The sequence below is a fragment of the Cytobacillus firmus genome, assembly GCF_023715565.1.
In the GTDB taxonomy this organism is placed as follows: Bacteria; Bacillota; Bacilli; order Bacillales; family Cytobacillaceae; genus Cytobacillus; species Cytobacillus firmus_C.
On record NZ_JAMBOJ010000035.1, the window covers coordinates 1 to 47,553 of the forward strand.

51 protein-coding genes, 1 pseudogene and 1 riboswitch are annotated in these 47,553 nt (G+C 42.7%); of the genes and pseudogenes, 34 read left to right on the forward strand and 18 right to left on the reverse strand.

Translation table 11 applies throughout. The annotated features are described in order from the left end of the window. The first annotated feature begins 279 nt into the window (after positions 1–279). The gene (locus tag M3205_RS25650; protein WP_019382593.1) at positions 280–414 is read left to right on the forward strand and encodes a hypothetical protein; all 135 of its coding nucleotides are present in this window, start codon (positions 280–282) and stop codon (positions 412–414) included. A 317-nt stretch (positions 415–731) separates the two neighbouring features. Here M3205_RS25650 and M3205_RS14805 read toward each other — a convergent pair whose 3' ends face one another. After that, positions 732–2,258 (reverse strand): FAD-dependent oxidoreductase, encoded by a 1,527-nt coding sequence (locus M3205_RS14805; RefSeq protein ID WP_251170624.1) that lies wholly within the window; start codon positions 2,256–2,258, stop codon positions 732–734. 207 nt (positions 2,259–2,465) lie between these two features. Between M3205_RS14805 and M3205_RS14810 the strand changes: the two genes are divergently transcribed. The 6 genes from M3205_RS14810 to mutM all read left to right on the forward strand — a co-directional run bounded on the left by M3205_RS14810 (position 2,466) and on the right by mutM (position 8,800). Next, positions 2,466–2,693 (forward strand): hypothetical protein, encoded by a 228-nt coding sequence (locus M3205_RS14810; RefSeq protein WP_251170625.1) that lies wholly within the window; start codon positions 2,466–2,468, stop codon positions 2,691–2,693. Positions 2,694–2,736: 43 nt separating this feature from the next. Continuing rightward, the gene (locus M3205_RS14815) at positions 2,737–3,858 is read left to right on the forward strand and encodes a GerAB/ArcD/ProY family transporter (protein ID WP_251170626.1); all 1,122 of its coding nucleotides are present in this window, start codon (positions 2,737–2,739) and stop codon (positions 3,856–3,858) included. After that, on the forward strand, positions 3,855–5,444 hold the full coding sequence (locus tag M3205_RS14820; protein WP_251170627.1) for a spore germination protein: 1,590 nt from the start codon (positions 3,855–3,857) through the stop codon (positions 5,442–5,444). The genes M3205_RS14815 and M3205_RS14820 overlap by 4 nt, the downstream gene beginning before the upstream one ends. Continuing rightward, on the forward strand, positions 5,441–6,634 hold the full coding sequence (locus tag M3205_RS14825) for a Ger(x)C family spore germination protein (RefSeq protein WP_251170628.1): 1,194 nt from the start codon (positions 5,441–5,443) through the stop codon (positions 6,632–6,634). Before M3205_RS14820 ends, M3205_RS14825 begins: the two co-directional genes overlap by 4 nt. A 129-nt stretch (positions 6,635–6,763) precedes the next feature. After that, complete coding sequence (locus tag M3205_RS14830; protein WP_251170629.1) at positions 6,764–7,900, forward strand: trans-sulfuration enzyme family protein; 1,137 nt, start codon at positions 6,764–6,766, stop codon at positions 7,898–7,900. 87 nt (positions 7,901–7,987) lie between these two features. Next, the gene (gene mutM, locus M3205_RS14835) at positions 7,988–8,800 is read left to right on the forward strand and encodes a bifunctional DNA-formamidopyrimidine glycosylase/DNA-(apurinic or apyrimidinic site) lyase (RefSeq protein ID WP_251170630.1); all 813 of its coding nucleotides are present in this window, start codon (positions 7,988–7,990) and stop codon (positions 8,798–8,800) included. 31 nt (positions 8,801–8,831) lie between these two features. On the opposite strand, the gene M3205_RS14840 is transcribed toward mutM, so the two are convergent. After that, complete coding sequence (locus tag M3205_RS14840; protein ID WP_251170631.1) at positions 8,832–8,975, reverse strand: hypothetical protein; 144 nt, start codon at positions 8,973–8,975, stop codon at positions 8,832–8,834. A gap of 179 nt (positions 8,976–9,154) precedes the next feature. Between M3205_RS14840 and rraA the strand changes: the two genes are divergently transcribed. Both rraA and M3205_RS14850 read left to right on the forward strand, forming a co-directional pair. Next, positions 9,155–9,634 carry a ribonuclease E activity regulator RraA gene (rraA, locus tag M3205_RS14845; RefSeq protein ID WP_251170632.1) on the forward strand — a complete coding sequence of 160 codons (480 nt, stop codon included), beginning with the start codon at positions 9,155–9,157 and terminating at the stop codon, positions 9,632–9,634. Between the two features lie 87 nt (positions 9,635–9,721). Next, positions 9,722–9,979, forward strand: coding sequence for a hypothetical protein (locus M3205_RS14850; protein ID WP_251170633.1), 258 nt, complete (start codon positions 9,722–9,724; stop codon positions 9,977–9,979). Between the two features lie 33 nt (positions 9,980–10,012). Here the strand turns inward: M3205_RS14850 and M3205_RS14855 are convergent, their stop codons facing one another. Together M3205_RS14855 and M3205_RS14860 are read right to left on the reverse strand one after the other, a co-directional pair. Further along, a complete protein-coding gene (locus M3205_RS14855) occupies positions 10,013–10,948 on the reverse strand; it encodes a VanW family protein (protein ID WP_251170672.1) in 936 nt (311 codons plus the stop codon). 167 nt (positions 10,949–11,115) lie between these two features. Continuing rightward, positions 11,116–11,625 (reverse strand): hypothetical protein, encoded by a 510-nt coding sequence (locus M3205_RS14860; protein ID WP_251170634.1) that lies wholly within the window; start codon positions 11,623–11,625, stop codon positions 11,116–11,118. A gap of 250 nt (positions 11,626–11,875) precedes the next feature. Here M3205_RS14860 and M3205_RS14865 point away from each other — a divergent pair, with 250 nt between their 5' ends. From M3205_RS14865 to M3205_RS14890, 6 genes are all read left to right on the forward strand, one after another. Further along, positions 11,876–12,223, forward strand: coding sequence for a lmo0954 family membrane protein (locus tag M3205_RS14865; protein WP_251170635.1), 348 nt, complete (start codon positions 11,876–11,878; stop codon positions 12,221–12,223). A 17-nt stretch (positions 12,224–12,240) separates the two neighbouring features. Continuing rightward, positions 12,241–12,873, forward strand: coding sequence for a PspA/IM30 family protein (locus M3205_RS14870; RefSeq protein ID WP_251170636.1), 633 nt, complete (start codon positions 12,241–12,243; stop codon positions 12,871–12,873). A gap of 161 nt (positions 12,874–13,034) precedes the next feature. Further along, a complete protein-coding gene (gene liaF / locus M3205_RS14875) occupies positions 13,035–13,769 on the forward strand; it encodes a cell wall-active antibiotics response protein LiaF (RefSeq protein ID WP_251170637.1) in 735 nt (244 codons plus the stop codon). Continuing rightward, a complete protein-coding gene (locus M3205_RS14880; protein ID WP_251170638.1) occupies positions 13,766–14,782 on the forward strand; it encodes a sensor histidine kinase in 1,017 nt (338 codons plus the stop codon). Before liaF ends, M3205_RS14880 begins: the two co-directional genes overlap by 4 nt. 42 nt (positions 14,783–14,824) lie before the next feature. Then, the gene (locus M3205_RS14885; protein WP_095244349.1) at positions 14,825–15,457 is read left to right on the forward strand and encodes a response regulator transcription factor; all 633 of its coding nucleotides are present in this window, start codon (positions 14,825–14,827) and stop codon (positions 15,455–15,457) included. A 115-nt stretch (positions 15,458–15,572) separates the two neighbouring features. Next, a complete protein-coding gene (locus M3205_RS14890) occupies positions 15,573–16,523 on the forward strand; it encodes a cation diffusion facilitator family transporter (RefSeq protein ID WP_251170639.1) in 951 nt (316 codons plus the stop codon). Between the two features lie 43 nt (positions 16,524–16,566). On the opposite strand, the gene M3205_RS14895 is transcribed toward M3205_RS14890, so the two are convergent. Beyond that, on the reverse strand, positions 16,567–17,247 hold the full coding sequence (locus tag M3205_RS14895) for a TspO/MBR family protein (RefSeq protein ID WP_251170673.1): 681 nt from the start codon (positions 17,245–17,247) through the stop codon (positions 16,567–16,569). A 303-nt stretch (positions 17,248–17,550) separates the two neighbouring features. On the opposite strand from M3205_RS14895, the gene M3205_RS14900 reads away from it, so the two are divergent. The 4 genes from M3205_RS14900 (at position 17,551) to M3205_RS14915 (ending at position 23,168) form a co-directional block, all read left to right on the forward strand. Further along, positions 17,551–18,927 (forward strand): sigma-54 interaction domain-containing protein, encoded by a 1,377-nt coding sequence (locus tag M3205_RS14900; protein ID WP_251170640.1) that lies wholly within the window; start codon positions 17,551–17,553, stop codon positions 18,925–18,927. A gap of 83 nt (positions 18,928–19,010) precedes the next feature. Further along, positions 19,011–20,330, forward strand: coding sequence for an aspartate aminotransferase family protein (locus M3205_RS14905; protein ID WP_251170641.1), 1,320 nt, complete (start codon positions 19,011–19,013; stop codon positions 20,328–20,330). 12 nt (positions 20,331–20,342) lie between these two features. After that, positions 20,343–21,710, forward strand: a complete 1,368-nt coding sequence (locus M3205_RS14910) for a YjiH family protein (RefSeq protein ID WP_251170642.1) — start codon at positions 20,343–20,345, stop codon at positions 21,708–21,710. Between the two features lie 132 nt (positions 21,711–21,842). Then, on the forward strand, positions 21,843–23,168 hold the full coding sequence (locus M3205_RS14915; protein WP_251170643.1) for a polysaccharide biosynthesis protein: 1,326 nt from the start codon (positions 21,843–21,845) through the stop codon (positions 23,166–23,168). A gap of 33 nt (positions 23,169–23,201) precedes the next feature. On the opposite strand, the gene M3205_RS14920 is transcribed toward M3205_RS14915, so the two are convergent. Together M3205_RS14920 and M3205_RS14925 are read right to left on the reverse strand one after the other, a co-directional pair. Next, positions 23,202–23,879, reverse strand: a complete 678-nt coding sequence (locus tag M3205_RS14920) for a TrkA C-terminal domain-containing protein (protein WP_251170644.1) — start codon at positions 23,877–23,879, stop codon at positions 23,202–23,204. Between the two features lie 54 nt (positions 23,880–23,933). After that, positions 23,934–24,197 (reverse strand): hypothetical protein, encoded by a 264-nt coding sequence (locus M3205_RS14925; protein ID WP_251170645.1) that lies wholly within the window; start codon positions 24,195–24,197, stop codon positions 23,934–23,936. A gap of 197 nt (positions 24,198–24,394) precedes the next feature. Between M3205_RS14925 and M3205_RS14930 the strand changes: the two genes are divergently transcribed. Then, positions 24,395–25,333, forward strand: a complete 939-nt coding sequence (locus M3205_RS14930; RefSeq protein ID WP_251170646.1) for a magnesium transporter CorA family protein — start codon at positions 24,395–24,397, stop codon at positions 25,331–25,333. Here the strand turns inward: M3205_RS14930 and M3205_RS14935 are convergent. Further along, positions 25,319–25,501: a hypothetical protein gene (locus M3205_RS14935; RefSeq protein ID WP_251170647.1), complete on the reverse strand. Its 183-nt coding sequence runs from the start codon at positions 25,499–25,501 to the stop codon at positions 25,319–25,321. The two genes, M3205_RS14930 and M3205_RS14935, sit on opposite strands and share 15 nt — an antisense overlap. Positions 25,502–25,839: 338 nt before the next feature. On the opposite strand from M3205_RS14935, the gene M3205_RS14940 reads away from it, so the two are divergent. The 3 genes from M3205_RS14940 (at position 25,840) to M3205_RS14950 (ending at position 28,810) form a co-directional block, all read left to right on the forward strand. Then, a complete protein-coding gene (locus M3205_RS14940; RefSeq protein ID WP_251170648.1) occupies positions 25,840–26,352 on the forward strand; it encodes an acyl-CoA thioesterase in 513 nt (170 codons plus the stop codon). A 219-nt stretch (positions 26,353–26,571) separates the two neighbouring features. Continuing rightward, positions 26,572–28,347, forward strand: a complete 1,776-nt coding sequence (gene ggt / locus M3205_RS14945) for a gamma-glutamyltransferase (RefSeq protein WP_251170649.1) — start codon at positions 26,572–26,574, stop codon at positions 28,345–28,347. A 136-nt stretch (positions 28,348–28,483) separates the two neighbouring features. After that, positions 28,484–28,810: an SCP2 sterol-binding domain-containing protein gene (locus tag M3205_RS14950; protein ID WP_251170650.1), complete on the forward strand. Its 327-nt coding sequence runs from the start codon at positions 28,484–28,486 to the stop codon at positions 28,808–28,810. An 88-nt stretch (positions 28,811–28,898) separates the two neighbouring features. Here the strand turns inward: M3205_RS14950 and M3205_RS14955 are convergent, their stop codons facing one another. After that, the gene (locus M3205_RS14955; RefSeq protein ID WP_251170651.1) at positions 28,899–29,345 is read right to left on the reverse strand and encodes a GNAT family N-acetyltransferase; all 447 of its coding nucleotides are present in this window, start codon (positions 29,343–29,345) and stop codon (positions 28,899–28,901) included. A 333-nt stretch (positions 29,346–29,678) separates the two neighbouring features. Between M3205_RS14955 and M3205_RS14960 the strand changes: the two genes are divergently transcribed. Then, positions 29,679–29,852, forward strand: a complete 174-nt coding sequence (locus tag M3205_RS14960) for a hypothetical protein (RefSeq protein ID WP_251170652.1) — start codon at positions 29,679–29,681, stop codon at positions 29,850–29,852. A 157-nt stretch (positions 29,853–30,009) separates the two neighbouring features. Then, positions 30,010–31,521, forward strand: coding sequence for a cardiolipin synthase (gene cls / locus M3205_RS14965; RefSeq protein ID WP_251170653.1), 1,512 nt, complete (start codon positions 30,010–30,012; stop codon positions 31,519–31,521). An 11-nt stretch (positions 31,522–31,532) separates the two neighbouring features. On the opposite strand, the gene M3205_RS14970 is transcribed toward cls, so the two are convergent. Then, positions 31,533–32,135, reverse strand: coding sequence for a hypothetical protein (locus M3205_RS14970; protein WP_251170654.1), 603 nt, complete (start codon positions 32,133–32,135; stop codon positions 31,533–31,535). 134 nt (positions 32,136–32,269) lie between these two features. On the opposite strand from M3205_RS14970, the gene M3205_RS14975 reads away from it, so the two are divergent. From M3205_RS14975 to M3205_RS14990, 4 genes are all read left to right on the forward strand, one after another. Further along, positions 32,270–33,661 carry a TldD/PmbA family protein gene (locus M3205_RS14975; RefSeq protein ID WP_251170655.1) on the forward strand — a complete coding sequence of 464 codons (1,392 nt, stop codon included), beginning with the start codon at positions 32,270–32,272 and terminating at the stop codon, positions 33,659–33,661. A 2-nt stretch (positions 33,662–33,663) separates the two neighbouring features. Beyond that, positions 33,664–35,022, forward strand: a complete 1,359-nt coding sequence (locus tag M3205_RS14980; protein ID WP_251170656.1) for a TldD/PmbA family protein — start codon at positions 33,664–33,666, stop codon at positions 35,020–35,022. A 264-nt stretch (positions 35,023–35,286) separates the two neighbouring features. Further along, complete coding sequence (locus M3205_RS14985) at positions 35,287–35,823, forward strand: GNAT family N-acetyltransferase (protein ID WP_251170657.1); 537 nt, start codon at positions 35,287–35,289, stop codon at positions 35,821–35,823. A 62-nt stretch (positions 35,824–35,885) separates the two neighbouring features. Continuing rightward, on the forward strand, positions 35,886–36,179 hold the full coding sequence (locus tag M3205_RS14990; protein ID WP_251170658.1) for a hypothetical protein: 294 nt from the start codon (positions 35,886–35,888) through the stop codon (positions 36,177–36,179). A 39-nt stretch (positions 36,180–36,218) separates the two neighbouring features. Here the strand turns inward: M3205_RS14990 and M3205_RS14995 are convergent, their stop codons facing one another. From M3205_RS14995 to M3205_RS15015, 5 genes are all read right to left on the reverse strand, one after another. Next, positions 36,219–36,560: a DUF3243 domain-containing protein gene (locus M3205_RS14995; protein ID WP_251170659.1), complete on the reverse strand. Its 342-nt coding sequence runs from the start codon at positions 36,558–36,560 to the stop codon at positions 36,219–36,221. Positions 36,561–36,625: 65 nt separating this feature from the next. Further along, complete coding sequence (gene tatC, locus M3205_RS15000; protein WP_251170660.1) at positions 36,626–37,354, reverse strand: twin-arginine translocase subunit TatC; 729 nt, start codon at positions 37,352–37,354, stop codon at positions 36,626–36,628. Between the two features lie 14 nt (positions 37,355–37,368). Continuing rightward, positions 37,369–37,587 carry a twin-arginine translocase TatA/TatE family subunit gene (gene tatA / locus M3205_RS15005; protein WP_251170661.1) on the reverse strand — a complete coding sequence of 73 codons (219 nt, stop codon included), beginning with the start codon at positions 37,585–37,587 and terminating at the stop codon, positions 37,369–37,371. A gap of 27 nt (positions 37,588–37,614) precedes the next feature. Beyond that, complete coding sequence (locus M3205_RS15010; protein WP_251170662.1) at positions 37,615–39,324, reverse strand: GMC family oxidoreductase; 1,710 nt, start codon at positions 39,322–39,324, stop codon at positions 37,615–37,617. Between the two features lie 22 nt (positions 39,325–39,346). Continuing rightward, positions 39,347–40,111 (reverse strand): gluconate 2-dehydrogenase subunit 3 family protein, encoded by a 765-nt coding sequence (locus M3205_RS15015; RefSeq protein ID WP_251170663.1) that lies wholly within the window; start codon positions 40,109–40,111, stop codon positions 39,347–39,349. A 691-nt stretch (positions 40,112–40,802) separates the two neighbouring features. On the opposite strand from M3205_RS15015, the gene M3205_RS15020 reads away from it, so the two are divergent. Further along, complete coding sequence (locus M3205_RS15020; protein WP_251170664.1) at positions 40,803–41,528, forward strand: 5-formyltetrahydrofolate cyclo-ligase; 726 nt, start codon at positions 40,803–40,805, stop codon at positions 41,526–41,528. Positions 41,529–41,539: 11 nt separating this feature from the next. Here the strand turns inward: M3205_RS15020 and M3205_RS15025 are convergent. The 3 genes and pseudogenes from M3205_RS15025 to mscL form a co-directional block, all read right to left on the reverse strand. Then, positions 41,540–41,977 (reverse strand): annotated as a pseudogene (locus tag M3205_RS15025) (AhpC/TSA family protein); the annotation flags it as partial. Between the two features lie 220 nt (positions 41,978–42,197). Further along, entirely contained in the window at positions 42,198–42,839 is a 642-nt protein-coding gene (locus tag M3205_RS15030; RefSeq protein ID WP_251170666.1) for a Bax inhibitor-1/YccA family protein, read from the reverse strand. Between the two features lie 82 nt (positions 42,840–42,921). Then, positions 42,922–43,293 (reverse strand): large conductance mechanosensitive channel protein MscL, encoded by a 372-nt coding sequence (gene mscL, locus M3205_RS15035; protein ID WP_251170667.1) that lies wholly within the window; start codon positions 43,291–43,293, stop codon positions 42,922–42,924. 142 nt (positions 43,294–43,435) lie between these two features. Next, a riboswitch (PreQ1 riboswitch) is annotated at positions 43,436–43,481 on the forward strand. A 110-nt stretch (positions 43,482–43,591) separates the two neighbouring features. On the opposite strand from mscL, the gene queF reads away from it, so the two are divergent. The 4 genes from queF to M3205_RS15055 all read left to right on the forward strand — a co-directional run bounded on the left by queF (position 43,592) and on the right by M3205_RS15055 (position 47,418). Further along, positions 43,592–44,089, forward strand: a complete 498-nt coding sequence (gene queF, locus M3205_RS15040) for a preQ(1) synthase (protein ID WP_251170668.1) — start codon at positions 43,592–43,594, stop codon at positions 44,087–44,089. 143 nt (positions 44,090–44,232) lie between these two features. Beyond that, on the forward strand, positions 44,233–44,523 hold the full coding sequence (locus tag M3205_RS15045; RefSeq protein WP_251170669.1) for a YhdT family protein: 291 nt from the start codon (positions 44,233–44,235) through the stop codon (positions 44,521–44,523). Further along, entirely contained in the window at positions 44,520–45,962 is a 1,443-nt protein-coding gene (panF, locus tag M3205_RS15050) for a sodium/pantothenate symporter (protein ID WP_251170670.1), read from the forward strand. The genes M3205_RS15045 and panF overlap by 4 nt, the downstream gene beginning before the upstream one ends. A gap of 271 nt (positions 45,963–46,233) precedes the next feature. Then, the gene (locus M3205_RS15055; protein ID WP_251170671.1) at positions 46,234–47,418 is read left to right on the forward strand and encodes a hypothetical protein; all 1,185 of its coding nucleotides are present in this window, start codon (positions 46,234–46,236) and stop codon (positions 47,416–47,418) included. Positions 47,419–47,553: the final 135 nt, after the last annotated feature.

Here is a 47,553-nt window from a genome sequence, read left to right on the forward strand (position 1 = left end):
CCAGTAGAATCTGCGGAGCGAAATTTTTGAAGTAGTGGAAGGGGCCCCTTCCACTACTTCAAAAACATAAGAGCTAAATAACTTGTTTTTCCTAGGAATGAATTTACACAAAATAGTGGACTTGACTTAGCGAACCTCTCCTGATCAAACTTGCTTATGCCTTTGAACAGGCTACGAGTCATAGAAAAGCACCTGAACTTGGAGTGCTGGCATCAGAATAACTGCTTCATAATTGACTCATACTACTCCTGATAAAACAAAAAAGGAGCAGATGAGAATATGGGCAGAACCAAACGTGGAAATGGCAATGCACAGCGCAATAACAATAAACACAGACCGCAGCGCACAAGCGAAGAGCTTGTTGAATTCACAACCGGAAGCAAAGAAAAGAAAGAGAACAACGTGCAGGACTGATTGAGCAAAATCCTCCTTTTTAAGAGGGGGATTTTTTTGCTGGCATTAAAAGCTATGCGTCAATAAAAGCGGGATATCCAGCAGTTTAAAAACTATAAATCAGCCCTATTTATAAAGCAGGGCTTTATCCGCACATAAAATGGGCTATGCGCACAGAAAAAGTTTTATCCGCACATAAATTTAAGCTATACGCACAGAAAAAATTCTATCCGCACACAAATAGCTCCGAGCTCCATAATTTGCAGATAAATACTTGGAAAATACCCGAAAAAAGACAGTCTCCAAAGGAAAACTGTCTTCTTTTCTTTATAAAAATGTTATTCTTCCACTTTCTTCAGCGGTTTGGCAGCTGGACCTTCAACAACGGTTCCATCATAGGAAAAGCGGGAGCCGTGGCATGGGCAGTCCCAGGTGCGGTCACCATGGTTCCATTCACATTCACATCCCATATGAGTGCAGGTGGTATCCACAAGGTGAAGGCTGCCTTCAGGATCCCTGTATGCCCCTGTCCGTTTGCCTTTGATCATCACGACGCCGCCTTCATCACTTGACAGATCTCCAGTTTCTTTTGGCACATATTCTAGTTTGCCTTTGATCAGCTGTCCTGCAACATCTGTATTGGCTGCGATAAATTTTTTGATGCTTGGGTCAGCATGAAATCTCGATGGCGTAAACAGTTCTGCATAAGGGTTGTCCCTTTCCATGATCTGATCCTTTATCAGCATGGCGGCTGCTGTCCCATTTGTCATACCCCATTTTCGGTAGCCTGTTGCGACAAAGATATTCTTCTGTTTGGACGTGATCGGGCCAATATATGGGACCTTATCAAGTGTGTATAAATCCTGGGCAGACCATCGATAAGGATAATCAGTAATGCCAAGCACCTCTTCAGCAAACACTTCGAGGGCATCGTAGTGCTTCATCGTATCCGGCCCATGGCCCGTTTTGTGACTGTCGCCGCTCACTAAAATAAGCTTGTCTCCGTTATAAGGTGTGTACCTCATCGAGCGGGTCGGAGAATCTGCACTGTAATACATGCCTCCAGGGAAGTCCTCTTTAATTTTTACACCAAGTACATAAGATCTTTCCGGAGATAATCTGGAAAAATAAAACCCTTTCATATCCGCAAAAGGAAAGTGGGAGGCAGCAATGACATATTTGCATTTCAGGCGATGGCCGTCTCTGGTTACGACATCAGGAAGACTGCCTTCTTCAATATTTGCTGCTGTAGTATTTTCATAAACAGTTCCGCCCATATCCACAAAGTCTTTAAGCAGTTTTTTTAAGTATTTAACCGGGTGAAACTGGGCCTGGTCAAGCATGGAGAGAACGGCAGTCGTGTTAATGTTAAACGGAATACTCTCCTTCATTCTGTGTGGGATTCCCAGTTTTTCATAGGCTTGCCGCTCTTTATCGACTTTTTGTGCGTACTCTTCTGATACAGCATAGATGATAGCTTCTTCATTATTGAAATCGCATTCAATTTGATTTTCCGCTGCTGTGTTCCGGACGAAATTCAATGCATCAGCTGAAGCCTGATAATAGAGTTTAGCTTTTTCTACACCAAAGTGGCTAATTAATTCATCATATATTAAACCATGCTGTGCCGTCACTTTGGCTGTTGTATGGCCAGTGGTGCCGTTCAGGATATTGCCGGCTTCAAGAATCGCCACTTTAAAGCCTTCCTTGGCAAGAAGGTACCCTGCGGTAATCCCGGTAATGCCTCCGCCGACAATCGCAATGTCCGTTTGAGCATCTTCTCTGAGCTTATCAAAGGCAGGAAGTTCCTCTTCCCTCCAATATGGCTCTGGATATTGGGGTGTATTGCGGTTAGATGTCGTCATATTCGTCCTCCTACGTTATATTCATTCATAATTTTTCCTTTAAATCCTTTTCCTATGCAATTTCTCCTTCTTTAACCATACCCAAATAATTGTTAATTACTCAGATGGATTGGTATATGAGAACCTGAGCAGTTTTTTCTTTAATTCTGGATAAAATGTGCAGACTGGGAAAAGATATGCAATATCCAATATTAATGGGGTACAGTAATGATTACTTTCAGCTATCTGACCATTTTTCTGCTCTTGGCAATATTGAGCACTATATTTGATATGAGATTATTTAATTATACGTTTTTCGAAGCTTTGAGGAATCTGTTTTCAGAGATTGCCACTGGAAGAATGATTATTATTTTTACTATTTTGATTGGCTTGGCCTCAAGTACAGTGGCAGATTTCCGCCTTTTGAAAGCGAAGAAAAAGAAGCGGCCATCATAGAAACGCTTGCTTAATTGAACGTACACAGGGGATTGGTGATGGAATGTTAAAAGAGAATATATCTCTCAGCCAGCTGCTGACATTGTTGATCAATTTCCTTTTAGGAAGCGCCATTGTTGTCGGAGTAGGCGGGGATGCCAAGAAAGATGCCTGGATTGCCATTGCAGTTTCCATTATGTTTGGGTTTGGGATCATGCTATTCTATTATTTCCTGATTAGCAGGGTCCCCGGAAAAAATTTGTATGAGCTCATGGAAATGGGTTTTAAAAGACCGATCGCCATTATTTTTTCTAGTATATATGTAGTTTATTTTCTGTACCTTGCCAGCCGGGTGGTCCGGGATTTTGGCGAGTTGATTGCTTCGGCCATTCTGCCGTCGACGCCAATCGAAGTTATTTCGCTGACCATCTGTCTTGCCATGGCCTATATTTTATATCTCGGTCTTGAAGTACTTGGCAGAACTTCAGAAATTTTTACTCCTTATTTATTCGGATTTTTATTCCTTCTGACCATCCTTTTATTTGCAAGCGGGAATGCCGATCTAAATGAAATAAAGCCTGTGCTCGGAGATGGGCTTAAGCCTGTTTTAAAGGCGCTTTTTCCAACTTTGATTGTGTTTCCTTTTGGCGAGCTTATTGCATTTTCACTCATCCTTCCCGTAGTAACCAATTTTAAATATTGCCTGCGTGTGTCATTGCTGGGAGTGGCAATTGCGGGTGCGTTATTATTATTTGCGATGTTTTTAATGATAGTGACACTTGGAGCTGATGCTTTGCTGCGTTCCAATTTTCCCATGCTCAGTTCAGCACGTGAGGTCTCCATCGGCAATTTCATCGAAAGAATTGATGCGCTCGTTGTTTTTATCATGATGCTGGGGATTTTGGTTAAGGGGTCGGTGTTTATGTTTGCCGGATTAAAGGGCCTGGAATACACATTCAGACTTCCGTACCGGTATTTTTCCCTGCCTGTTGCCATGCTTGTTTCAGCTTATTCTGTATTGATATCAGTAAATTTCGGTGACCATTGGCAGGAGGGACTTGAGATGGTCCCATATTTCCTTCATTTGCCGATGCAGTTCGGGCTGCCTTCACTTCTATTGATTGCAGTTTTATGGAGGAAGCGAAAGAAAAAGGCTAAACCCGGCACAAAGGGGATGAAGTTTTGAGTATTCTTAAATCACTTTTAAAAATGCGCAAAAAAAAGGAGTACCCTGTTCAGGTTGAGGAAGCAGCAGTCGCAGGTCCGGATCTAAAAAACTTGAATCTGGAACAGCTGAAAGAAAAAATAATTGCTGAGTTTGGAAGCACGATTGATTTAAGCATAGATGAGCTGAAAACAGAAGGCAAAGATGCGCTGCTTGTCTATCTTACAACCATGATTGATACTAAATCACTCAAGGAAACGATCCTGCAATCCATCAGCGGGCAGAAGGAAGGTTTTCATTTATCAACAGAGGATGATTTAAAGTCTTTATGTAAGGAAAAATTCGGAGGAGCAGGCTATCAGCTGGTTGAGACATTCGATGAGATTATCATCTCTCTCCTTTATGGAAACATCATAATTTTATTTAAAGATATGGAAAAGGCGCTTTCCCTTTCTATGGCTATTGGTGAAGACCGGTCCATAACTGAGCCAAGCACGCAGACAGTTATCAGGGGTCCTAAGGATGGGTTCGTTGAGTCGATTACAACAAATGTAAGCCTTCTGAGAAGAAGAATAAAAAACAGAAACCTCCGTTTTGAGAGATTCATTATTGGTTCTGAGACTAACACAACTGTATACATCGGGTATATGGATGGCATCGCAAATGAAAAGATTGTTGAGGAGGTACGCAAAAGACTTGGAAAGATAAAGGTGAATGCTATCTTTGAATCAGGAAATATTGAAGAGCTGATTGCAGATAAAGCAGCGACACCTTTTCCGCTGGCTCTGAACAGTGAGAGGCCTGATGCAGTGGCATCCAATTTACTTGAAGGGAAAATCGCCATTCTTATTGATGGCACACCTTTTGTGCTGGTGGTTCCGGCTGTACTAGTCGATTTCTTTTCCATTGCAGAAGATTATTATCAAAACTTCATGATGGGAAGCTTCTTAAGAATAATCCGTTATGTATCCTTTATGATTGCTTTGATTACACCTTCCTTATATGTCGGGATTTTAACCTTTCACCATGAGCTTCTGCCCACGCCCCTTCTTCTCGGGATTATTGCCCAGCGGGAAGGAGTGCCGTTTCCAGCAGTAATTGAAGTGATATTGATGGAAGTAACCTTTGAGATTCTAAGGGAAGCCGGTGTCCGGATGCCGAGAGCTGTCGGGCAGACTGTTTCAATCGTAGGTGCTCTCGTAATCGGACAGGCTGCGGCAGAAGCAGGGATTATATCGAATATTATGGTCATCATTGTCGCTATCACAGCCATTGCAAATTTTGTATCCCCCACTTATAGTTTTGCTGCAGCAGCAAGGCTGTTAAGGTTTCTTCTGATTATTGTGTCGTCCATATTGGGTTTGTATGGCGTCCTGATTGTACTTGTTTTTATTGTGGCCCATCTAAGCTCTCTCAGATCTTTTGGCATTCCATATCTTTCGCCGGTGGCCCCGTTTATCATCGAGCAGCAGAAGGATGTATTTTTCCGATTCCCGATCTGGAGCATGAGGAAGAGGCCAGCATATTTAAAAACGCAGAATCCTGAAAAATTTCCAAAGACAGGATCGCCTTCTCCTCCTCCAATGAAAGGAGATCAGCCCAATTGAAAAATTTTGGTGTGATAGCCGCCATTTTATTAGCGGCAATACTGTTGTCTGGATGCTGGGATCAGCGAGAACTGGGTGAAATAACCGTTGTCACGGGAATTGCTGTGGATAAGGGAGAAAACGATAGTTATATTCTGACTGTAGAAGCCATTAATGCAACAGAATTGAATAACCGCACCGCAAGCGGATTTGCTCCATCCATTATTTATTCTGCTGAGGGGAATTCTATCGCAGAGCTGATCTATAGAGTTAATGAAGGGATATCCAGGCATTTGATTTATTCTCACATGCGCACACTGATTATCGGAGAGGAGCTTGCAAAAGAAGGGATTATTGACTTTATTGATTTTCTGGAAAGAAACCGGGAAATCCGTGATGATTTTAATATATTGATTGCAAGAGATTCTAAAGGTTCTGATGTTCTAAAAGTGACGTATCAATTCCAGAAATCTACATCTTTAAAATTGCATACTCAACTGGACACGATGATGAAGGATTGGGGCGGAGACCCGGGAGTGAGAATGAATGATGTCATTACGGCATGGACCGCTCGTGGCCGTCAGCCTGTAATGGCCGCTGTCAGGATAAAGGGTGACCCAGAGGCTGGAGCCAATACAGAAAATATGATGAAGGTCACCCCGGACGCGCTTGTTGTCCTGGACTCGCTGGCTATTTTCAATGGTGATAAGCTGGTAGGGTTTCTGACTTTGGAGGATTCAAGGAATTACTTATGGATTCAGGATAAAATTAATAAAACCTCTATTACTGTAAAATGCAGCGAAAGCCGTTATATGGGGATTAGAGTATACGATACAAAGACAAAGATTAAAGGGAAACTCGAGAATGGAAAAGCTGATATTCATATAAAAATTAGAGCAGAGGCTTATATTGAAGGGGCTTATTGCAAAGATCAGTTTGTTAAAGTAAAGACATACGAAGAAAACGGGAAAATTGCAGAGAAACAGGTTAATGAAAAGGTGGCAGAAACGATCAAAAAGGTCCAGCAGGAATATGGTACTGATATTTTTGGTTTTGGTGAAGTTGTGCTGAGACAGGATTATCAGAATTTCAACAAAGTCGAGAAGAACTGGGATGAAAAATTTGCTGAAGCGGATATACATGTAGACACATCATTAAACATTCGTCGAACGGGCATAAGGACTAAAAGCTTTCTGAAGGAAGTAAAGTAGAATTGAGATCCTTTCATTCATTGACGCATAAAAGCTGTATTGATATAATTTTTTATAAATTCAGCTAATTATTATTGAAAAGGTCTGGGCATTTTTCCAGACTTATTTCTTTTAAAGGGGAAAGGTCAAATGAATTTCGAAACGTCTGTCCTTCATAGAAAAAATAACAGCAATCGCAATATTAAAAGTAAAGTCAGCCCCATCTATCAAACCTCAGCTTTCGCTTTCAGCGATCTTGATGAGCTGGAGGGGTACTATCAGGGTAACGGCAACTACCTCTATTCCCGGGTCGGAAATCCAAATACAGATGAGCTTGGTGAATTAATTGCCGGTCTTGAAGGCGCGCCGGCCGGGACAGCCTCTTCCTCCGGTTTATCTGCCATCCTCTCGGGAGTGCTTGCTGTGGTCAAAAGCGGCGACCATATAGTGGCTGCCGATGATCTGTACGGAGGCAGCTTCCATTTAATCAAGGAAGAGCTGACACAGCTCGGTATAGAAGTAACCTTTGTACCATTCTCTGATCTTCACCAGGTGGAGGGGGCCATTAAGGAGAATACAAAACTTTTATACTCAGAAAGCATCACAAATCCTTTATTGAGAGTTGAAAATCTAGAAGGAGTCGTCCGCCTGGCGAAGAAGCATCATCTCGTTACCTTGATTGATAATACATTTGCCACTCCCTATCACTGCCAGCCCTACTTGAAGGGGATTGATCTAGTCGTCCATAGTGCAACCAAATACATAGGCGGACACAGTGATATCACTGCAGGTGTCCTTGCTGGAGATGAAGAGCTGGTTGGAAAAGCACGCGGGAAAATTGTAAACCTCGGGGCAAATCTGAGTCCATTTGAAGCGTGGCTGACATGCAGGGGAGCGAAAACGCTGGCTCTCAGAATGAAGCAGCAGTCTGCCAATGCCAGAAGAGTCGCAAGGGTATTAGAGAAAAACCAGGAAGTAAACAAAGTCTATTATCCTTTCCACCATGGTGAAGAAGGGTTCGGCGCCATCGTCACGATTGAATTGTCTGAGAGTGCAGATGTGAATAAATTTTTCAAAGAGCTTGGATGGATAAAAATTGTACCGACACTTGCAGGCGTTGAAACGTCCGTATCCCATCCTCTGACAACATCTCACCGTGCGCTGCCTCCTGAAGTATGCAAAGAACTTGGTATTACTAAGCAGGTGGTGAGGATATCCATGGGCATTGAACATCCGGGTGATATCATTGCACAGCTGAATGATGCTGTTAATCGGAGTCGGTGCTGACCTGAAAATCTGTACAGATTTCAGGAATGAAGTGAATCCTTCCATTAAATACTAAGGGGTACAGTATTTTAGGAAGGAGCTGACACCATGCCTGAGCTTCCGGAAATGGAAACATACAGAAGGCTGTTAACAGAGAAACTGGTCCGTAAAGTCATTACTGATGTAGAGGTGAACCGCGAAAAATCAATCAATGTGCAGCCATCCCAATTTAAAAGTCAGCTGATTAATGTGCAAATAACGGAAATCCACAGAAGGGCCAAGCACCTTGTTTTCAAGCTGAGTTCCGGTAAAAATCTGCTGCTGCACCTTATGCTTGGGGGCTGGATGTATATCGGCAGCGAAACGGACAATCCTGACAGAATTAAACAGGTTATTATTTCTTTTGGTGATAAAAACCTTTATTTTATTGGACTAAGACTTGGCTATCTGCATTTGCTGACAGACGAAGAGGTGGATAAGGAGCTTTCCCATCTGGGACCGGAGCCTCTGGATCACACATTGGGATTTCTAGCCTTCCGGGAACTGATTGGACGCAGAAGAGGAATGCTGAAAACAACATTTGTGAATCAGAAGTTTCTCTCCGGAATCGGCAACTGCTACAGCGATGAAATCTGTTTTGAGGCTGGACTGCTGCCAATGAAAAAAGCTGATGAATTGGATGAGGATGAAATAAAAATCCTGTATCAGTCCATGAAGGGTGTATTAACCCGTGCTATTCAGTTTGGGGGCTACATGGAAGAGCCATTATTTAAAGGGGATGCCAAAACCGGGGGTTATAATGAGCAGTGTAGGGTTTATGACAGAGAAGGAGAACCATGCCTTCGCTGCAGCAGCCCTATAGTCAAAGAAGAAATATCCTCACGAAAAACGTTCTATTGTGCAAACTGTCAAAGCCAGTAAAGAGGCTGCCAATACGGGCAGCCTTTTTTCTTTACTCTTTCGAATCACTCTGAATCTTGTCAACAGTGGTGGAATCTCGGGAATCCATTGCACCCTTTAGAAAATGGACAAGCATAAATCCGACAAACCCCAATGAAACAATAAAACCGATTGTAATAGCCCACATTAAAGCCATTCTTTAACCTCCCTTTTCTATTAGCGCAAAGTTTCCTTACTAAAAGATATATGCCTGAAATCTGCAATCTTTCCCATTCGATTATGAAAAAAGGAAGGGGATAGTCTGCTGCATATCGAAGTATTGAAGGATGGCATAAAGAGTTTTACAGCCAAAAGCGCTAAAGGAGGAGATCTCTTTTGGATTTTAAAACGGCAGATTTATGTGATGACCACAGCCAGGAGCTGCGTATTTGCCAGCAGGAGTTTAAATCTTATGGGCAAAAAAGAAAGTTTTCCGGTCCAATTTTTACTGTTAGAGTGTTTGAAGATAATGTCCTGGTAAAAGAGGCACTGGAATCGGTTCCTGAGGGAAGTGTGCTGGTAGTTGATGGCGGCGGGTCAAAAAGATGCGCCTTAATGGGTGATCGGCTTGGCGGGATTGCTCAATCAAGAAAGCTTGCCGGTGTAATTATTTATGGGTGCGTTCGAGACACAGTAGAGCTCGGAAGCCTCGATACAGGCATTCTGGCACTTGGCTCAAACCCTTTGAAGAGCCGAAAAGAAGGAAAAGGGGACAGCAGCATTCCTATCACGTTTGGAGGGATTGACTGGAAGCCGGGTGAATATGTATATGCAGATGAAGATGGTGTGATTCTCTCTTCATTACCACTTATTTAAAGTCGAACACCCGCTTATGAGCGGGTGTTTTCTATTTTTGGCACTTTCCTGCTCAACAAAGATCCTTATCTAAAGGGGGTCCATAACATGATTATAATCTTTTTGCTTTTATGGGCAGCGGCCATTTATCTTTTGTTCCGAAGCAGGAGTGAGGAAGAAGAACACTTGTTGCTGAAACTGATCGGTTATTATCTATTGGGAACATTTACCTTTAGTTTTAATGGTATTGTCTTACCAGTAGGTTTTGTGAACAGTTTATTCCTGAAGCCCCGGCAGAACAGAAGGGTGAAGCGGGGCTCTGCGATCTTTGGGCTGGTAATAATGCTCCTTGGTCTTTTGTTATAGTTGGCAGGGTAAGGCCGAATGAATTGAAGGCTATTAATCCTCTTTAACCGCTTCCTTTTCAATGCTGATTTCTTCAGGCAGCATTGTAGAAGCCTTCGGGACCTGGCGGGGCTCATAATCTATTTCATCAGATGAATATACTCTGATCAACATCTGGCCGTGCATAGCTTTTGCCCGAATCAGCAGAGGGAAGCTGTAATGGTTCTTAAAGGTGAAATCAGGGCCATACCAGCTTACCGTTGCATCCCGGCCGGGCGGTACATATGGAACCTTCTTGCTGTGGGAATAACGCTCGAGCACCTTCACGCCTGCCCGATCAACTGCATTGAACAAAGTGGAGGAAACCTGGCAGATCCCCCCGCCAATATCTTCTGACAACTCTCCTCGTACAATCACCGGAGCGCGCATATAGCCTTTCCCCGCCGTTCTTTTGCCAACAGCCCGGTTAAAAGAAAAAACCTCATTCGGAAACACGACAGTATTATCAAGGGCTTCGGCTGCAAGCTGAATATTATGAGAGCGTGAGGTGTTATTTGGATTAAAATATGTAACATACTGGCCGATCATTTTAACCCGGATATGGGAAAGAAGGTCCCGATCGACTCGTGGATAAACGGGGAGCATCGGAATCTCAATTCTGGCCGGTCCTTTATCATAAAAATAGGAATAAAAAATATCTGTGAATGCTTTACGGTGCAGTATTTTGCCTGGTTTCTCAGCAACGATCTGCCCGCTATCGCCTATATAAGCGTTCATAGGCGGAATATACGTCTGACGATCCAATGTCTCGAGCAGCTGAATGAACCGTTCACTATCTACCAGAGGAAGCCCTGGAAAAGGTATTTGATAGTTGATTCTGCTGATACTTGAAATGGATTCGCCGTTATTTTCAATGGATAAATTTTCTGTAAGTCCGGCAGTCTGTGTTTGTGCTAATAGCATAATCCCTAACATCCATGAGAAATACATATCACACTTCACCTCCGCCATTAGTATTGGCATGAAAGAATTCTTTCATGTGCCGAAAGAATTGTTAATCAGGCGATTTTCATCTGCATTGGAAGCTTGCTGAAAGCAGCAATTAGAAACACACAAAAAGGAAGCTCCGGTGATCGGAGCTTCCTTTTGTATGCCAATTATCTTTCTTCATTAACCAGCTGGCAGTCTGCTGAGGAATCATCATCATTTTTATCAACCCAGAGCTTGTATATAGCTTTCCCGTCACTAAGCGTTCCATCTGCCATATCCATTGGAAGCAGGGCGAAAAAGACATAATAAAAGGAAAAATAGACAAATTGGTACCACAGCATATTTGCATCCAGAATGCCGATTCGGATCAAGTAATTCACAAGGAAAATACTGGCGATGTTTAAAATGGATCCTCCTAAAAAGATAAGAGATTTGGTCAGTTTATTGCTGTATGTTAAAGATGTATACTCACATCCCCCATACCAGAAATAAAACCGCCTAACCTCCAAATACCTCGTTGAAAAAAGTATTTTGCCTGTGCCAATAATAACCTTGATTCCTTTCCCGCCAAAGATGGCTGCAAAGAATATATGACCTAATAGATGAATGAGTGTGACTATAGGGAATACCACAAAAAAGGCTTGAATGAACTTCATAAAATCATCATACCCAAACATGGGAAGACCTCCACTTCAATAGATGTATCAAAAACTGCATATTGCAGACATCATTATTATTTGTTTGCATACCCCATGTGTACCCCTCAATCTTCTGTTCTAACGTACATTCTTTTTCCAGATTTCCCAGCTTTATTAAGAGAGGCCGAAGAAACGCTACGTCTCAGGTCTTATTTGAAAATAAAGCTGGGGCTCGTTATAGCATTTTTCTAAAACAGGTAAGATGAAATCAAGAAAGGAGGAAACGAAAATGAAAAAAATTGGATTATTGATAGCAGGTGGAATTGCGGCGTTGGTGCTGATTTCAAATCTTGGGCCCATCGTGGGCCTGGCAGTTAGTGCGGCGATTCTATACTTTGTGTTTAAACAATTTTTAAAAGCAGAAAGCACGATGACGAAAATCGGATTTGGCATCATCGGGTTCATTGCTCTGATGGCTACAGCTTCCAACTTCCCGGCCATCTTAGGGCTTGCAGCAGCATACGTTTTATATCTGGTCTATAAAAAGTGGAACGATTCAGGCTCAAGTGCAATGGAAGAAGACAATGACCCTTTTGCCAGCTTTGAAAAGCAGTGGGCAGAATTAAACAGAAACTAAAAAGAGGAGAGATCGATATGGCAAACCTATTAACAAGAATCAAAGATACAGTTATGGCAGACCTTCACGAAGCATTGGATAAAAAGGAGAAAAAGAATCCAATTGCCCTTTTAAACCAATATCTTCGTGATTGTGAGCGGGAAACAGAGAAGGTCCGCAAGCTCTTGGAACGTCAATATACATTAAAGGATGAATTCACCAGGGAATACGAACAGGCGAAGAACCTTGCAGACAAACGCAAGCGCCAGGCAGAGGTTGCGTCACAGGCCGGCGAAGAGGAACTCTATCAGTTTGCAGCTCAGGAGCAAATGCAGTATGAAGAGCGTGCCGGACGTTTAAAGGATCTCCTAAGTCAGGCAGTGCAGCAAATGGGTGAGCTTGAAAGAAAATATGAGGAAATGAAGCACAAACTAAAGGATATGCACATCCGCCGCATGGAGCTGATGGGCCGCGAAAATATTACACGCGCCAACCACAGAATGGATAAGGTGCTCGATCAAAACAATGACAAATCCTTTACAAAATTCCAGGAAATCGAATCCTATCTTGATCGTCTAGAGCATGAGGTGAAAAGCTCCTATCACCGCAGCACTATCGATGCACGCATCGCGCAGCTGGAAAAAGAGATGGAGAAGAAGCCTGTATTGTAGTCGTTATTTCTTAAGCATCAGCTCAAATTAACAAGAGAGTAAAATAACTCTGTCTGTACAAATTTTTTCCTACTTAATGAAAAAAAAATGGTATTCTAAGAAGGCGTGGAAATACTGCGCCTTTTAATCAATCATTCCATTACACAAAAGGGGGATGCCTCATGAACACAAACAACAAAAGCGATTATATGAGCTGGATCATCATATTGGGCATTGTCTTTCTCTTTGTGGAAATCGCCTTTTTTAACAGCGGCGTGGTGTTCTCTCTTCTTGTGCCAATTGGAATGGTATATATCGGAAGAAAGTGGATGCCTAAGAGCTCCGGTAAATGGCTTTTCTGGCTGGGATTACTTTTTCTGCTCATCACTATTTTCAATATGATGACGCTGAAATTTTTTCTGCTGGCGATTTTGATTCACCTGCTGATTCAGTTTAGACAGTCCAAAAAAGAACCTAAACGGATTCAGCCGCAGTTAAAGGAACCATCAGTCAACCTCCAGAAAGAAACGGTCATAAGAAAGAATCCTCTTTTTTCCAATATATTTGTCGGCCAGCAAAAAACGCCTGAGCAGGTGTATGAATGGAATGATATCAATATCCAGACCGGTATAGGTGATACGGTCATCGACTTAAGCTATACAGTTATTCCAAAAGGAGAAACTGTCATTTTCATCCGGAACTTTATCGGAAATGTGCAGGTGCTTGTTCCTTATGACGTAGAGGTGACTGTCAGTCATTCAGCCATAGCGGGTAAGGCCCGAATATTTGAGTACGAAGAATCAAAGATGTTTAATCAGCATCTTCACCTACAGACACCTGGCTATGATCAATCAGGACAGCGCGTTAAAATTTTCACTTCTATTGCAGCCGGGGATATCGAGGTGAAGCGCGTATGAGTATCATCCAGCGGCAAATTGCATGGGGAGCGGGCATGTCCCTCCTCATTCTTGCTGTCCTGACAGCCTCTTTTTTTAGTATGTTCCCCATTCCCGGCTGGCGTGATCTTTGGGAAACGGAAATACTGGATATACCATTTATCATATTTGTGCCGAGCGTAAGCCTGGCCCTAGGCCTGATCTTTGGTTTGCTGTCAGGCATATACTGGCGCCGGCAGCTTTTTGCTGTAGACATTATACTTCATCAGGTTGAAGAAGGCAGGCAATTAAATGTTTCTGAAATGGGTAAAGAATTGGAGTCTATTGCAATCAGGGCCGAGAAGATTCAAAGGAATATGGCAGAACAGGCAAAGATCTCCCAAAAGCTGGCAAACGAAAAAGCGGAAGATATCGAGAACAGGATGCAGGAAATCGTTTCCCAGGAACGGAACAGGCTCGCCCGCGAGCTGCACGACTCAGTCAGCCAGCAGATGTTTGCAGCGTCCATGATGATGTCCGCCATTACTGAAACGCAGCAGGATCCTGAAGACAGGCAGGCAAAACAGCTGAAAATGGTGGAGGAAATGATCCATCAGTCACAGCTCGAAATGCGAGCCCTTCTCCTGCACCTTCGTCCGGCGGCACTTAAGGGCAAAAGCCTCCAGGAAGGAATTGAAGAGCTTTTGGTCGAATTGCTACAGAAAGTTTCCATGGAGATTGAATGGAAGGTGGAGAGTTTTCCGCTTGATAAAGGGGTGGAAGACCATTTATTCCGTATCCTTCAGGAGGCTGTGTCCAACACCCTCCGCCATTCCAAATCGCAAAATCTTGAAGTGCTCCTCATTCAAAGAGATGATTATGCGATACTCCGGGTGGCTGATGATGGAGTCGGGTTTGATGTAGAGGAATCGAAGGCAGGCTCCTATGGTCTGCAGAACATGTATGAACGCGCAGCGGAAGTAGGCGGCAGTATGAAAATCATCAGTGTGAAAAATAAAGGAACCCGCCTTGAAGTAAAGGTTCCGATTATATAAATAATGTCTGCTTAGGCAAGACTAATTCTGAGGGTGAGGCCAATGATTAAAGTACTTTTTGTGGATGACCATGAAATGGTTCGGATTGGAGTGTCTTCTTATCTTACGGCACAGCCGGATATTGAGGTTATAGGAGAAGCGGATAACGGAAAAACAGCGATTGAACTGGCACTTGAATTGCGGCCGGATATCATTTTGATGGATCTCGTCATGAAGGAAATGGACGGAATCGAGGCGACCGGAAGAATCATTGAACAATGGCCGGAAGCTAAAATCATCATTGTGACAAGCTTCCTGGATGACGAAAAAGTGTATCCGGCTTTGGAAGCCGGAGCGACAAGCTATATGCTGAAAACCTCCAAAGCCAGTGAAATTGCGGAGGCAGTCCGCTCGACCTATCATGGACAGTCAGTGCTTGAACCGGAAGTAACAGGCAAAATGATGGTGAAAATGAGGCAGAAAAATCAGCTGCTTCCTCATGAAGAGCTGACAAGCCGCGAGATGGAAATCCTCCTGTTAATGACAGAAGGAAAAACGAACCAGGAAATCGCCGACGAGCTTTTCATTGCCTTAAAAACAGTTAAGACTCATGTGAGCAATATACTAAGCAAGCTGCAGGTGCAGGACAGGACCCAGGCTGTCATATATGCCTTTAAGCACTCGCTAGTTAAATAATGTCTTTGGAGAGCTAATCATTGATATTAGCTCTTTTTATTTTGCCAAAAAATGATTCGGAATCTGTTGATGAGGGTAACAATAAAACCAAATAAAAATATTTGGCGGTGATGTAATGTCAGTGATTGCTTTATTGAAAAAAGGAAACAAATCATCGGGAATGGCAGCAATCGGAAATACGGCACTTGCAATTGCAAAAGGTCTGGCAGCTTTTGCAAGCGGGAGCGGAGCCATGCTTGCCACGACTCTCCATTCTCTGGCAGATGCACTGAATCAGGGGTTTGTGTTCTTTGGCAGTGCACTTGCGGAAAAGGCGCCAACCAAACGATTTCCAACAGGATTTGGCCGGGTGATCAACCTTTTTGTATTAATTGCTGTTATCGTCATTTCCATTATGGCTTATGAAACATTACATAAAGGCTGGGAATTGATTCGGCATCCAAAGGAATCAACTGATCTCTGGCTCAATGTGGGAGTAATGATACTTGCCGTAGCGGTTGATGGATTTATTTTAATAAAAGCCATGAAGGAAATCGGCCATGAAACGAGGAATCCTGCCAAAGGATTTGGCATTGTGCCTGTTGCCTTTAAAAATGTCAGGCTTGCCTCTCCTCCAACTCGACTGGTTTTTTATGAAGATATTATTGCAACATTTGGTGCGCTGCTTGCCCTTGTTTCGATTCTAATCGCTCATTTTACAGGACTTCACTTCCTTGATGGAGTGGGCACAATCTTAATTGGGCTGCTTCTGGTGGGTATCGCTGTAAAAATCGGATTTGAAAATACGCTTGGCCTGATTGGAGTGGCCGCCCCAAAAGATATCGAAGACCGTATTGCCCAAATTATTCTGGATGACCCCCAGGTCGTGGATATTAAACAACTGCGTCTGATCCAGGAGGGAAGAAGGTACCATGTGGAAGGGTACATTGAGCTGGTTGAAGGACTGACCCTTGCGGTTGCGGATGATATTAAAATCGGTGTAAGGAATCAGCTGCTTGATGACCCTGATATTAGTGACGTAACGCTCGGAATACTTGAAACAGACCAAATCCAGACGTGGAAATGAAGAAAAAAGGAAGCCTTGTGATGAGGCTTCCTTTTTTGCTGTCTTAACTTTTTTTCCTAGTCAGGAGAATGCCTGCTGCTGTGAAAAAGGCAGCGAAGTAAGCGGCAAAAGCCACATTTGGGTCATTTTCCATATTTCTGACTCCAATGCCTATAAATGCCCAAACAAACACAAGCGGATAAACCCAATCATTATTTTTAATCCGGAACACAAGGGCCAGAGCGGTGGCCACTGCGAGCATAATGTATGTCCACACACTGTCTTTAAGACCCCATCCATCCCAGCCAATAAAGGTAAGATAAAAGCTGATATTGGCAATCGCCGCTACAGAAATCCACCCTAAGTAAACAGAAAATGGGGCAACATCCAGAAACTTAGGATCAAACTCTGAGGTACTTTTGTATATAAAAATGAGAATAAAAAGAAGTGCAATCATAATGATTACGGATATAAGAAAATACTCGAAGTGCCAGGCGAAAATCCATAGACTGTTAAATATACAGCTCACAATAAATAGAAGGCTGGTCTGCCTGTAAATAGGAAGATTCTTTCGCCTTTTAGGAAGTTGCCTTGCCAGCCAGACACCCAGCAGCAAGTAGATAAATCCCCAAATGCTGAATACATACCCTGCCGGCGTGAATAGAACCTCCAACTTGTTGGATATTTCACCTGTTGTCTGCCCATTCAAAGGCAGAATGTTTGCCAGCGCATTTACTGCAATCATGACCAAATAAGCCGCTATTTCAAACAATAGAATCAAAAATACCTCTCCTTCCTTATAAGAGTATATATTCCACTTTTAATGGAGCTATAATCTTTTAAAGTTTTATTTTATTTTTATACCAAAATACGAATTTTTATTAATTTATTTCCTTTATATCTTTTCATTTCTGCTAAAATGCTGTATAGTCTTATACAAATCTGAATAATTATTTAAATCTGAATAACCTAAGTATGAATCTCCTATAGCACAGCGTTTATAAGAAATACGATTATTCAATAATGAATAATCTGCGGGAGGAACTGAATGAACAGCATTTTCATGGACTGGAATAATGACAGAGAAGTCATATCTTCAATGGAAGAAGACATTATGGTCACTAATGCAGACGGCATAATTATAAAGGTCAGTAAAGGCAGCGGGGTGCACTATGGCATCGAACCGGATACGCTGCTTGGTGAATCTGTTTATGAACTTGAAAGAAGAGGAGTGTTTAAGCCTGCGATTACTCCTGAAGTATTAAAGAAAAAGAAAAAAGTCATTCTGGTGCAAAAAGCCGGTTCAGGCAAAAAAATCCTGGTTACTGGTATTCCTGTTTTCAATGAAACGGGAAATATCGATCATATTGTCAGCTATTCTTATGATGTTTCAGAACTTCTTGTTATAAAAGAATATCTGAATAGTGTCGAGGAGGAAATGGCCAGGGTGAAGAGTGAACTGGATCTCCTCCGCAATAAAAGCATTAAAATGGATGGCATGATTGCTGACAGCCAGGCGATGAGAAATATTGCCGAAACCATTAGAAGAATCCGCGATGTAGATGTCACCGTCCTGCTTCTGGGGGAGTCAGGAGTCGGAAAATCGGCTCTCGCCAAATGGATTCATCAAAACAGTACTCGAAAAGACGGCCCGTTCATTGAAGTAAACTGCAGTGCGATTCCGGAATCCATCTTCGAAGCAGAGTTTTTCGGGTATGAAGGCGGCGCTTTTACAGGTGCAAAGAATAAAGGAAAAATGGGATTTGCTGAAATGGCCAAAGGAGGCACACTATTTCTTGATGAAATTGGCGAACTCTCAGCCCATCTGCAGGCAAAGCTGCTGAAATTCATACAAGACAAGCAGTTTTACAGAGTAGGAGGGACAAAGCCTGTTCAGGCAGACTTTCGGTTGCTGGCAGCGACGAACAAGGATCTTGAGAAAGCAGTGGAATCCAGGGATTTCAGACAGGACTTATTCTTCCGGCTTAACGTGGTGCCCTTAAAAATTCCGCCGCTCAGGGAGAGGAAAGAGGATTTATTTGCTCTCATTCATTATTTTCTACACTCTATCTCCAGGAGGCATAATCGGGAAAGACACTTGGATAAATCCCTGGTCGATCACCTGCTGCAGCTTGAGTGGAAGGGAAACGTAAGAGAACTTGAAAACCTGATGGAGCGGCTTATTGTGACAAGCACCAGCCTGGTGATCACGAAAGACGAGCTGCCTTATGAATACCATATGCAAGGAAAAAAAGAGGGTTTAATAGAATATGAGGGACAAACTCTTCCCGCTATATTGGAAGATGTAGAGAAAAAAGTATTAACCGATGCAAGAAAACGTTACCGGACCACTACTGAAATAGCAGGAGTCCTGGGGATTAGTCAGCCTTCAGTAGTAAGAAAATTAAAAAAATATGATTGTTAATACATACTTTGGCATGAATATTGCATTAAAGAATAGCAGAGAAACATAACCAATACACCTATGCAGGATTCAGGAGGGAAAGTATGAACGGAGAAAATTGGAGTCATCTTGTCGGAAACATTTCAAACTTATTAGCGCCCAGTATGGCAAAGGATCATCCGAATTTGCCGGTGGTGAGCGCGGAAGGGTGCTATTACTACGGTGTCGACGGAAAAGAGTATTTGGATTTTACATCAGGCATCGCAGTGGAAAATGTCGGGCATCGCCACCCGAAGGTTGTACAGGCCATTAAAGACAGTGCAGACCATTTGGTGCACGGTCCGTCAGGCGTAATCATCTATGAATCGATTTTGCGGCTCGCAGATGAGCTGGGAAAAATTATGCCGGGAAATCTGGATTGCTTTTTCTTTGCGAACAGCGGGACTGAGGCGATTGAAGGAGCTATTAAGCTTGCAAAGTATGTCACGCGGAGGCCCTATGTTGTTTCCTTCACAGGCTGTTTTCATGGAAGGTCAATGGGGGCACTCAGTGTATCCACATCGAAAAGTAAATACCGCAAGTATCAGCAGCCGTCCTGGCTGACATATCACCTCCCATATGCGGATGAGCGGGATTGTCCATTTGGTGAAGATCCTGAGGAATACTTCCCAAGAAAACTGGAAAGGGATGCTGAAACACTCTTCAAGCATCAGGTAGACCCGGAAGAGGTTGCCTGCATGATCATTGAACCGGTTCTCGGGGAAGGCGGATATATCATTCCTCCAAAGAAGTGGCTGCAGAAGATCAGGGAAATTTGTGACCGGAATGGAATTCTGCTGATATTTGATGAAGTGCAAACCGGCTTTGGCCGTACTGGAGAGTGGTTTGCTGCCCAGGCATTTGATGTTGTGCCGGATATCATGGCGATTGCGAAGGGAATCGCGGCTGGACTGCCATTAAGTGCAACTGTAGCTTCAAAGGAACTGATGGAAAAATGGCCGCTGGGTGCCCATGGAACCACCTTTGGGGGAAATCCGATTGCCTGCTCTGCAGCATTGGCCTCTCTTGAAGTCCTAAAAACTGAGAATCTTTTAGAAAACGCAACGCAATTGGGAGAGTATGCATTACAGAAATTACAGGCTTTGAAAGCTGAACATCCTGCAATTGGCAGTGTCAGAGGTTTGGGGCTGATGATCGGCATTGAAATCATCAATCCGCAAACCGGAAAACCGGATGGGAACGCGGTAATGGATATCCTGAATTCTTCTCTTGACAAGGGAGTCCTCTTTTATCTATGTGGAAATTCAGGGGAAGTGATTCGGATGATTCCACCGCTTGTTGTGACAAAGGAGCAAATTGATCAGGGTCTAAAAGTATTGAAAGAAGCACTTATGGAACATGAAGCAGTTGTTTCGAAATTATAAGGAGGTAAGAGCATGAAGGCTGAGACAAGGGTTAAGCCGCAAGTTGACACAGGGGAGTATTGGAAATTTATCATTCCATCTTTAATTGGGTCCGTCCTATTTCTGGTTCCAGTTAAATTTCAGGGTGAAGTCACGATTGGTGTCGGTATTTTAGCCACTCTCTTAGGTAAAGCATTCAGTGAGCAGATGCCTGCCATTATTATTTTTATATTAGGGTTGTCTGTTGTTCTTTCTATCCTGGCAAAAACAGTAAAGCCCGCATTTATAATGGATAAAAAGTTTCTAAAGGGCTTATTTGATACAGGCAAATTTGGATTAATCATGAGAATCCTTGGATTCGCAGTAGGAATCATGACTTTTTATGAAATCGGGCCTGAATTTATCTGGTCGCGTAATACTGGCGGAGTGGTTCTCTACGACCTTGCTCCTGTTTTGCTTACGTGGTTCCTGTTTGCCGGCGTACTTCTGCCTCTGCTGGTGGAATTTGGGTTAATGGAGTTCATTGGAGCACTTGTTCAAAAATTCATGAGACCATTTTTCACCCTTCCAGGCAGGTCCTCCATTGATTGCCTTGCGTCCTGGATGGGTGCCGGAACAGTAGGCGTATTAGTAACAACGAAGCAATATGATGAGGGCTTTTACACAAAAAGAGAAGCTGCGGTTATTGCGACTACCTTTTCAATTGCATCTGTTGCTTTCAGTCTTGTCGTTGCAAATGTTGTTGGCCTTGGACATTTATTCATTCCTTTTTACTTAACCGTTTCTGCCGCCTGTGTCGTGGCTGCATTGATTATGCCAAGAATACCGCCATTATCGCGGAAGCAGGACACTTATTATGAACCGGTAGGACAGCAGATTGATGAAACCATTCCAGAAGGGGTTTCGAAATTGAAATGGGGATGGGAGCAGGCAATTGATAAAGCAAGGAATGCACCGGGTCCCAAGAAGCTTTTAAGCGATGGGATTGAAACGGTACTGGATATTTGGATGGGCCTTATCCCGCTTGTTATGAGCCTGGGAGCTGCAGCCCTGATTATTGCGGAATATACTCCTGTATTTAAGTTTATTTCATATCCGCTCATTCCGGTTTTAGAATTTATGCAATTGCCCGAAGCAGGTGCTGCGGCACAAACCATGCTTGTCGGATTTGCTGATATGTTCCTTCCTGCTGTTATCGGAAGCGGAATTGAGAGCGAGCTGACGAGATTCGTTGTGGCAGGCCTTTCATTAACACAATTAGTATACATGTCTGAAATCGGAATTCTGATCCTGCGTTCAAACATTCCGCTGAGCTTTATGGATTTATTCGTTATTTTTATCCAAAGAACGATTATTACGTTACCTGTTATTGTAGTGATTGCTCATATTTTTGTATTTTAGCTGAAAGGAGGGCGGCATTAGGCTGCTCTCCTTTTCATTATATTAATCTTCTTAAAAATTCCTAAAAGCAATATATTATTGGGGCATGTCTCATATCTTATATAGAATCTGCATTATATAAGGAGAGGCGCAATGAGTAAATTCTTCAAAGGAGTCATCTTGCTTGCACTGGCTGCTTTTGCAAGCGAATGTATAGAGTTTGTGGTGAATATGGTGCTCGCCCGGGAACTGGGAGAGAGGGGTCTCGGCATGTACATGTCGATTTTGCCGACCATATTTCTGATCGTGCTGCTGGCCAGTTTTGAGCTTCCGATCTCGATTTCCAAATTCATTGCCGAAAAAGATAAAAGGTATCATCTCAGCATGCTTCATCATGTCATCAAGCTGACCATTATCTTTACAGTCGTTTTGGTGCCGGCTGCAGCGATTATAATTCCGTTTATCAGTGTTTTTAATGAGTACCACCCGCTCTTAAGATGGGTTGTGATCGGCTTCATTCCCATCGTGTCCTTTTCCTCGATTGCCAGGGGTTTTTTCATGGGCAAGCATCAAATGGGAAAAATTGCAGCATCCAATTTTCTGCGCAAATCCGTTCAGCTCCTGCTGCTCGTGGTGCTTTATCAGGCCTTTCAATTTGAAGTCAATACAGCGGTCTTTATTGCTTTTTGTACGTTTATAGGGAGTGAGATTGTTGTTTTTCTATACTTGCTGAATATGTTTATTATTCAGTATCAGCGGATTAAAAAAGAGCCATCTGACTTTGTCAGCGGAAAAAGTGTGAGGCAGAACCTGATCTCCGTGTCTGTTCCGACAACGGCTTTAAGGGTCTTCCATGCCTTGACACATGCTGTTCAGCCGTTTTTGATCAAGGCCGCTCTCTTAAAAGCAGGAGTGCCGGGCGAAGTTGCAACAGAACACTTTGGAATGCTAGCCGGTGTCGCCATGACCATTGGTTTTTTTCCATCCTTTATAGCCCATTCCTTTTTAATCATGCTGATCCCTACAGTCTCCAAAGAGTATGCTGATCATAATCTGGGAGAGCTTCGCAGACTTCTTCAGCAGGTGTTCTTTGTCACCTTTTTATATGGTATCCCATCGGTTGTATTTTTCTATTTCTTTGCGCGGCCGCTGACTGAGATGTTTTTTCACTCCACAGATGCAGCGGTGTATTTGCAGCTGCTATGGCCATTCTTTCTGCTCCACTTTTTCATTATCCCGATGCAGGCCTATTTAATCGGACTGGGACTGATGAAGGATGCGTTCTTTCATTCCGTCTGGTCTACCGTTGTTTCATTCTCGGCCATGTTTGTTCTTGGTTCGATGCACAGTCTGCAGATGGACGGAATTATTGTGGGCATGAATATGGGCGCTGTTCTCCTGGCGATGATGCATTATGTAACAGTATGCAAAAAAATCGGCCTGACACTCTACCTATCACCAGCTAAGCAGTTTAACTGAAGCGGCAAAAAGCATCTCCACCATGGGGATGCTTTAATCTTCTTTTTCCTGTTTAGGGCCAAACTTATCCTCAATTGTTTGTTCTTCTCCATATAAAATAATATGGTCGCCTTCCTGCAGTTCTGTAACAAGCCGCTCTTTTCTGATTTTTACATCGCCCCTTTGGATAAATAGCACATTAATATCTTCATCCTCGTCGATAACATCCCCCAGCTCTTTACCATTAAACTCACATTCTTCGTCAATAAAATAGTCCAAAACATGATCATTATCTTCCGTGAGAAGTGCCTCTCTTATCGGAAGATCGCGAAAATCATAATGTTCTTCGAGTTCATGTTCCAATTTACCTGGAAGAAAATCCCGTACCTTGGGAAGCCTTAAAATAATGATAATCAGGACCAGTGCTGCTGCCACGAATGAGATTTTGGCCGTATAAAATTCATCCGAAAGAATATTGCTGATTGCAGAAATAATGACTGCCAAAGAAAAGGCGCCGAATAAAATTAGAAACGCTCCAAACCTTCTGCGGATCGGATGATCAATGATGAGTTCCGATTCTCCAGTTGTAAATCCTGTGCCTGTAAGCATGCTGATCACCTGAAATCTGGCAATATGCTTATCAAGCCCTGTATAGGTGAAAATAAGAGTATGAATTTCAATAACAGCTAATACGATCCCCAAATAAATCAGGATGAAAAGAACACCCATCATGCTTCCTCCGAAAATTCAGATTTAAATAAAAAACCTAAGGAGCCAGTCCCTAGGTCATTGCTGAACAGTTTCATTATAATAACTTACTGAATACATAGCACCTTCATCAACCATTTTATTATCTTCAATATTATGCGGGTCCGGATGACCCAGTTTTTCCGTTGGCACTGAATCGTTTAAAAAGCGGTCAGGCAGCATGCCTTTCATTTTAACAGCAAGAGATTGAACTTTATTTCGATTGTTTTTGCTTGCTAATAATAAAATGCTTGTAATGCCAACACCGGCTAACAGATATGGATTTAATGGACGAGAATTCATGTTTATGCTCCTCCTCTAAAAAATTTGATTGGCTTTCTTGCTCTATATTTACCCGGCATAATCAATAGCAAACATTTAGTATTTTTAACATTGTTTCCAATACTAGAAATAATTACTCGTTCAAAATGGTTTTATCCATCACCTGAACAGGGAAAGATGTTCCTATAAAAAGGAATCGTTTTAGGAGGAGTCTGGGGATGGAAAAGGAATATAATGAAGATAATTGGACATGGCATCGTTATGATCATTTGGATGAAATAGACTTTAAGGAAGCTGGCGACTATAAAGATGCATTGCAGACATGGGCCAAAAACACTTCCGAGAACAAAACAAATGTAATGGAAATAAATACTTGTATAAGGAACAAGGAGTTTATCAGCGGCTCACTCATTTATCAGCAGACAACGAAAGAGCAGCATGAAAATAGTTTGTTCCACTATTTTCTGACAAGGGATTTTCTCCTTACTGTGGACTTTGATTCGACTGTCATTAAGTCCGATGAATCAATGCTTTTGAAAAAAATGGATTATACGAACAATGCCATTGATGGATTTTTTGTGATTTTAGGAGAAATTCTGAGTGATAATATTAAAAAGATTGATACGTATGAAGTGCGGCTAAATGACCTTTTATGGAAAATAAAAGATAAAAATAATATTAATCGGCTGGAAGAGATCTATGAGCTGCGCCATCAGATTCTCGTGTGGAAAAATATCATGATTCCAGTTAAGGAGATCAGGCTGGGTGTAGAAGAAACCTTTGGTGAAGGTGTTACAGAAGGAACTGAATTTAAAAGAACCTGCAAGCGAATAGAAAGAGGCTACACACTGGTTCGTGAGTTTCAGCAGGAAATTGATGACCTTGTGAATTTTGAAGAAATGGTTTCCATGCACCGGGGAAATGAAATCGTGAAGACACTCACAGTCATTACTACTTTAATGACACCGGTCGCAACCTGGGGAGCGCTCTGGGGCATGAACTTCAAAATTATGCCTGAACTTGAGTGGAAGTATGGGTATTTGATTTCGATACTGATCATCATTGCGTCTACGGCAGCTCTTTATTTCATGCTAGTGAAAAAAGGCTGGATGGGTGATATCCTGAGAGGAAAAAAGAAAAATTCATTCTTTAAATAAAGCAATGCCGCTAGATTGCGGCATTCTTTTCGTTAGGTTTCCGATTCTCGCTTCATATTTACTGCCGTTCAAATAACAGGAGTTTGGTTCAAATACATTAATTCCGTATATTCCCTCATCTAGGTAGCTTATAATTAGTCCTTCATTCAGGTAGATTTTCATCATCATCCCGAGTTAAAGACATCAGCTCATAGAGATTTTGATGGGTTAGACCAAATTGAATGTATCGAAAAAAAATGTTGAAAAGCTTCTGTCATTGGTATCTGCAGATTCTTTCAGCAAACTGTCGAGGACCTGGTCGAGCATTTGAAAATCGACTTTAACCATTTCGTAAAATAATTGAGCCTTATTTTTGAAATGATAATAGATGGCACCTTAGCTTGTACTGAAGGGTGTCCGTAATTTTTCTCATGGATGCTGCGGCATTTATTATTTTAATATCTAACCAAATTATTTTTATTAGCCATCAGCATTTGATATGCTTTATTAAAACAGGAGGGAACAACATGAATGAAACAAAAACATGCAGAGAATCTTTTACGGTAAAAACAAGCATTGTGCTTCCACCGGACACGAATACATATGGAACATTATTCGGCGGCAAGTTAATGGCTTATATTGATGATGTGGCAGCCATTGCGGCCATGAGGCATGGGAGAAGAAATGTCGTAACCGCATCTACAGACTCTGTTGACTTTCTTCATCCGGTATATGAAGGCAATTCAGTCTGCCTGGAGGCGTTTGTGACCTATACTGGCCGGACATCTATGGAGATTTTCGTAAAAGTAATTGCAGAAGACCTGCTGACAGGAGATCGAAATGTGTGTGCGATGTCCTTTTTGACAATGGTTGCGGTTGACGAGAATGGAAAGCCGGCTCCGGTGCCGTCCGTCGTGCCTGAGACAGACGAAGAAAAGAGTCTTTACGAAACAGCAAAAGAACGGGCGGAATTCCGCAAAAAGCGGAGAAAGGACAGTGAAGCCAGAGCAAAGACATATGGTACAAATCTGCCCTGGTGATTAACAAAGCATTTTTGGGGGAGGAGCACATGACACTGTGCTTCCCCTGTAAAAAAATCCCTCCTCATATTTTCCCACACGGAAAAATAATTGAACCTTTCTACACGCCTTTTTCTAGTAAAATAGATTTAACTTTCAGAATATTAACTCTAATTCCTTGATTATCCTTTTCCTTCCTTTTAAGTTAGAAGTGTAGAACCTAACTGAAGGAGGGAGATTATGAGAAAAGTTTTAAAGACTGGTATTCTCATGCTTCTAAGTATTTTACTGATTGCAGGTACCATGCCCCTAACCGGGCACGCAAAAAAACCAAAGCCTGATGATCGCTATGGCGGGTATAGCCAGGTTGACGTCGGCAGGGACGGAATGGTGGCCTCAGCTCATCCGCTTGCATCAAAAATTGGGGCAGATGTTTTGAAAAAGGGAGGTAATGCCATCGATGCGGCTGTCGCAGTCCAGTTTGCCCTCAATGTGGTGGAACCGATGATGTCCGGAATTGGCGGCGGTGGCTTCATGATGGTCTTTGATGGCAAGACGAAAGAAACCACCATTATTAACAGCCGAGAACGTGCCCCGGCCGGAGCTTCGCCGGATATGTTCCTGGATGAAAACGGGAAGCCTATTCCATTTGCGGAGCGATCAACTGGCGGTACGGCTGTCGGTGTGCCGGGCACATTGAAAGGGCTTGAAACGGCTCTTGAAAAGTGGGGAACACGCCCAATGCAGCAGCTGATCGGTCCTGCGGAAAAGCTGGCAGATAAAGGCTTTCCAATTGATTCTGTATTAGCCGATGCGATTGCCGATAATCAGGACAAGCTTGAAAGAACGGCTGCCGGAAAAGTGTTTTTGCCTAAGGGGAAACCTCTTAAAGAAGGGGACCGTTTAGTACAGAAAGATCTTGCCAAAACATTTAAAATGATTCGTTCTGGCGGAACAGATGCGTTTTATAACGGGAAAATAGCAGACGCTCTTGCAGGTGTGGTTCAGGAATACGGAGGATCAATGACACCTGAAGATCTGGCAAAGTATGAAGTAACCATTGATGAACCTATTTGGGGAGACTATAAGGGATATGAAATTGCGAGCATGCCGCCTCCAAGCTCTGGAGGAGTGTTTTTGCTGCAAATGCTGAAAATCCTGGATGATTTTAATCTATCACAATATGATTTAAAGTCTTGGGAGAAATATCATCTCCTTGCTGAGACGATGCATCTTGCTTATGCAGACCGCGCCGTTTATGCAGGGGATCCTGAGTTTGTCAACGTGCCGGTCAATGGCCTCCTTCACCCGGATTACATTAAAGAGCGCCAGAATCTGATCAGTCTGAATAAGGTAAATCCAAGCCCTGAAGCAGGCGATCCATGGAAATATGAGGACAGTGAAGCCAATTATGGAAAAGCTGAACAGCCGAATGACCGACAATATGGTGAGACTACCCACTTTTCCGTAACAGACAGGTGGGGAAATGTTGTTTCTTATACGACAACGATTGAACAGGTTTTCGGAACAGGAATCATGGTTCCAGGGTACGGTTTGATGCTGAATAATGAGCTGACAGATTTTGATGCCGTGCCAGGCGGGGCAAATGAAGTCCAGCCGAATAAGCGGCCTTTAAGCTCGATGACCCCGACGATTGTCTTTGAAGATGGAGAGCCTGTCCTGACAGTCGGTTCACCGGGAGGCGCAACAATCATTACATCAGTTCTGCAGACGATCCTTTATGCCATTGATTATGATATGGAGCTAAAGGCAGCGGTTGAAGAACCGAGAATCTATACAAATAACCTCAATTCCTACCGCTATGAAGAGGGGATTCCTTCAGAGATTATTAATAGACTTGACGGAATGGGGCATAAATTTGGTTCGAGTCCCACCACGATAGGAAATGTCCAAAGTATTTTGATTGACCGTGATAAAGGAATTTTCAAAGGTGTGGCAGATTCCAGCCGCAATGGTGCTGCTATTGGTGTTGATTTGAAAGGAAAAAGGAAATAGTTATGTGGGGATAGCACCTTGTTATTAAGGTGCTATTCTTTTGGAAAAAAAGTGAATATCGGTTCATTTTTGGCAGGGATTTATGCTCATCTGTTGAACTATAAGGATGAAGCTATTCCTAAAGGAGGAACAAGTGATGGCAGTCAAAGATGAATTATACCAGCTGGCAGATAAAATGAACGCTGACCCCGTACATATCAAGGATGAGAAAGATCGGGTATTTCAGGTGGACCTTGAGGAAAGCGGGCCAATCCAAATTCTATTAAAGGGAGGAAAAGTCATAGTAGAAGAGGGGGCTTCCCATGAACCTGAGGTGATTCTGAAACTGTCCGACAAAAACTTTTCAAAGCTTTTAAAAGATGACCTCAACACAACCATGGCATTTATGACAGGGAGTCTGAAAGTAGACGGGAAAATGGGGCTTGCCCTAAAGTTGCAGGAAATTGTAAAGAAATATCAATGAAAAGAAGGCAGCCCCTCAAACAGGAAGCTGCCTTTTTATTATATAAACAGTGCCATCAAGTCTTCATCATAGTACCTTCCATCAATCTTCAGTGCGTGCCTCTCCGTACCGTAAACCTCGAAGCCAAAAGATTCATAGAGTTTTTAGCAGGAAGATTTTCAGACATAACGGCCAGGTGGATTTGTTCCACCCCGTCCCATGAGCGGGCCTTTTCCAGAGCCTTGCTGACAAGGCTATTCCCGACACCATTCTTTCGGGCGCACTCTGTCACATACATCGCATAAATATTGGAGCGGTGCTTCACTTTTAGCCCGGTATCCCTTACTAAACTGACTACACCAATCAGCTTATCATTTTCGAACGCGCCGAAGTGAAAGGAGTTTTCTGCCATAAACCTTTCTCCATACACTTCAGGAGTGCGGCTGACTTCCTCCTCATAGCTTGAACCAAATGCTTCCGGATTCATTTTTAGTCCTTCCAATCTTAACTCTTTATATACCTCAGCATCATCGGGGCGCAGTAGCCTAATTTCCATCAGGGTCACTCCTTTATTTTTTCCTAATCCTTAGATTCTCTTTACAGTGACAATATCCTTTTTTTGCTGTGATAAGGGAAAAGGATAAAAGTACAGGAGGGATCGGGATGACACAGGATAACAACAAGGACTTAAAAGAAATTGTAAAAGGGCAGGATTCCCGGAAGCAGCAAGAACAGTCATTAAAAGATCAGGAGCTTGACCTGGATCAGCAAAACGATTGAAGGACCAGGTTGAGAGGGAGCTATGAAGAATAGCTCTCTTTAATTCAAGTGTGAATTGTAAGCAATGGTTCACGCATATTGAATATACATGTAAAAAGGGGGAAGAAGAATGGCAGTGCTGTTTGGTTTAATTATTGCGACTTTGATTTTCGCTTATTGCATTGACCGAAGAAGAAAGAAGATAAGTAATATAATGCAAAAAGGGATCAGTCCAAGTGAAAAACCGGGGGAGAGCTCGAATTATACTATGGGTAATAATCATTATACAGGAGGGGAACCATAGCAATAGAGTCTTGCGATATCAGCAAGGCTCTTCTTTTTTCCGGATCATGCTTTCTTAACCTGAAAATGGGAAAAGCTAAGGTTGCCTGGTTTCTAGAGGGCATCAAAAAGGGTATAAGGAAAACATACATATGAAACCTTTTTAGGAGAAGTGGCCTATGAAAAATAGAAGAGTGGAATCCTTATTTGTATTTATCCTGATAGCATCTGTGTATATGATATTTTTCACGGATGCCGCCTCACCCATTAAAATCGGTGCTGCCCTGCTATATGCAGCTGTCATATTTATCAGTGCTATTTCCTTGATGCTCGAGAATCGCAGCCCTAATCAGACCTTACTGTGGATGTATGTGCTGGTGTTTTTTCCCATTGCCGGTTATCTGTTTTACTTATTTTCAGGGCAATTATATTTGAAAGGACATTTATTTAAAAGCAAAAGAAGCCGGGACAAGGATGAATGGGAAAGGCTGATGAAAAAAGAAGACACTCCTGATATATCATTTCTGCAGGACAGTCAGCAATGCTTTGCAAAATTTGCCAATAATGTGGCCTTGACCCCGCTGAGCACCAATTCACGGGCGGAAATCCTTAAAAATGGCAACGAAACATTTAATGAAATCAAGAAAAAGCTGCGTGAAGCAGAAGAATTTATCCATATGGAATATTATATTTTCCGGTCTGACAGACTTGGCAAGGAAATCATCAATATCCTGATCGACAAAGCCAGACAAGGTGTGGAAGTGCTGTTTATTTTTGATGCGGCAGGCAGTATGGGAATGACATTGGAGGATCTGCAGTCAATGGAGGATGCTGGCATTAAGGTGAAGCCATTTTCTCCGCTGAAGTACGGTTTTTTTAATCAGAAATTCAACTTTAGAAATCATCGTAAAATTGTAGTAATAGATGGGAAAGTCGGCTTTGTGGGCGGGCTGAATGTGGGTGTTGAATACCTGGGCGAAAATGAAAAGATCGGCTTCTGGCGGGATACTCATATGCTCCTCAAGGGGGAGGCTGTGTACACACTGCATACAGTATTTCTGCTGGACTGGGAATATGTCAGCAAGGAAGAGGTGCTGGAGGAATACCGAAATGTTAAGTATCCGATTGATGATGATGTGCTTGATGGCGCAGTGCAGGTGGTGGCAAGCGGCCCCGACACACAGCAGGGAATTATGAGTGATATGTATTATTCAATGATTTCCTGCGCCACTACATCCATTTGGATTGCGACACCTTATTTTGTCCCAGACGAATCGATTCGTACAGCATTGAGGGTGGCGGCGGCTAAAGGAGTGGAAGTGCGCATCTTGGTCCCTGAGATCAATGACAGCTTCCTGACGCAATACGCAAGCAGGTCCTACTTTGCGGAGCTCCTGCGATATGGAGTCGAAATTTATTCCTACAAAAAAGGTTTTCTCCATCAGAAAATCATCATCGTGGACGGAATCCTCGCTTCCATCGGAACGGCGAACATGGATATGCGCAGTTTCCACTTGAACTTTGAAGTAAATGTCTTTTTATACGGCACAAGCTCCATCCGCGATCTTGTCGCCCATTATGAAGAGGACCTCGCGGAAAGTGTGAAATTAAGTCCTGTCCAATATTATAAACGTGGATTGGCGGAAAGGTCGAAGGAATCCTTCGCCCGGCTGTTCTCCGGGGTTTTGTGAAAAAGTGCCATTTATATGGCGCTTTTTTTTGTGGAGGGGTGCTGGTTTTTTATTTGCAAATAGAATAGGTGAATTTGCAAATAGAGATCGGAACCTGCAAATAGATGGGCAAATTTGCAAATAGTCCAGCCGAAATTGCAAATAGCTCGGCCAAACCTGCAAATAGATAGGTAAATACAAATAGTGTCCCAAAACTTGCAAATAGATGAGGAAACCTGCAAATAGCCCAGCCGAAATTGCAAATAGCTCGGCCAAACCTGCAAATAGCTAGGTAAATACAAATAGTGCCCCGGATCTTGCAAATAGATGAGGAAACCTGCAAATAGCCCAGCCGAAATTGCAAATAGCTCGGCCAGACCTGCAAATAGCTCGGCCAGACCTGCAAATAGATAGGTAAAATGCAAATAGTGCCCCAAAACTTGCAAATAGATGGGCAAATTTGCAAATAGCCCAGCCGAAATTGCAAATAGCTCGGCCAAACCTGCAAATAGATAGGTAAAATGCAAATAGTGCCCCGGAACCTGCAAATAGATGGGCAAATTTGCAAATAGCCCAGCCGAAATTACAAATATCCTAACTAAACCTGCAAATAGACCTATCCCCCTTACAATCACCCACCCATTTAAGTCTCCAGACCGAGGCATAATCATCCTCATTATTGGTCAAAAAAGGAAAAAACCATACTAAAATAAAGATCAGTACGGTATGATTAGAATAGTTTGAAAAGTTAGATAGAAGGAGGGTCACTATGCTTTCACAAACAGTTATTCAGGATGTTATTACGGCAGCCCTGGCCACTGGCGGGGATTTTGCTGAAGTATTTGTTGAGGATCGTTTCACCAATAACCTTGCGCTTCAGGGAGGGAAAATCGAAAGCAGCTTATCAGGCCGGGATTACGGGATCGGTATTCGCGTGTTTAAGGGGCTGCAGAGTGTGTATGCTTACACAACGGATGGGTCGAAGGAAGGTTTGTTGAAAGCTGCGGGCAATGCCGCCCAAGCGATCAGTGGAGAAAAAATCATCCAGCCCGCACAGCTGCAAAAGGAAATTATTCCGGCAGCACATCACATATCTCTGAATCCGCGTGAGGTGGAGAAGCTTCGTAAAGTAGATGTCATGAAAAAGGCATATGAAATTGCGAAGAACTATCACAGCAGCATCCAGCAGGTTACAGTCAGGTATTTTGATGAAGAACAGAATGTGCTGATTGCAAACTCCGAAGGGAAATTTGTTGAAGACCGACGGGTGCGAAGCCGTCTTGCCATTCAGTCGATTGCGGCAGAAGGGAATCAAATGCAGCCTGGATTCTATGGACCTGGAGCCCATAAAGGCTTTGAGTTTATGGAAAACATGAACCTGGAGCATTATGCGAATGAAGCATCCCGCATTGCCGTTACAATGCTTGGTGCAGACCCTTGTCCGAGCGGGAAGTTACCCGTCATCATTGATAATGAATTCGGCGGTGTTATTTTCCACGAAGCATGCGGACATGGTCTTGAAGCTACATCTGTAGCAAAGGAAAACTCTGTTTTTGCAAACCGGATCGGCGAAAAGGTGGCCTCGGATGTCGTTACATACATTGATGACGGCACGATTGCGAATGAGTGGGGATCGATTACGATCGATGATGAAGGTGAAAAGGCGCGTAAGAATGTCCTGATTGAAAATGGAATTTTAAAAGGTTACTTGATTGATAAATTCGGAGGCCGCAGAATGGGCATGGAGTCGACAGGATCGGGAAGACGGCAGTCGTACCGGTTTGCACCAACTTCGAGGATGACCAATACGTATATTGCAAACGGCAAGTCCACTCCGGAAGAAATCGTCTCAAATACTGAGTACGGAATATATACCAAATACATGGGCGGCGGCCAGGTCAATACCACAACGGGTGATTACAACTTTGCCGTCATGGAAGCGTATCTCGTAAAAAACGGAAAAATCGGCAAGCCGTTAAAGGGTGCTACTTTAATAGGAAATGGCCCGAAAACGCTCCAGCTGGTTGATATGGTGGGAAATAACCTGGACCATGGTGCTGGCATGTGCGGGTCACAGAGCGGAAGCATCCCTGTCAATGTTGGCCAGCCGATGATCCGCGTAAGCGAAATGACTGTTGGCGGAACAAAGGGGGGCGAATAAATATGAACCTGCAAGAATTTAAGGAAAAGCTATTTCAGCTTGGCGGGCAGAATGGTTTTACAGATATGGAGCTTTATTATGAGAGAGAGGAAAAGTTCGCCTGTGAGCTTTTTAAAGGGGAAATCGATTCCTACGACACTTCCGAAGTGTTCGGAACCTCCTTCCGAGGCCTTTACGAAGGTAAGATGGGCTATGCTTTTACGGAGAAGCTGGATGAGGAATCCCTGTCTTTTCTGATCGAGAATGCGAAGGAAAACTCTCAATTCATTGAGAATGAAGTACAGGAAGAAATCTTTGCCGGCAGTGAAAAGTATGAGGCTGGAAACTACTATTCAAGCAGTCTTGCGGGAGTTACGATAGCTGAAAAAATAAATTTGCTTAAGGAAATAGAAAAGCACATCTATGCCTATGATGAGCGGGTAACCGGGACCGATTATTTTATGCTGCGCAGCGTTGAAACGGAGAGAGTTCTTCTCAACAGCAAAGGCCTGAATCTCAGCGAAAAGAATAATCATACCGGCATTTATGTATCAGTCATCGTAAAGCAGGGAGATCAGGTGAAAAATGGGGAGTACTCTAAGTTTACTAGAGACTTTTCTATCTTGAATCCGGAGGAAATTGCCAGGCATGCAGTAGAAGAAGCATTATCACAGCTGAATGCCAGGAGCGCTGAAAGCAAAAACTACCCTGTGCTCTTGAGAAACGATGCAGCCGGCGCCCTGCTGCAGACATACATCCCGGTTTTCTCAGCGGAAAACACCCAGAAAGGGCAATCGGCTCTAAAGGGGAAAACAGGTGAAAGTATTGCTGTGGCGTCATTGAATATAGTAGATGATCCATTTTTAGAAGAAGGTCTGCTCAGCTCTAATTTTGACAGTGAAGGGGTTGCTACTGCCAGGAAAGATATTGTGAAAGATGGCAGGCTTATTACCTTGATGCATAACCGCAAAACAGCACAAAAAGATGGTGTGGAATCTACTGGCAATGCCTATAAAGCTTCTTATAAGGGTGCTTTGACGGTAGCTCCAACGAATCTTTACGTCAATCCAACCGATCAGAGCTATGATGAGCTGGTGTCTTCGCTCTCAGAGGGCATCATCATAACCGAATTATCCGGCCTCCATTCCGGTGCCAATACCGTATCAGGTGATTTTTCCATTGCGGCTAACGGCTATTATGTCAAAGATGGAAAGGTGCAAAATGCCGTAAATCAAATGACGATTGCCGGAAACTTCTATGAACTGTTAAATAATATTGAAGCCATCGGTTCAGACCTGGAATTTTCGTTGGGCTTTATGGCCACAGGCTATATTGGTTCGCCATCTCTATTAATCAGGGAGCTGGCTGTTACAGTTGAATAATTTAACGGGATGGCACACTACTTCTTAGGTGGTGTGCTTTCTTCATTTTATGAGATGCAAGATAAACTTTAAAATTTGCTAGATAGATCTTAAGAGGTGTTAGATAAAAATTAAAGATGTGTTAGATATATCTAAAGGGTTGCAAGATATATTAATAAATTTGGCAGATATAAATAATAAGCTCAAAAATCAGCAGGGAATATAAAGGATTTTCTTTTCGGAAAATAGAAATTCTGCTGATAAACAAAAATAGGAGGCAAATAGATGAAAATCCTAGAAACCAGCCGTCTGATTCTGCGTAGTCTTACTCTTGATGATGCACCCAGGGTAGAAGAATACGCAAGCGATTATGATGTGGCTAAAACGACATTAAATATTCCCCATCCCTATCCTGAAGGAGGAGCAAGGGAGTTTATTACAGGCATCCTTGAAACAGAGAGAAACGGTAAGATTGCGATTTTCGCCATTACGAGAAAAGAGGATAACGGCTTAATAGGACTTATCAATATTACAGGCGCTAATCCAAATAGAAGGGCGGAAATTGGCTACTGGATCGGCAAGCCTTACTGGGGAAAAGGGTATGGGACAGAGGCTTGCAGGGCAGTTGTTAAGTACGGATTTGAAGAGCTGAACCATAACCGGATTTATGCTCTTGCCTTTACGGACAATCCCGGATCATGGAGGATTATGGAGAAGTCGGGAATGAAGCATGAAGGGGTTTTGCGCCAGCATGCTGTAAGAGACGGCAGGCAGATTGACCTGACTTATTATGCCATTTTACGTGAGGAATACACGGGTTAAGGGAGCCGACATTTGAATCCCTATCCGCAATATGTTTCAATGGAGGCAAATCCTTTTTAATCATGGAGGTTCACGTGCGGATCATTGCTTCCCAGCCTTTTATTACAGTCAGCAGGAAGATTGACTGGAATCAGCAGCAATACATTGAACAGGAACTTTTTCTTCACTTATTTGAGGATCATATCCTGTCGCCATCAGAAAAGTTTCTCCTTGATGAAGTTTGGGATATGTCATACAGAAATTCCAGCTGTGAATTTGGTTTCCTCTATCTTCATACCAATCGGGGTGTGTTTTCTTTTCAAGTAAAATCAGAGCCGAGTCACTTTATAAATCTATATAGAGATCTTAAAAAGTAAAAGCCGGAATTGTCATTAACAACAATTCCGGCTGTGTTTTTATGCCTGCTCTGTCATGCGTACAAGCATATGTGCTAGCTTATGTCTTTCTTCATCATCTCCGACTTTCCATAATTCCTTCAGCAGCTGTTCTTCACGGTTTTTTGGCTCCACATTTTCAGCGAGGTAGCCAGCCACTTTTTCCGCTGTAACTGCAAGCTGTTCCTCATTTAAGCCAAGCTTTTTGCCAAGCTCAATTCGTTCAGCCAGATAGCTCTTAAATTCATCGAAGCTGCTTAAAATATCTTCTGCCCGTTCATTGGACATTTTGTCCATTGCGTTTTTAATATTTTTTGAATCCAGTTCACCATCTTGTTTGATTACATGTTCTTGTTCATTCATTTTGATAGACCTCCAAAGGATTGTTTTCTTATTAAATATCCTTTTTGAAGGAGAATTAAACTCTTTTAGATTTCACTGGATGGTGTTTCCTGAACAGCTTTCAGTTTTCTGAATTTCACTTTTGACATAATTACGCCAATTTCATATAGCCCGATAAGAGGAACGAGAACCAGAATCTGTGAAAATAAATCAGGTGGTGTAATGAGCGCTGATACAACGGCCATGATCAAATAAGCGTATTTTCGCATTGAACTGAGCATAATTGGGGTGACGACACCAATCGTTGTCAGAAACAATAACAGCAAGGGCACCTCAAACAAAAAACCAAATGGAATGGTCGACATCAGGAGAAACGAAAAATACTCCCTGGCGGTGATCATCATCGCAAAATGTGATTCCCCCAATAGCATTAAAAACTGATAAATGGCAGGGAAGATAATGAAAAATCCGAAGCCAAGCCCGCCGATAAAGCTGAACAGAATCGCCGGAAAAAACATCAAGGATACTCTGCTTTCTTTTTCCGTTAATGCAGGCTTCACAAACAGCCAAATCTGATAGGAAATGAAAGGAAGCGAGAGCCCAAGGCTGATACTTCCGGCAATTCCTGTGTACAGCTTAATGACATCCAGCGGTCCAAGCATAACCAGCTCATGATCGTTTGCGAGCATAGGGATCAGCCGGTTGATGAAAAACAGACATAAGGCAAAGCTGACAATAAAGAAAATCAGAGATCGAATCAGCACTTTTCTTAAATCTGTTAAATGCTCTACAAGGGTTTGTTCGTCCGTTTTCATTCTAAACCCTCCTGTTAAAGCGGTTTATCCTTCCCGTCAGCCGTTTCAATTGAACGAGTTTTTGGATCAGGTTCATCGTCATCGCTCATAATATCTCTGGCTGATTTTTTGAATTCTGATAAGGTCCTGCCAAACGCAGACCCGATCTCAGGAAGCTTTTTAGGACCAAAGATAATTAAGGTGATAACCAGGATGATAATCAATCCGGGTATTCCGATATTTGAAAGCCCCATGATGTTCACTCCTTATTTAAAATTTTCTTATGCAAGCAGTCCGCCTTCTTTGCTGTATTTGATGATTCCTTCAGCAGCGCGGTAGGCGAGCGCTCCAACGGTTCCTGTCGGATTATAGCCTCCGTTGTGAGGGAAGGCCGATGCGCCGACGACAAATACATTTTCTGCATCCCACATCTGCAGATAGTTGTTTACTGCTGATGTTTCAGGCTCAGCTCCCATGATGACTCCGCCTGTATTATGTGTGGTCTGATAAGGAACGATATCATAATGCTCCAGCTGCTGCCGATCGTTAATTTTTGACGGCCCCATTTCCTTCATAATCTGGTCTGTAATTTTCCCAATATAGTTATAAAGGTTCTTATCCTGTTCCGTGAAATCATATGTCAGACGAAGCAGGGGAAGTCCGTAAGCATCTTTATATGAAGGGTCAAGATCCATGTAATTGTGCTGTACAGGCATGGAGGCTCCCTGTGTGCCGATGCTTAAAGCCCTGGTGAAATATTTAATGGAATTTTCCTTGAATTTGCTGCCCCATTTCGGTGTGTCAGTAGGAACCATATTATATTGAATCGGACGGTATCCTGACTGGTTGAGAGAGATGGAGCCGCCATGGATGAATCCAAGATCGGAGTGATCAAAATTGTCTCCATTGTAATCATCCACAGTTGCTCCAAGAGCCCCGGCACCCATGAAGGTATTAAACTGCTCTTCATCAAAAAAGCCTGCTGAACCTGGAAGGATCTGATAACAATAGTTCTTCCCGATTACCCCTGAACCTGTATCAGGATTGTATGGGCGCCCCAGTTTGCTTGTCAGCAAGAGGCGAGTATTATTCATGACATAGCTGGTCAGAATAACCATTTCAGCCGGCTGAATGAATTCTTCTTTTGTCTGGACATCCACATAGCGCACACCGGTTGCTTTTTTGCCATCGTGAATGATTTCCGTTACATTCGCAAAGTTTCGGATATCCACATTTCCAGTTTCTTTTGCGAATGGTATAACGGCTACAGTTGGATCAGCCTTTGCACCATATTCACAGCCAAAGCGTTCGCAAAACGCACAATACTGACATGCAGCCAGTTTGGCTCCATATTGGTTTTCATAAGCCTCGCTCATATTTCCGGATGGCATATGGTATGGCTTCATACCCAATGATTTGGCGGCTTTTTTAAATCTGGCCGTTATAGGTGTTTCCTTCATTGGAGGATTTGGATATGGATCTGCCCGTTTTGGCCCCAGCTCACCTTCCTCACCGCCAATGCCTGCAGCCTTTTCGAATTCATAGAAATAAGGCTCCATTTCTTCGTATGTAATGCCCCAATCCTGAACTTGGAGGCCCTTAATCTTGGATTCGCCATACTTTTTAACTGTCTGTGATTTTATTTCAAAGTCATAGGGTAAAAAGCGGAAGGTATGTCCATTCCAGTGAACGCCGGATCCCCCTAAGCCTTCACCAAGCAAAAAGGATCCAAGCTGGCGCATCGGAAGGGCTCTTTCCTTTCCATGGTTACGGAACGTGATCGTTTCTTTAGAAAGATCCTGCATTAATTCATAGCGGATTCCATAGCGAAGTTCATCATGGATAACATAATAATCCTTAACGCCGCGCTCTTTTCCCCGCTCCAGACCGACTACTTTTAATCCCTGTTTTCCTAATTCAGCCGCAATGATTCCGCCGGCCCACCCGACTCCTACAACGACTGCATCCGTTTTTGGCAATGTTTTCGCCATGTTTATCACTTCCTTAAAAATACTATTTCGTATATGAATGGAGACTGTTCGGTTTAATTTTCTCGAATTTTTCAGACTCAATTTGATTGATATAGCTCATTTGATGGCCAGGGAAGTCTTTCATTTTCCAGCCCTCCATATTTTTGTTTCCGGCATAAGCAGGATCTGCATAGACACCTTCAATGGTGGCGGCCCGGAGAATATTAAAGAAAGTTCTTGAAGTAACGCCCCGGAGTTTTACTTTGTCCTCTTCAAAGGCTGTAAGAATTTCATCCTGCTGTTCGCCCTCCAGTTCAGCAAATGGCTTATTGAACTTTTCATTACTGTAGGTCTGCAGGGCAGCAAGTCCGACATCAAATACTTCATGCCGTTTTAAAGGGGACTGGTAGCCCTGAAAGTTCGACCCAGGAAAGAACGGACCTTGCATATATTCCCTTGTATTGTTTCCCCATGAGCCCGCAAGCTGATGGTCGATAAAAAATGGAACATCCAAATCATTGGCACCGGGGCCATTTTCATCCTTTGGATAAATTCTCTCAACGGCTGCCTGCAGGATTCCGAATGTCTCGGGATTTGTGAAATATAAAGGCGACTGCTGATAGGCAACCTGATCATGCCCGTTTGTATGGGCATTCTCTTCCGTTGCTGTACCGTCTTTATTCATGTTTGCACCAATTAAGCCGCCAAGAATACCGCCTCCTACTAAACCGCCGGCAACTAACCCGGAATTACGGATGAATCTTCTCCGGGACATGGTTGATTCTTGTTTTTGTTCTTGTTCAGACATTTTATATAGAAACCTCCTTTTATTTGCCATTATGGAGAAAAATATACTTGTCTAAACAGTTTGATAGGATTATTTTTTTGAATAAAAAAAGAAGGGAGGAGAAAAGGGGGGTTTTTATGACATTAAAAAAGATGCAAACCGATTGGTCTGCACCTTTTTTAAGTCCGAAAGACGGACAACCTGGAGATTACGATTTGCATTGGGCCGAACCGATTTTAAATATATCGGTTATAGACGAGAGTGCCTTTCGAACGCTCTGCAAATCCTCCCTGGTTTCTTGCAATGCCAATGACGAACCCTGAAGTCGCTGTTACGCTTTTCATCGCCAACCAGTCCCTTCCGTTTTGTTATTGGCCTTGCATTATTTGTTTACCCCGTGTGCTGGTCTTAAAACCTGCTTGTTAAAAAAAGGCACTTTTCGTATAAATTATTGTTTTTCACTTATAAATTTTGCCCGTTGATTTCCACTCCAGGATGCTCGCTTTCCGCGGGGCGGGCGCTGAGCCTCCTCGACGCTACGCGTCTGCGGGGTCTCACCTGTCCCGCTACCCCCGCTGGAGAACTCGCACCTTCCGCTACAATCAACTCAGTAAATATAATTCAAATAGCAGCAAACTTTGTGAAAACAGTCCTAAAAAATTGGAGTTTCTATCTTTAATGGATAAAATGGAAGAAAGGAAGTGAAGCCGCAATGAAAACGAAAAAAGAAATCCGTGAGTTCATTTGGAACTTTCTTGAGGAGAACAAGCTTGGCCGCTTTCCGTTTCCTTTAAAAAATAGAATTCCTAATTTTAAAGGAGCTGAAAAAGCGGCCGCATTTGTTTTTGCTATGCCTGAATATCAAGAGGCTAAGGTAATTAAGGTGAATCCTGACTCACCACAGCTACCGGTCCGCACACAAGTTTTGAAAGATGGAAAAACATTGCTGGTTCCAACTCCCCGGCTTAAAGCAGGATTTATTATGGTAAAGCCGGAATGGGTGCCGCCAGGGGAAGAGCGGAAGGCAGCCAGCCTAAAGCATATTCACTCCTACGGAAAAGAAGTTCCCCTTACAGAATTGCCGAAAATTGATTTGTTTTTTGCTGGATCAGTGGGTCTTCACCTGGATGGACGGCGGGTCGGAAAAGGGGAGGGCTATGCTGACCGGGAGTATGCGATCATCAGAGAACTGGGAAATCCTGAAATACCTGTGATTGGAACGGTTAACAGCGCCCAGGTGACAGAGGAAGATATTCCGAGGGATCCATATGATCTGACTGTAGACTGGATTGCCACTGAAAAAGAGCTTATTAAAACCAATTCGCCATATCCAAAACCAAACGGGATTCAATGGGATCTTGTAAGTGAGAAGGAAATGGAAGAGATGCCGGTTTTGCGTGAAATATGGGAGATTACAAAAGGAAAGGCAGCCAAGTAATGGACTGCCTTTTAAGCTCTCACTTCACTCATCATCTTAAGAACATCATTAATCTTTGCGTGGTCTTCAGGGGATTCATCAATATGGTTCCATAACATTTTTCCCTGAGGAGAAAAAAGCCATGTCCCGCCTTGAATGTAGACATCCTGAGTTTTCATAGACTTCATGACAAACTTTTTCTGCTTTTCATCCTTAGGAATAAAGCCGCCGACTTTTCCTGTAATAAATCCTAATGCAGCTTTTGAAAGAAGCTTCCACTTTGGCATGGTTTTATGTCCCATTCCTCTATAGGCGTCCCGGGAAGGATCGCCGAGGATCGGAAAAGGAAACGGACCGAATTGCTCAAGGAATTGTTTAATAAATGTCCCTTTTGAAGGAGCAATGACAATGACTTGAAAACCTCTTCCTTCTACTTCATTTATGTGCTCACGCAACTGCGCAAGGTATTCCCGGCAGACCGGTCAGCCAAGATGGCGGACGAAAACAGCCATTGTGTATTTTCCATTAATAGCCTGTTCAAGTGTAATATTGTTATCAGAATTTTGGGTTTCTAAAATATATTTCATTCGTATCCCGCCTTTCGGATTTGCTTCTGATCATACCTAATTCTCTCGGAGGTATAAAGAATTCCGGCTTGACTATAAAAAAAACAGGAGTATTCACTCCTGTTTAGTCCCGGCTCCCCAATATCCCAAATATGCGGAGGATATTAATGAACAGGTTGATAAAAACAAGATATAGGTTAAGAGCCATCAATGGAACTTCTTCCGGTGACACTCCATACTGCTTCATGCGGTTGAAGTCAAATAGCACATATCCGCTGAATACAAGGACTCCGATGAAGGAGAACGCGAGCATCGCGTTAGAGCTTAACGGCCAGATAAGGCTGAAAATTCCGATCGCAATAAGAGCGAACAATGCCGCCATCAGCATGCCGCCAAGGAAAGATAAGTCCCGCTTCGTTGTCGAAGCATATACGGCTAAGCCAGTAAATACAACCGTGGTCGTCGCAAGGGCTGTTAAAACAGGGTTAGGTCCAATAGCAGCCAGGTAATGGGCAACAATCGGGTAGGTCGTCATCCCTGAAATAAATGTAAATACATAAAGGAATGTATACCCTATAGCTTTTTTGCGCCGGAGCAGGAAAGCGAAAAGCAGCATGCCAATTTCAAGAATCATGAGCGGCAAATACAGGGCTGGAGGAATGAAAACTCCCGCCATCGTTCCGGCGAAAGCAATCCCTAACGATAAGGCAAATGCCCGTAAAACAGAAGGTAAATAACTGTTATTTGCGGTATGCTGTATATACATTTTTCATTTCTCCTCTAACATCATATATATATATATATATATATATGTATATACGGTAGAGCTATTATTTAAGTTTCATTCATTATTTATTTTTTAAGAGGTCCCTTATTTCAGTTAAAAGCTCAACATTTGGATCCACTTCCGGTTCAAGTGCTTCTTCTTCTTTCTTTTTGAAACGGTTGTTGATAATCCTGATAAAGACGAAAATGGAGAATGCCACGATGAAGAAATCCACTACATTCTGTATGAATAAACCATATTTTACTTGTGCTCCGCCGACTTTAACCATCAGATCGGTAAAGTCAACTCCACCCATCAGCAATCCGACAAGCGGCATAATAATATCATCAACAAGGGAAGATACAATCTTTCCGAAGGCAGCTCCGATTACAACCCCAACCGCCAAATCCAGGACATTTCCCTTTAGGGCGAATTTTTTAAACTCATTCCACATAACAAGTCACCTTTCTTTGAAAAATTACCGTTATTATACTATGAAGAATGTATGAAAGCCAGATAGGGAAGGACCTATTGACAGAAATCAGCTTTTTCTCTATAGTAACTATGACAATTATATTTCTATTATTCCCGTGTGAGCGGGAGAGGTTCATAGCTTCACCCTCTATAAAAAACTATGGCTTTGATTATAATAATCAACCATATCCATGAGAGGATATGGTTTTATTTTTCAGGCTGTACTTTTCGGACCTCTCTTTAGGATCGGCGGGATCAAATAAAGGGAGGCTATTTTTATGTCAGGAAGAAAAGATGAGGAATTGACGGATATTACATTATTGGGGAATCAGGGTACTAAGTATCTTTTTGAATATGCTCCTGAGATTTTGGAGGCTTTTGATAATAAGCATCCAAACCGTGATTATTTTGTAAAGTTTAATTGCCCTGAGTTTACGAGTCTTTGCCCGAAAACAGGCCAGCCGGATTTTGCGACTATCTATATCAGCTATATTCCGGATCAAAAGATGGTAGAGAGCAAGTCTTTGAAGCTATATCTTTTCAGCTTCAGAAATCACGGCGATTTCCATGAGGACTGCATGAATACTATTATGAACGATCTTATCGAATTAATGGATCCCCGCTATATTGAGGTTTGGGGGAAATTTACACCACGTGGCGGAATCTCCATCGATCCGTATTGCAACTATGGAAAGCCGGGGACGAAATATGAAAAAATGGCAGATTACCGCCTGATGAACCATGACCTATATCCGGAGACAATTGACAACCGCTAAAACCTTAGCTTGTTTAAAGTGTAATTTTAAAATAATATCAAAAAAGCAGAGCAATCTGCTTTTTTTGTTGCAGAGACTCATGTAATTTCAAGAATTCCTTCAATTATGCCATACTATAAAAAAAAGCTCTGATGGGGGACATAATGAAGAAAAGCATACATAAAAAGGATCCTCGCTTTAAGATTGCAGAGAAAGAAGCGTGGATTGGCATTGGCCTTGTATTATTTAATTTTATTTGGTGGTATGGTTTTGCCTATGGGCTGGGGTCAGCGCCTGCCGATGAATATACATTCATCATGGGGCTGCCGGCCTGGTTTTTCTGGAGCTGTGTAGCCGGTTTTGTCGTAATGGTGATGCTGGTATCGGCAGCTGTAAAATTCCTGTTTAAGGAAGTTCCATTCGAAGAAAACGGGGAAGGGGGAGAATCCGAATGAACTGGCAGGTTATTACCCCTCTTCTTTTCTTTTTAGTCATTATTTTTCTGGTGGGTTTATGGTCCAGCAGAAGGATTGATACGAGCAGTTCGTTTTTGCAGGATTATTTTCTTGGGGGAAGGCAACTGGGCGGTTTTATCCTGGCCATGACCATGATTGCAACTTACGGCAGTGCCAGCAGTTTCATTGGGGGTCCCGGTGTTGCATACACCCAGGGACTTGGCTGGGTATTGCTAGCCATGTCACAGGTTGTTACTGGTTATTTCGTCCTCATGGTTCTTGGGAAAAAGTTTGCAATTACTGCAAGAAAGTATAATGCTGTAACACTCATTGATTTTCTGAAAGAAAGATATAACAGCAAATGGGTTGTCTGTCTATCCGCTCTCAGCATCATAATTTTCCTGTTTTCCGCCATGGCTGCACAGTGGGTTGGTGGGGCACGATTAATTGAATCACTGACAGGATTAAGCTATATATCGGCTTTATTTATTTTCGCGGTTTCTGTCATGGTCTACGTAGTGATCGGCGGCTTCCGGGCTGTTGCTGTAACGGATGCTGTCCAGGGCGGGATTATGTTCATAGGCACCATGATCCTGCTTGTTGCTGTTATTGTGGCAGGTGGAGGAATACCGAATATAATCAGCGATCTGTCTTCAGAAAACCCGAAACTGATTACCCCGTTTGGCTTTGATGGCGGATTGACCCCTTTATATGTTTCCTCATTCTGGATTCTGGTTGGAGTGGGGGTCGTAGGTCTACCTCAGGTTGCAGTAAGAGCCATGTCTTATAAAAATGCCAGAGCCATGCATAGGGCCATTATCATCGGAACAATAGTGGTCGGATTTATCATGCTTGGCATGCACTTAATTGGCGTGTTTGCCCGCCCGATTCTTCCCGGAATTGAAGTGGGGGATAAAGTGATGCCGATGATTGCCATGGAAGTCCTTCCGCCATGGCTTGCGGGAATTGTGCTGGCTGCACCTATGGCTGCCATCATGTCCACCGTGGATTCCCTGCTCCTTCTGGTCAGCTCGGCGATTGTTAAAGATGTGTATATTAATTACATTAAACCTGATGCTGAAGAAAGTACGGTTAAGAAAATGAGTTTTGCCGTCACTGCCCTGTTGGGGATTCTGGTATGCATCATGGCACTCAGTCCGCCCGATTTGCTGATCTGGCTAAATCTCTTTTCTTTTGGAGGACTGGAAGCAGCATTTATATGGCCTGTTGTGCTGGGTCTTTATTGGGCGAAGGGAAATAAATATGGTGCCGTGGCCTCCATGATAACCGGAACGGCTTCCTATATTTTATTCCACACTTTTTATCCCAATGCTTTAGGCATGAATACAGTCGTATTGCCTATTGCTTTGTCACTGGCCGCATATATAGCTGTAAGTCTATTTACCGAAAAAACAGCATCTGCAGCAGCAGAGATTTAATCAAGAGGCTCCGGAGAGGTATTCCGGGGTCTTTTGTATTAACGGGCAAAGTGCCTATAAATTAAGCTCTCACCTCTATAATCAAACTTTGATTGAAGCAGGAGAAGAGTCATATATTAAGGATAAGGGAGGAAATAAGGGTTTTTGTAAAAAAATGAGCATATTGATAGGTTTGTAGAAACCATCCCTATTTGTTACACTTAATTAATTGAAACGTAATTGTAACATTTGACTTTAGATGGAAATGTTTTTTAACATTAGGGAGAATATAATGAAAAAATTTATAAATATGATCATGATTGCCGTGCTGTCATCCGTTATAACAGGCTGTTCAAGTGAAATAAATGCATCTTTAAATACAGAAGAAATAAAGCTTAAAAAAGAAGATAAAGTGGAAGCTGAAGATAATATATCCGTACAAGAAGATAAAAAAGATACCGTTTGGCTTGAACGCAAGTCACTATTCCAGATTGACGCAACAGACGGGATTATGAAGTATACAGTTTACCTTTTTTCGGAAGACGAAAGAAGAGCCATTCTGGAAGAGGACAGCGCAAAAGGAAAGAAAGGCGATTCCTATTTTACAGGACATTATTCAGTATACCTGGCTTTGAAAGGGTCAAAAGAGGCTTATAAACAAGAAGCTCTAATAGACAGTTCTGAAATGTCATTTAACCCTTCAAAGGAACAGGTTTACACTCAGAAAATGAGGAACAAAACCATCATCTCGATTTTTCAGTCCAAGGGGGAAAATTTAGTCAAGGGTCAGCTGCTGGCGATTAAAGATGGAGCAGTTCAAAGAATCAGCACAGAAAAAGACATGACCACTACCTCCAAAGCGAAAATAAAAACCATTAATCAAAAGTATCTTCAAACTGCCCAAAAAAAGAGTGATGGATGGGTTATTTCGACATGGCTTTTTAATGAGGAAGCCCATTCAATGAGCCTGCACGACCAAATTGAGCTTTCAGAAGAAAATCATTCTGATATCGACTGGATGAACTTGTGGCTGAAAAAGGAAGCCCTTTACTATCCTTTTAAAAACCTGGCACTCAGTGGGGATGCAATTGAGAAAGCAAAACAGGGAATTCCCCTCGGAAGTCCATTTCCGATTGGCACAAACATATCTGAAATTAAAAAGTCAGACCCAAACTTTGTTGAAGAGGGGTTTGAAGGCGGCAGTCCTTTTGTGATGTATCCAGAAATCACCTATTATTATGAACGGGAATCAGGGAACGTAACAGCTATTTCCATTCCTGGACAGCGGGTGAGAACATCAATGGACGAGATTACTGCTATGTTTGGCACTCCCGCGGATGTTAGGGAAGTGAAGCTGTCAGGTGAAACTATCTCCACCTACATGGCAGATAAATATTCCATCCTTATGATTTCTGATTTAGAAGGAAACGTTAGTAAAATCGTATTAAAGAAAATAAAAAATCATGCGGGTAAATAACCGCATGATTTCAGACTGTCGACAAACTCGATGAAAATCGTACTTGTCGGGAGTCTTTTTTGATTTAAAATAGAAGTAATACAATGCTTGAGGTGATTAATATGCTTTCTAAACATAATCCAATTCAACGGGATC

Bases quoted from the DNA above. Each gene is read 5' to 3' on its own strand.
- M3205_RS25650 (WP_019382593.1), top strand. From the start codon at position 280: ATGGGCAGAACCAAACGTGGAAATGGCAATGCACAGCGCAATAACAAT.
- M3205_RS14805 (WP_251170624.1), bottom strand. From the start codon at position 2,258: ATGACGACATCTAACCGCAATACACCCCAATATCCAGAGCCATATTGG.
- M3205_RS14810 (WP_251170625.1), top strand. From the start codon at position 2,466: ATGATTACTTTCAGCTATCTGACCATTTTTCTGCTCTTGGCAATATTG.
- M3205_RS14815 (WP_251170626.1), top strand. From the start codon at position 2,737: ATGTTAAAAGAGAATATATCTCTCAGCCAGCTGCTGACATTGTTGATC.
- M3205_RS14830 (WP_251170629.1), top strand. From the start codon at position 6,764: ATGAATTTCGAAACGTCTGTCCTTCATAGAAAAAATAACAGCAATCGC.
- mutM (WP_251170630.1), top strand. From the start codon at position 7,988: ATGCCTGAGCTTCCGGAAATGGAAACATACAGAAGGCTGTTAACAGAG.
- M3205_RS14840 (WP_251170631.1), bottom strand. From the start codon at position 8,975: ATGGCTTTAATGTGGGCTATTACAATCGGTTTTATTGTTTCATTGGGG.
- M3205_RS14850 (WP_251170633.1), top strand. From the start codon at position 9,722: ATGATTATAATCTTTTTGCTTTTATGGGCAGCGGCCATTTATCTTTTG.
- M3205_RS14855 (WP_251170672.1), bottom strand. From the start codon at position 10,948: ATGTATTTCTCATGGATGTTAGGGATTATGCTATTAGCACAAACACAG.
- M3205_RS14860 (WP_251170634.1), bottom strand. From the start codon at position 11,625: ATGTTTGGGTATGATGATTTTATGAAGTTCATTCAAGCCTTTTTTGTG.
- M3205_RS14865 (WP_251170635.1), top strand. From the start codon at position 11,876: ATGAAAAAAATTGGATTATTGATAGCAGGTGGAATTGCGGCGTTGGTG.
- M3205_RS14870 (WP_251170636.1), top strand. From the start codon at position 12,241: ATGGCAAACCTATTAACAAGAATCAAAGATACAGTTATGGCAGACCTT.
- liaF (WP_251170637.1), top strand. From the start codon at position 13,035: ATGAACACAAACAACAAAAGCGATTATATGAGCTGGATCATCATATTG.
- M3205_RS14880 (WP_251170638.1), top strand. From the start codon at position 13,766: ATGAGTATCATCCAGCGGCAAATTGCATGGGGAGCGGGCATGTCCCTC.
- M3205_RS14885 (WP_095244349.1), top strand. From the start codon at position 14,825: ATGATTAAAGTACTTTTTGTGGATGACCATGAAATGGTTCGGATTGGA.
- M3205_RS14890 (WP_251170639.1), top strand. From the start codon at position 15,573: ATGTCAGTGATTGCTTTATTGAAAAAAGGAAACAAATCATCGGGAATG.
- M3205_RS14895 (WP_251170673.1), bottom strand. From the start codon at position 17,247: ATGATTGCAGTAAATGCGCTGGCAAACATTCTGCCTTTGAATGGGCAG.
- M3205_RS14900 (WP_251170640.1), top strand. From the start codon at position 17,551: ATGAACAGCATTTTCATGGACTGGAATAATGACAGAGAAGTCATATCT.
- M3205_RS14905 (WP_251170641.1), top strand. From the start codon at position 19,011: ATGAACGGAGAAAATTGGAGTCATCTTGTCGGAAACATTTCAAACTTA.
- M3205_RS14910 (WP_251170642.1), top strand. From the start codon at position 20,343: ATGAAGGCTGAGACAAGGGTTAAGCCGCAAGTTGACACAGGGGAGTAT.
- M3205_RS14915 (WP_251170643.1), top strand. From the start codon at position 21,843: ATGAGTAAATTCTTCAAAGGAGTCATCTTGCTTGCACTGGCTGCTTTT.
- M3205_RS14920 (WP_251170644.1), bottom strand. From the start codon at position 23,879: ATGATGGGTGTTCTTTTCATCCTGATTTATTTGGGGATCGTATTAGCT.
- M3205_RS14925 (WP_251170645.1), bottom strand. From the start codon at position 24,197: ATGAATTCTCGTCCATTAAATCCATATCTGTTAGCCGGTGTTGGCATT.
- M3205_RS14930 (WP_251170646.1), top strand. From the start codon at position 24,395: ATGGAAAAGGAATATAATGAAGATAATTGGACATGGCATCGTTATGAT.
- M3205_RS14935 (WP_251170647.1), bottom strand. From the start codon at position 25,501: ATGATGATGAAAATCTACCTGAATGAAGGACTAATTATAAGCTACCTA.
- M3205_RS14940 (WP_251170648.1), top strand. From the start codon at position 25,840: ATGAATGAAACAAAAACATGCAGAGAATCTTTTACGGTAAAAACAAGC.
- ggt (WP_251170649.1), top strand. From the start codon at position 26,572: ATGAGAAAAGTTTTAAAGACTGGTATTCTCATGCTTCTAAGTATTTTA.
- M3205_RS14950 (WP_251170650.1), top strand. From the start codon at position 28,484: ATGGCAGTCAAAGATGAATTATACCAGCTGGCAGATAAAATGAACGCT.
- M3205_RS14955 (WP_251170651.1), bottom strand. From the start codon at position 29,345: ATGGAAATTAGGCTACTGCGCCCCGATGATGCTGAGGTATATAAAGAG.
- M3205_RS14960 (WP_251170652.1), top strand. From the start codon at position 29,679: ATGGCAGTGCTGTTTGGTTTAATTATTGCGACTTTGATTTTCGCTTAT.
- cls (WP_251170653.1), top strand. From the start codon at position 30,010: ATGAAAAATAGAAGAGTGGAATCCTTATTTGTATTTATCCTGATAGCA.
- M3205_RS14975 (WP_251170655.1), top strand. From the start codon at position 32,270: ATGCTTTCACAAACAGTTATTCAGGATGTTATTACGGCAGCCCTGGCC.
- M3205_RS14980 (WP_251170656.1), top strand. From the start codon at position 33,664: ATGAACCTGCAAGAATTTAAGGAAAAGCTATTTCAGCTTGGCGGGCAG.
- M3205_RS14985 (WP_251170657.1), top strand. From the start codon at position 35,287: ATGAAAATCCTAGAAACCAGCCGTCTGATTCTGCGTAGTCTTACTCTT.
- M3205_RS14990 (WP_251170658.1), top strand. From the start codon at position 35,886: ATGGAGGTTCACGTGCGGATCATTGCTTCCCAGCCTTTTATTACAGTC.
- M3205_RS14995 (WP_251170659.1), bottom strand. From the start codon at position 36,560: ATGAATGAACAAGAACATGTAATCAAACAAGATGGTGAACTGGATTCA.
- tatC (WP_251170660.1), bottom strand. From the start codon at position 37,354: ATGAAAACGGACGAACAAACCCTTGTAGAGCATTTAACAGATTTAAGA.
- tatA (WP_251170661.1), bottom strand. From the start codon at position 37,587: ATGGGGCTTTCAAATATCGGAATACCCGGATTGATTATCATCCTGGTT.
- M3205_RS15010 (WP_251170662.1), bottom strand. From the start codon at position 39,324: ATGGCGAAAACATTGCCAAAAACGGATGCAGTCGTTGTAGGAGTCGGG.
- M3205_RS15015 (WP_251170663.1), bottom strand. From the start codon at position 40,111: ATGTCTGAACAAGAACAAAAACAAGAATCAACCATGTCCCGGAGAAGA.
- M3205_RS15020 (WP_251170664.1), top strand. From the start codon at position 40,803: ATGAAAACGAAAAAAGAAATCCGTGAGTTCATTTGGAACTTTCTTGAG.
- M3205_RS15030 (WP_251170666.1), bottom strand. From the start codon at position 42,839: ATGTATATACAGCATACCGCAAATAACAGTTATTTACCTTCTGTTTTA.
- mscL (WP_251170667.1), bottom strand. From the start codon at position 43,293: ATGTGGAATGAGTTTAAAAAATTCGCCCTAAAGGGAAATGTCCTGGAT.
- queF (WP_251170668.1), top strand. From the start codon at position 43,592: ATGTCAGGAAGAAAAGATGAGGAATTGACGGATATTACATTATTGGGG.
- M3205_RS15045 (WP_251170669.1), top strand. From the start codon at position 44,233: ATGAAGAAAAGCATACATAAAAAGGATCCTCGCTTTAAGATTGCAGAG.
- panF (WP_251170670.1), top strand. From the start codon at position 44,520: ATGAACTGGCAGGTTATTACCCCTCTTCTTTTCTTTTTAGTCATTATT.
- M3205_RS15055 (WP_251170671.1), top strand. From the start codon at position 46,234: ATGAAAAAATTTATAAATATGATCATGATTGCCGTGCTGTCATCCGTT.